The organism is Mesorhizobium ciceri biovar biserrulae, from assembly GCF_001618845.1.
Taxonomy (GTDB): domain Bacteria; phylum Pseudomonadota; class Alphaproteobacteria; order Rhizobiales; family Rhizobiaceae; genus Mesorhizobium; species Mesorhizobium ciceri.
Genome location: NZ_CP015064.1, coordinates 2391690 through 2446685 on the forward strand (window position 1 = coordinate 2391690; position 54996 = coordinate 2446685).

61 protein-coding genes and 1 tRNA gene (1 of these 62 cut by a window edge) are annotated in these 54996 nt (G+C 61.3%); 41 read left to right on the forward strand and 21 right to left on the reverse strand.

Annotated features, from left to right (window positions below):
* Nucleotides 1-13 precede the first annotated feature (13 nt).
* Nucleotides 14-376 carry a hypothetical protein gene (locus A4R29_RS10820; RefSeq protein WP_244506944.1) on the forward strand — a complete coding sequence of 121 codons (363 nt, stop codon included), beginning with the start codon at nt 14-16 and terminating at the stop codon, nt 374-376.
* 46 nt (nt 377-422) lie between these two features.
* Here A4R29_RS10820 and A4R29_RS10825 read toward each other — a convergent pair whose 3' ends face one another.
* The 3 genes from A4R29_RS10825 to A4R29_RS10835 all read right to left on the reverse strand — a co-directional run bounded on the left by A4R29_RS10825 (nt 423) and on the right by A4R29_RS10835 (nt 2823).
* Nucleotides 423-1319 (reverse strand): DMT family transporter, encoded by an 897-nt coding sequence (locus A4R29_RS10825; RefSeq protein ID WP_063171890.1) that lies wholly within the window; start codon nt 1317-1319, stop codon nt 423-425.
* 128 nt (nt 1320-1447) lie between these two features.
* Nucleotides 1448-2212: an arginyltransferase gene (locus A4R29_RS10830; protein ID WP_024504696.1), complete on the reverse strand. Its 765-nt coding sequence runs from the start codon at nt 2210-2212 to the stop codon at nt 1448-1450.
* 140 nt (nt 2213-2352) lie between these two features.
* Nucleotides 2353-2823 (reverse strand): RDD family protein, encoded by a 471-nt coding sequence (locus A4R29_RS10835; RefSeq protein ID WP_027162437.1) that lies wholly within the window; start codon nt 2821-2823, stop codon nt 2353-2355.
* A 202-nt stretch (nt 2824-3025) separates the two neighbouring features.
* Between A4R29_RS10835 and sthA the strand changes: the two genes are divergently transcribed.
* The gene (sthA, locus tag A4R29_RS10840) at nt 3026-4414 is read left to right on the forward strand and encodes a Si-specific NAD(P)(+) transhydrogenase (protein ID WP_063171891.1); all 1389 of its coding nucleotides are present in this window, start codon (nt 3026-3028) and stop codon (nt 4412-4414) included.
* Nucleotides 4415-4440: 26 nt separating this feature from the next.
* On the opposite strand, the gene A4R29_RS10845 is transcribed toward sthA, so the two are convergent.
* A complete protein-coding gene (locus A4R29_RS10845; RefSeq protein WP_013532271.1) occupies nt 4441-5109 on the reverse strand; it encodes an alpha/beta hydrolase in 669 nt (222 codons plus the stop codon).
* 200 nt (nt 5110-5309) lie between these two features.
* Here A4R29_RS10845 and A4R29_RS10850 point away from each other — a divergent pair, with 200 nt between their 5' ends.
* Nucleotides 5310-6545 carry an OpgC family protein gene (locus tag A4R29_RS10850; RefSeq protein ID WP_027162435.1) on the forward strand — a complete coding sequence of 412 codons (1236 nt, stop codon included), beginning with the start codon at nt 5310-5312 and terminating at the stop codon, nt 6543-6545.
* A gap of 2 nt (nt 6546-6547) precedes the next feature.
* Here A4R29_RS10850 and A4R29_RS10855 read toward each other — a convergent pair whose 3' ends face one another.
* Nucleotides 6548-7627, reverse strand: a complete 1080-nt coding sequence (locus tag A4R29_RS10855) for a LacI family DNA-binding transcriptional regulator (RefSeq protein WP_027162434.1) — start codon at nt 7625-7627, stop codon at nt 6548-6550.
* Nucleotides 7628-7709: 82 nt separating this feature from the next.
* Between A4R29_RS10855 and A4R29_RS34620 the strand changes: the two genes are divergently transcribed.
* Nucleotides 7710-8138 carry a hypothetical protein gene (locus A4R29_RS34620; RefSeq protein WP_167355161.1) on the forward strand — a complete coding sequence of 143 codons (429 nt, stop codon included), beginning with the start codon at nt 7710-7712 and terminating at the stop codon, nt 8136-8138.
* Between the two features lie 32 nt (nt 8139-8170).
* Here the strand turns inward: A4R29_RS34620 and A4R29_RS10860 are convergent, their stop codons facing one another.
* Both A4R29_RS10860 and A4R29_RS10865 read right to left on the reverse strand, forming a co-directional pair.
* Complete coding sequence (locus tag A4R29_RS10860) at nt 8171-8545, reverse strand: DUF423 domain-containing protein (protein ID WP_024504690.1); 375 nt, start codon at nt 8543-8545, stop codon at nt 8171-8173.
* 28 nt (nt 8546-8573) lie between these two features.
* Complete coding sequence (locus A4R29_RS10865) at nt 8574-9833, reverse strand: multidrug efflux MFS transporter (RefSeq protein WP_063171892.1); 1260 nt, start codon at nt 9831-9833, stop codon at nt 8574-8576.
* Nucleotides 9834-9998: 165 nt separating this feature from the next.
* Between A4R29_RS10865 and A4R29_RS10870 the strand changes: the two genes are divergently transcribed.
* Together A4R29_RS10870 and A4R29_RS10875 are read left to right on the forward strand one after the other, a co-directional pair.
* Nucleotides 9999-10664 (forward strand): GntR family transcriptional regulator, encoded by a 666-nt coding sequence (locus A4R29_RS10870; RefSeq protein ID WP_013532264.1) that lies wholly within the window; start codon nt 9999-10001, stop codon nt 10662-10664.
* A 112-nt stretch (nt 10665-10776) separates the two neighbouring features.
* A complete protein-coding gene (locus A4R29_RS10875) occupies nt 10777-11010 on the forward strand; it encodes a DUF982 domain-containing protein (RefSeq protein ID WP_244506945.1) in 234 nt (77 codons plus the stop codon).
* A gap of 66 nt (nt 11011-11076) precedes the next feature.
* Here A4R29_RS10875 and A4R29_RS33005 read toward each other — a convergent pair whose 3' ends face one another.
* On the reverse strand, nt 11077-11229 hold the full coding sequence (locus A4R29_RS33005) for a hypothetical protein (RefSeq protein WP_013532262.1): 153 nt from the start codon (nt 11227-11229) through the stop codon (nt 11077-11079).
* A 176-nt stretch (nt 11230-11405) separates the two neighbouring features.
* The gene (locus tag A4R29_RS10880; protein WP_027162431.1) at nt 11406-12449 is read right to left on the reverse strand and encodes an aldo/keto reductase; all 1044 of its coding nucleotides are present in this window, start codon (nt 12447-12449) and stop codon (nt 11406-11408) included.
* Between the two features lie 278 nt (nt 12450-12727).
* Between A4R29_RS10880 and ppk2 the strand changes: the two genes are divergently transcribed.
* Nucleotides 12728-13648 (forward strand): polyphosphate kinase 2, encoded by a 921-nt coding sequence (gene ppk2, locus A4R29_RS10885; protein ID WP_013532260.1) that lies wholly within the window; start codon nt 12728-12730, stop codon nt 13646-13648.
* Nucleotides 13649-13699: 51 nt separating this feature from the next.
* Here the strand turns inward: ppk2 and A4R29_RS10890 are convergent, their stop codons facing one another.
* The 3 genes from A4R29_RS10890 to A4R29_RS10900 all read right to left on the reverse strand — a co-directional run bounded on the left by A4R29_RS10890 (nt 13700) and on the right by A4R29_RS10900 (nt 16512).
* A complete protein-coding gene (locus A4R29_RS10890) occupies nt 13700-14347 on the reverse strand; it encodes a dihydrofolate reductase family protein (protein WP_063171893.1) in 648 nt (215 codons plus the stop codon).
* Nucleotides 14348-14564: 217 nt separating this feature from the next.
* Nucleotides 14565-15596: a porphobilinogen synthase gene (gene hemB / locus A4R29_RS10895; protein WP_027162429.1), complete on the reverse strand. Its 1032-nt coding sequence runs from the start codon at nt 15594-15596 to the stop codon at nt 14565-14567.
* Between the two features lie 88 nt (nt 15597-15684).
* Nucleotides 15685-16512, reverse strand: coding sequence for a DUF2066 domain-containing protein (locus tag A4R29_RS10900; RefSeq protein WP_027162428.1), 828 nt, complete (start codon nt 16510-16512; stop codon nt 15685-15687).
* A 194-nt stretch (nt 16513-16706) separates the two neighbouring features.
* Here A4R29_RS10900 and A4R29_RS10905 point away from each other — a divergent pair, with 194 nt between their 5' ends.
* The 15 genes from A4R29_RS10905 to A4R29_RS10975 all read left to right on the forward strand — a co-directional run bounded on the left by A4R29_RS10905 (nt 16707) and on the right by A4R29_RS10975 (nt 29881).
* On the forward strand, nt 16707-17750 hold the full coding sequence (locus A4R29_RS10905) for an enoyl-CoA hydratase/isomerase family protein (RefSeq protein ID WP_063171894.1): 1044 nt from the start codon (nt 16707-16709) through the stop codon (nt 17748-17750).
* On the forward strand, nt 17747-18169 hold the full coding sequence (locus tag A4R29_RS10910; protein ID WP_013532255.1) for a DUF6163 family protein: 423 nt from the start codon (nt 17747-17749) through the stop codon (nt 18167-18169). The genes A4R29_RS10905 and A4R29_RS10910 overlap by 4 nt, the downstream gene beginning before the upstream one ends.
* A gap of 237 nt (nt 18170-18406) precedes the next feature.
* Complete coding sequence (gene ldtR, locus A4R29_RS10915; protein WP_008875359.1) at nt 18407-18922, forward strand: transcriptional regulator LdtR; 516 nt, start codon at nt 18407-18409, stop codon at nt 18920-18922.
* A gap of 422 nt (nt 18923-19344) precedes the next feature.
* Complete coding sequence (locus A4R29_RS10920) at nt 19345-20598, forward strand: L,D-transpeptidase family protein (RefSeq protein WP_027162427.1); 1254 nt, start codon at nt 19345-19347, stop codon at nt 20596-20598.
* 142 nt (nt 20599-20740) lie between these two features.
* Nucleotides 20741-22387, forward strand: coding sequence for a Na+/H+ antiporter (locus A4R29_RS10925; protein WP_063171895.1), 1647 nt, complete (start codon nt 20741-20743; stop codon nt 22385-22387).
* Nucleotides 22388-22560: 173 nt separating this feature from the next.
* Entirely contained in the window at nt 22561-23874 is a 1314-nt protein-coding gene (gene glyA, locus A4R29_RS10930) for a serine hydroxymethyltransferase (protein ID WP_013532252.1), read from the forward strand.
* 76 nt (nt 23875-23950) lie between these two features.
* The gene (locus A4R29_RS10935; protein ID WP_063171896.1) at nt 23951-24616 is read left to right on the forward strand and encodes a hypothetical protein; all 666 of its coding nucleotides are present in this window, start codon (nt 23951-23953) and stop codon (nt 24614-24616) included.
* Nucleotides 24617-24773: 157 nt separating this feature from the next.
* On the forward strand, nt 24774-25253 hold the full coding sequence (gene nrdR, locus A4R29_RS10940; protein WP_013532250.1) for a transcriptional regulator NrdR: 480 nt from the start codon (nt 24774-24776) through the stop codon (nt 25251-25253).
* 2 nt (nt 25254-25255) lie between these two features.
* Complete coding sequence (gene ribD / locus A4R29_RS10945) at nt 25256-26371, forward strand: bifunctional diaminohydroxyphosphoribosylaminopyrimidine deaminase/5-amino-6-(5-phosphoribosylamino)uracil reductase RibD (protein WP_063171897.1); 1116 nt, start codon at nt 25256-25258, stop codon at nt 26369-26371.
* Nucleotides 26372-26383: 12 nt separating this feature from the next.
* Nucleotides 26384-27001 carry a riboflavin synthase gene (locus A4R29_RS10950; RefSeq protein ID WP_063171898.1) on the forward strand — a complete coding sequence of 206 codons (618 nt, stop codon included), beginning with the start codon at nt 26384-26386 and terminating at the stop codon, nt 26999-27001.
* 63 nt (nt 27002-27064) lie between these two features.
* Complete coding sequence (locus A4R29_RS10955; RefSeq protein WP_063171899.1) at nt 27065-27325, forward strand: CopG family ribbon-helix-helix protein; 261 nt, start codon at nt 27065-27067, stop codon at nt 27323-27325.
* On the forward strand, nt 27325-27600 hold the full coding sequence (locus A4R29_RS10960; protein ID WP_063171900.1) for a type II toxin-antitoxin system RelE/ParE family toxin: 276 nt from the start codon (nt 27325-27327) through the stop codon (nt 27598-27600). Before A4R29_RS10955 ends, A4R29_RS10960 begins: the two co-directional genes overlap by 1 nt.
* Before the next feature lie 81 nt (nt 27601-27681).
* Nucleotides 27682-28176 carry a 6,7-dimethyl-8-ribityllumazine synthase gene (gene ribH, locus A4R29_RS10965; protein ID WP_013532245.1) on the forward strand — a complete coding sequence of 165 codons (495 nt, stop codon included), beginning with the start codon at nt 27682-27684 and terminating at the stop codon, nt 28174-28176.
* On the forward strand, nt 28173-28673 hold the full coding sequence (gene nusB / locus A4R29_RS10970; RefSeq protein WP_013532244.1) for a transcription antitermination factor NusB: 501 nt from the start codon (nt 28173-28175) through the stop codon (nt 28671-28673). The genes ribH and nusB overlap by 4 nt, the downstream gene beginning before the upstream one ends.
* Nucleotides 28670-29881 carry an MFS transporter gene (locus tag A4R29_RS10975; protein WP_063171901.1) on the forward strand — a complete coding sequence of 404 codons (1212 nt, stop codon included), beginning with the start codon at nt 28670-28672 and terminating at the stop codon, nt 29879-29881. The genes nusB and A4R29_RS10975 overlap by 4 nt, the downstream gene beginning before the upstream one ends.
* Before the next feature lie 8 nt (nt 29882-29889).
* Here the strand turns inward: A4R29_RS10975 and A4R29_RS10980 are convergent, their stop codons facing one another.
* Nucleotides 29890-30462, reverse strand: a complete 573-nt coding sequence (locus A4R29_RS10980) for an NADPH-dependent FMN reductase (RefSeq protein WP_013532242.1) — start codon at nt 30460-30462, stop codon at nt 29890-29892.
* A 204-nt stretch (nt 30463-30666) separates the two neighbouring features.
* On the opposite strand from A4R29_RS10980, the gene osmF reads away from it, so the two are divergent.
* From osmF to A4R29_RS11005, 5 genes are all read left to right on the forward strand, one after another.
* Nucleotides 30667-31578, forward strand: a complete 912-nt coding sequence (gene osmF / locus A4R29_RS10985; RefSeq protein WP_013532241.1) for a glycine betaine ABC transporter substrate-binding protein OsmF — start codon at nt 30667-30669, stop codon at nt 31576-31578.
* 55 nt (nt 31579-31633) lie between these two features.
* The gene (locus A4R29_RS10990; RefSeq protein ID WP_063171902.1) at nt 31634-32797 is read left to right on the forward strand and encodes an ABC transporter permease; all 1164 of its coding nucleotides are present in this window, start codon (nt 31634-31636) and stop codon (nt 32795-32797) included.
* The gene (locus A4R29_RS10995) at nt 32794-33732 is read left to right on the forward strand and encodes an ABC transporter ATP-binding protein (RefSeq protein WP_013532239.1); all 939 of its coding nucleotides are present in this window, start codon (nt 32794-32796) and stop codon (nt 33730-33732) included. The genes A4R29_RS10990 and A4R29_RS10995 overlap by 4 nt, the downstream gene beginning before the upstream one ends.
* Nucleotides 33729-34478, forward strand: a complete 750-nt coding sequence (locus A4R29_RS11000; RefSeq protein ID WP_013532238.1) for an ABC transporter permease — start codon at nt 33729-33731, stop codon at nt 34476-34478. The genes A4R29_RS10995 and A4R29_RS11000 overlap by 4 nt, the downstream gene beginning before the upstream one ends.
* A 239-nt stretch (nt 34479-34717) precedes the next feature.
* On the forward strand, nt 34718-36859 hold the full coding sequence (locus A4R29_RS11005; protein ID WP_013532237.1) for a sodium-translocating pyrophosphatase: 2142 nt from the start codon (nt 34718-34720) through the stop codon (nt 36857-36859).
* Between the two features lie 275 nt (nt 36860-37134).
* On the opposite strand, the gene A4R29_RS11010 is transcribed toward A4R29_RS11005, so the two are convergent.
* Nucleotides 37135-37647 carry an outer membrane protein assembly factor BamE gene (locus A4R29_RS11010; RefSeq protein ID WP_013532236.1) on the reverse strand — a complete coding sequence of 171 codons (513 nt, stop codon included), beginning with the start codon at nt 37645-37647 and terminating at the stop codon, nt 37135-37137.
* 114 nt (nt 37648-37761) lie between these two features.
* On the opposite strand from A4R29_RS11010, the gene A4R29_RS11015 reads away from it, so the two are divergent.
* The 7 genes from A4R29_RS11015 (at nt 37762) to A4R29_RS11045 (ending at nt 42499) form a co-directional block, all read left to right on the forward strand.
* Entirely contained in the window at nt 37762-38310 is a 549-nt protein-coding gene (locus A4R29_RS11015; RefSeq protein ID WP_063167769.1) for a ubiquinol-cytochrome C chaperone family protein, read from the forward strand.
* On the forward strand, nt 38307-38855 hold the full coding sequence (locus tag A4R29_RS11020; RefSeq protein WP_063171903.1) for a YceD family protein: 549 nt from the start codon (nt 38307-38309) through the stop codon (nt 38853-38855). Before A4R29_RS11015 ends, A4R29_RS11020 begins: the two co-directional genes overlap by 4 nt.
* Before the next feature lie 112 nt (nt 38856-38967).
* The gene (plsX, locus tag A4R29_RS11025; protein WP_024504675.1) at nt 38968-40038 is read left to right on the forward strand and encodes a phosphate acyltransferase PlsX; all 1071 of its coding nucleotides are present in this window, start codon (nt 38968-38970) and stop codon (nt 40036-40038) included.
* A gap of 9 nt (nt 40039-40047) precedes the next feature.
* A complete protein-coding gene (locus A4R29_RS11030; RefSeq protein WP_024504674.1) occupies nt 40048-41019 on the forward strand; it encodes a beta-ketoacyl-ACP synthase III in 972 nt (323 codons plus the stop codon).
* A gap of 103 nt (nt 41020-41122) precedes the next feature.
* Nucleotides 41123-41446, forward strand: a complete 324-nt coding sequence (locus tag A4R29_RS11035; protein WP_013532231.1) for an integration host factor subunit alpha — start codon at nt 41123-41125, stop codon at nt 41444-41446.
* Between the two features lie 125 nt (nt 41447-41571).
* Nucleotides 41572-42111, forward strand: coding sequence for a MerR family transcriptional regulator (locus A4R29_RS11040; protein ID WP_063167770.1), 540 nt, complete (start codon nt 41572-41574; stop codon nt 42109-42111).
* A gap of 85 nt (nt 42112-42196) precedes the next feature.
* Nucleotides 42197-42499 carry an MDR/zinc-dependent alcohol dehydrogenase-like family protein gene (locus A4R29_RS11045; protein WP_013532229.1) on the forward strand — a complete coding sequence of 101 codons (303 nt, stop codon included), beginning with the start codon at nt 42197-42199 and terminating at the stop codon, nt 42497-42499.
* 542 nt (nt 42500-43041) lie between these two features.
* Here A4R29_RS11045 and A4R29_RS11050 read toward each other — a convergent pair.
* Nucleotides 43042-43653: a hypothetical protein gene (locus A4R29_RS11050; RefSeq protein WP_063171904.1), complete on the reverse strand. Its 612-nt coding sequence runs from the start codon at nt 43651-43653 to the stop codon at nt 43042-43044.
* Here A4R29_RS11050 and A4R29_RS35025 point away from each other — a divergent pair.
* Together A4R29_RS35025 and A4R29_RS11060 are read left to right on the forward strand one after the other, a co-directional pair.
* Nucleotides 43634-44218, forward strand: a complete 585-nt coding sequence (locus A4R29_RS35025; protein WP_224620241.1) for a helix-turn-helix domain-containing protein — start codon at nt 43634-43636, stop codon at nt 44216-44218. The genes A4R29_RS11050 and A4R29_RS35025 overlap by 20 nt on opposite strands.
* Nucleotides 44219-44405: 187 nt before the next feature.
* A complete protein-coding gene (locus tag A4R29_RS11060) occupies nt 44406-44867 on the forward strand; it encodes a YbaK/EbsC family protein (protein ID WP_063173646.1) in 462 nt (153 codons plus the stop codon).
* A gap of 49 nt (nt 44868-44916) precedes the next feature.
* Here A4R29_RS11060 and A4R29_RS11065 read toward each other — a convergent pair whose 3' ends face one another.
* The 4 genes from A4R29_RS11065 to A4R29_RS11080 all read right to left on the reverse strand — a co-directional run bounded on the left by A4R29_RS11065 (nt 44917) and on the right by A4R29_RS11080 (nt 47471).
* A complete protein-coding gene (locus A4R29_RS11065) occupies nt 44917-45675 on the reverse strand; it encodes a hypothetical protein (protein ID WP_063171905.1) in 759 nt (252 codons plus the stop codon).
* A 183-nt stretch (nt 45676-45858) separates the two neighbouring features.
* On the reverse strand, nt 45859-46593 hold the full coding sequence (locus A4R29_RS11070) for a hypothetical protein (protein ID WP_145923752.1): 735 nt from the start codon (nt 46591-46593) through the stop codon (nt 45859-45861).
* 47 nt (nt 46594-46640) lie between these two features.
* Nucleotides 46641-47306, reverse strand: a complete 666-nt coding sequence (locus A4R29_RS11075; RefSeq protein ID WP_145923753.1) for a hypothetical protein — start codon at nt 47304-47306, stop codon at nt 46641-46643.
* A gap of 88 nt (nt 47307-47394) precedes the next feature.
* Nucleotides 47395-47471, reverse strand: a tRNA-Pro gene (locus A4R29_RS11080).
* A 337-nt stretch (nt 47472-47808) separates the two neighbouring features.
* Between A4R29_RS11080 and A4R29_RS11085 the strand changes: the two genes are divergently transcribed.
* Together A4R29_RS11085 and A4R29_RS11095 are read left to right on the forward strand one after the other, a co-directional pair.
* Nucleotides 47809-48219 (forward strand): hypothetical protein, encoded by a 411-nt coding sequence (locus A4R29_RS11085; RefSeq protein ID WP_063171908.1) that lies wholly within the window; start codon nt 47809-47811, stop codon nt 48217-48219.
* A 274-nt stretch (nt 48220-48493) separates the two neighbouring features.
* Nucleotides 48494-48808: a hypothetical protein gene (locus A4R29_RS11095; RefSeq protein WP_063171910.1), complete on the forward strand. Its 315-nt coding sequence runs from the start codon at nt 48494-48496 to the stop codon at nt 48806-48808.
* 87 nt (nt 48809-48895) lie between these two features.
* Here the strand turns inward: A4R29_RS11095 and A4R29_RS11100 are convergent, their stop codons facing one another.
* Complete coding sequence (locus tag A4R29_RS11100; protein ID WP_063171911.1) at nt 48896-50035, reverse strand: hypothetical protein; 1140 nt, start codon at nt 50033-50035, stop codon at nt 48896-48898.
* Between the two features lie 148 nt (nt 50036-50183).
* Complete coding sequence (locus tag A4R29_RS11105; protein WP_063171912.1) at nt 50184-51041, reverse strand: hypothetical protein; 858 nt, start codon at nt 51039-51041, stop codon at nt 50184-50186.
* A gap of 191 nt (nt 51042-51232) precedes the next feature.
* Between A4R29_RS11105 and A4R29_RS11110 the strand changes: the two genes are divergently transcribed.
* The 3 genes from A4R29_RS11110 to A4R29_RS11120 all read left to right on the forward strand — a co-directional run.
* Nucleotides 51233-52264 (forward strand): DUF4917 family protein, encoded by a 1032-nt coding sequence (locus A4R29_RS11110; protein WP_244506946.1) that lies wholly within the window; start codon nt 51233-51235, stop codon nt 52262-52264.
* A 663-nt stretch (nt 52265-52927) separates the two neighbouring features.
* A complete protein-coding gene (locus tag A4R29_RS11115) occupies nt 52928-54052 on the forward strand; it encodes a hypothetical protein (protein WP_063171914.1) in 1125 nt (374 codons plus the stop codon).
* 327 nt (nt 54053-54379) lie between these two features.
* Nucleotides 54380-54996, forward strand: the beginning of a protein-coding gene (locus A4R29_RS11120; RefSeq protein ID WP_063171915.1) for an ATP-binding protein. Its footprint extends 2437 nt past the window's final position; only the first 617 of its 3054 coding nucleotides appear in the window; the start codon lies at nt 54380-54382; its stop codon lies off the right edge, out of view.

The window sequence follows — 54996 nt, forward strand, 5'->3', positions numbered from 1 at the left end:
AATTATTGAGGGAATGCAGGCGCGCGAAGGTTTTTTTGGCGCTGCCTACGAATTGCGAGGCCAACCTGATATCGATCAACACACGTTAGATCGGCTGGAAGATAGTCTCGCCTGGTTTCGACAGAACCTTGCGGTACCGCCACGTTTCAACCTCTCAAGATCGAAAGGTTTTTACCGGAAACAGACGACCCAAGGATTAAGCTGGTTCAAGCCAACGGCAACGGACCATTTGGCAAGGGCTTGTGACCTCGCGGCGCTCCTTGGGCGGCATGGGCATCATGTCGAGGTCATGAAGAGTTCCCGTCTGGGATATGTTGTTTACGAGGACGAATACCAGATAATCGCAGAGCCTTTTTCAGATACGGCAACGCGTTGATTGCGCTTGCGTGCGCTGCAGGTCTGGAACGACTGCCGTCCACTCTCTAGGCCGGGTGAGCGACGGCGAGCGTCGCTCGGCGCTTGCGGCCCTCATGCAGTTGCCACAGCGAATGCGCAGTCAGCGTGACGATCAGGATTGCGCCGCCGATCAGGCTGTTGCGGGTCGGTGCCTCGGCAAAGATCATCCACACCCAGACCGGCGCCAGCACGGTTTCGAGCAGGTAGAACATCGCCACTTCCGGTCCTGAAATGTATTTCGGCCCGGCGGCAAGGCAGAAGAACGAGATCGGCATGATGATGGCGCCGTTGAAGACGATCCACCATGGCGCGTTCACATGAAAGCCTTCGCCTGACACCATGAAGACCGCCAGCGCGAGCGGCAGAAGGACGCCAACGAGCGAGGTGAATCCCATGTCCTTGCCGCTGGCGCGCGAGATGGTGATGGCCACCGCGATGAAGAAGGCCGAGCACAGCGCCATGAAATCGCCGAACAGCTTGCCGGTGCCGACCGAGCCGCCGACGATGACCAGCACGCCGAGGATCATGATCGCCATCGCCGCGATGGTCACCAGCCGCGGCCTCTCGCGCAGGAATATCCAGGACAGCAAGCCCGCAAAGACGGTGTTGAAGGCCAGGATGAACACCAGGTCGGCGGTCGAGGTGTGGTAGACGGCGGTGACGAAGGTGATCCCGGTCAGCCCGTAGCACATCGCCACGATCAGGCCGGACCAGCCGGGGATCAGCGGCGGGGCGTTTCGGCTGAGTGCCCGCCAGACCGACCAGATGACCATGGCCGCGACGAAAGTTGTGCCGGTGCGCAGCAGCATGATCGTCCATGCGCCACCGTCGGCGAGGCGGATCAACGGTATGTCGACAGTCAGCGTGAGCCCGCCGATGGCGGTTATCAAAAGACCTTTCTGGTGATCGTGATGAGAGGACATGCAGGAACTTTCGCAATGAAATGCAGGCTGGCGGCCGGCCGGTGCAATGGCGCACTCTCTCCAGCCAACCGGCTGAAAGACCAGCATCCCCTGCCTTGAAACAGTTTAAAGGCGGACCTTGGAAAAGCTCAGCGTGAAACCGCTTCGTTGATGTAGCGTTCCCAGCCCTTGGGGCCGAGATGCTCCTGCGGCATGAAGCGCATCTTATAATTCATCTTGCGCGAGCCGTTGACCCAGTAGCCGAGATAGACATGGGGCAGGCCCATCGCCCTGGCGCGGGCGATGTGGTCGAGGATCATGAACGTGCCGAGCGACCGTTCCTCGAAATCGGGATTGAAGTAGGAATAGACCATCGACAGGCCGTCAGCCATCTTGTCGGTGAGCGCCACCGCGATCAGCTCGCCCTGTCCCTTGCCGGTGATGAAGGTGTCGGGTCCACGCCGCCGATATTCGATCACCTTGGTGTCGACATGGGTATCCTCGACCATCATCGCATAGTCGAGCACCGTCATGTCGGACATGCCGCCACGGCGGTGGCGGGCATCGAGGTAGCTGCGGAACAGGGAATATTGTTCGGTCGAGGGCTCGGCATTGTGCATGTAGCCGACGAGATCGGAATTGTGCTGCAGCACGCGCTTCATGTTGCGGCTGGCGACGAATTCCTGGGCGAGGATGCGTACCGAAACGCAGGCGCGGCAGGTCTCGCAGGCCGGCCTGTAGGCGATGTTCTGCGAGCGCCGGAAGCCGCCTTGCGTCAAGAGGTCGTTCATCTCCGCCGCCTTGTCGCCAACCAGATGCGTGAACACCTTGCGCTCGAACTGGCCGTCGAGATAGGGGCACGGCGACGGCGCGGTCAGGAAGAACTGCGGCGACTGGGTCGGATGCTGCGTCATCGAGCCTTGGAAACACTCCTTCGAATCGCTCTACCTTTGGCGCGGATGGCGAAAAATTCAACAGGATTATGTGGGCGCGGTCGACTCGACGCCTTCACATTTGTGCTCAATCGGTTGCGACTGCTCTTCAGAGGGCCGTTTCAGCGGTCGGTGCGGCTGACGACCGTGCCAAGCAAAAGATCGTGCAAGGTGCGTTTGCGATCGGAAAACAGCGTCACCAGCAGGACAAGCGGCGACAGGATTACATTGCCGGCCCAGAACAGGACCGAATGGACAACCGCAGTGAGGCCGTCGATCGGCCTGCCGTCGAGCCGGTCGAGCCGGATACCCATCATCTTCATGCCCGTGGTGGCCTGATCGGTGCTGCCCAGCGTGTTCCAGATGTAGAGGATGGCCACAGTCGGCAACAGGATGCCGAACAGCATCCAGCCAAGCCCGAGGGTCAAAAGCCCGAGGAAGAACACCAGAATGGCAAACGGGATGGTGAGCAGCGCGACGATGACATAGTCGATCATGAAGGCGAGGATGCGCTTCGTGCGCACGCCGTCATAGGCCCTGACATCGTCGAGCCTGCTGGTGATGAGTTCGCCGTCGAGAACGCGCGCGTTCATGTCATTTCCTCGTAACAAGGTCCGACATAGGGTGCGGACCGCTCAGCCATGAAATGGTGAAGGCCTGTGGCGGAATCAAGATCGCGCTTCCAGCGGTGCTCCAGCTTCGATGGCGTCGGGCCCGATGTGAACTGGTTGAATTCGCGGCGCGGATAGCATTAGCTTGTTGCGGCGCAGCAGAGCGCACAGGGGACTGGGCAATATGGACTACGACATGCTGGTCATCGGCAGCGGCCCTTCCGGCCGCCGTGCCGCGGTGCAGTCGGCCAAGCTCGGCAAGTCCGTGCTGGTGGTCGACCGCGGCCGGCGTCTGGGCGGTGTCTCGGTGCATACCGGCACCATCCCATCGAAAACGCTACGCGAAACGGTGCTCAATCTTTCGGGCTGGCGCGAGCGCGGCTTCTACGGGCGCGGCTACCGGGTCAAGCAGGATATCTCGGTCGGCGATCTGGTCGAGCGCCTGCACAAGACGCTCGACCATGAGGTCGAGGTGCTGCAGCACCAGTTCATGCGCAACACGGTCAAGAGCGCTCGCGCCGCGGTGAAATTCCTTGGCCCCAACAAGGTCAGCCTGACATCAGACACCGGCGATTACAGCGAGGTCGGTTTTGCCAATGCGCTGATAGCGGTCGGCACCAGGCCGCACCGCCCGCGCGACGTGCCTTTCGACAAGACCCGCGTCTTCGACAGCGACGAGATGCTGGAGCTTGATCGCTTGCCGCGCACGCTGACCGTGATCGGCGCCGGCGTCATCGGCGTCGAATATGCGACGATCTTTTCCGCGCTCGACGTGCCGGTAACCTTGGTCGAGCCGCGCAACTCCATCCTCGATTTCGTCGACCGCGAGATCGTCGACGATTTAATCCACCAGATGCGCGATCGCGGCATGACCATCCGGCTGGGCAGCGCGGTGAAGGAGATCCGCTCCAAGCCGGACGCCGCCGAAGTGGAACTGGCCGATGGCCGCACCATCCGTTCCGAGGTTGTGCTCTACGCCGCCGGCCGCACCGGCAATGTCGGCAGCCTGGGCCTGGATGTCGTCGGCATCGACGCCGACTCCAGAGGGCGCATCAAGGTCGATCCGCAATCCTTCCAGACCAGCGTGCCCAACATCTATGCCGCCGGCGACGTCATCGGCTTTCCGAGCCTGGCCTCGACTTCGATGGAGCAGGGCAGGGTGGCCGCCTGCCATGCCTTTGGAGTGCCCTTGCCGCCGCCGCCGGAAACCTTCCCCTATGGCATCTATGCGGTGCCGGAAATCTCGACGGTCGGCCAGTCCGAAGAACAGGTGCGTGAGAGCGGTGCGGCCTACGAGGTCGGCGTGGCGCGTTTTCGCGAGACCTCGCGCGGCCACATCATGGGTGTCAACACCGGCTTCCTGAAGCTGCTGTTTTCGATCGAAACGCGCCGTCTGCTCGGCGCGCACATCATCGGCGAGGGCGCCACCGAGCTCATCCACATCGGCCAGGCGGTGATCAATCTCGGCGGCACCGTCGACTTCTTCGTCAACAACACCTTCAACTATCCAACGCTCGCCGAAGCCTACAAGATCGCCGGGCTGGATGCCTGGAACCGGATGGGAAGAGGGTAGGCCGGCTGGTCGTGGCGGCGAGCCTGTCAGCTTGCCTGCGCCACCGCCGCCGGTCCCGCCAGCCATTGCCTGACGATTGCCGCGTCGGCGCTGCCGAATTCATGACCTGATGAGACAATCCTGGCGTCGATCTCGGCGCCATGCCGACTGAGCAATGTCACCAGAGCAGGGGCGAAAGGCGCATAGGTGAGGTCGGCGGCGCCGGCGATCATCAGCACCCGCACCTTTGACAGATCCGTCGCCGGCACATCATCGAGCACCGGCATCGGTCGCAGCAGCGCGGCGCGTTCGACAAGGCCCGGATGCAGCAGCATCAGGCTCGAAACCAGATTGGCGCCGTTCGAATAGCCGAGGAAAATTGTGCGCGAGAGGTCGAGATGATGGCGTGTGGCCGCGTCAGCGACGAAGCCCGCAAAGGCCTCGGTTTCGGTGCGGATGCTCGCCTGTTCGAAGCGCGTCGGCGTGATCCGCGCGAACCAGCGGAAACCATCCTCCTGGACAACGCGGCCACGCACCGCGATGAGCGTGGCACGCGGTGCGATCTCTCGCGCCAGCGGCACCAATGTCGTCTCGTCGACACCCGACCCATGCAGCAGGAAGAAGCAGTCGCCCGTTGAATCCGCCGCGCCGTAAAGCCGGTAGTGGAAGGCGAGATCACGCCGCAACGCACCATCTTGTGAGGTCTCGTCGATCATCGACCATCCTCTTGATTATATGACGTTTCGCTCAATTTGCCGGCTTCAAAACGCAATATTTTCAAGCTCCGCGAAAGTTGATTGAACCGGGCGCATTACAGTCCGTTTCTCCGCCGATAACATCCTTCGGGAGGAATCGAAGCGGTGCGCCGGGGGTCGCATTGCCGGTATGAACAACCAGCTTTGAGGCCTTTTTGTCGATGACCACCCAGATTTCCCCGGACCGCGATGCGCGTGTCCCAGACCGCGAGGCGCGTGTCCCGGACCGCACTGAGCGCGACACGCGCATCGATGTGATCCGTGCTCTCGCCTTGTTGACCATCTATGTCGACCATGTGCCGGGTACCGCCTTCGAGTATCTGACATACAAGAATTTCGGCTTTTCGGATGCGGCGGAGGTCTTCGTGCTGATCTCGGGAATCTCGGTCGCGCTCGCCTACGGCAAGAAATTCCAGCCTGGAAACCGGCTGCTGGCAACTTTGAAGATGTTGCGCCGCGCCGGTGTGCTTTATGCCACCCACATCGTCACCACCATGGTGGTGATGGCCATTTTCTGCGCTGCGGCAGTGTTTGCCAGGCGGCCGGAGCTTTTGACGATGATCAACATCGAGCCGTTGATCAAGAATACGCCAGAAGTGCTGATCGGCATCGTGACGCTCGGCCACCAGCTCGGCTACAACAACATCCTGCCCGTCTATGCGGTGCTGCTCTTGCTGGCGCCGCTGTTCCTGCTCATTGTCAGCTATCGGCCGGTCCTGGCACTGGTGGCATCCGGCGCCCTGTGGCTGGTCGCGGGGATTTATCAGATTGCTCCGCCCAACTACCCCGAGCCCGGCTTCTGGTTTCTCAACCCGCTGTCGTGGCAGTTCCTTTTCAACATCGGCCTGGCGGGCACGCTGCATGTGCGTCGCGGCGGCACCATCCCGGTCAATCGCTGGCTGGTTGGGGCGGCCTTGGCCTACACCGTTGTGGCCCTGGTCTGGGTGCACAGCCCGCTCTGGGGGCATATCTCCTGGTTTGGCCTGCCTCCGGTGCTGACCGGTTTCGACAAGACGTTCCTGTCGCTGCCGAGGCTCCTGCATATACTCGCAGTGAGCTACCTGATCGTGGCATTCCCGGCGATCTCGAATCTGTTTCGCACCGGGCGCGATCATCCGCTTGCCATATTGGGCAAACGATCGCTGCCGGTTTTCATTGCCGGCACGGTGCTTGCAATGGCGGCGCAGGTGCTGAAGCTGATCAATCCGGGCGGATTTGCCTATGACAGCCTGTTGATATCGGCCGGCATCGTCATGCAGTTCGCGCTCGCCTACTATCTCGAATGGCTATCGGGCCTTGGCTGGTCCGCCAAAAGCAGGCCGGCTCACAGCGCCGCACCGCCCGTCCATGCTGCATCCTTCGCGATGCCGGGCATGGCGACAAGAATGGGCCGTTGAGCTCAGGCGGGCGAGGGGCCGGATGAGGCCCGCACCACGAGTTCGACCGGCAGCGATTGCCGGCTGAACGAACCATCATTTTCAAGGATCGCCTTGACGGCAAGGCGGCCCATCTCGGCGATCGGCTGGACGATCGTGGTCAGCGGCGGCTTGGAAACCGCCCCTTCCGGAACACCGTCGAAGCCGACGACAGAAACATCGCCCGGTACCGCAATGTCGTGCTGCCGCAGCCAGTCCAGCGCATGGAGCGCCATCCTGTCCGACATCGCCAGGATGGCTGTCGGCGCCTCGGCACCGGCGAAAATATGGTCGAGGCCGGCCCACACGCTCTTCTCGTCATTGACGGTTTCGTAGATCGGCACACGCGAGACGTCGATGTCGACGCGGGAGAGTTCCGCGAGATAGCCACGCAAGCGGTCCCGCGTAGCGGAATAGAGGGCCATTTCCACCTGCTCCCTTGTGGTAGGGCCGAAGCCTGCGTCGGCACAGGGCAGGGTAAGCACGGCAAAGCGGCGATGTCCGAGTTCGGTCAGGTGGCGGGCCGCCAGGCCGGCACCGGCGATGTTGTCGACGCCGATCGCCGCGACCGCATCGTCGTCGTCCGAATCGAGATCGAGCGCCACAAAGGGGAGCTTGCGTTCACGTGCCAGTTGGACCAGCTTTGAGCCGCCATCGACACAGAAAACGATGAAGCCATCGACCAGCGCACTCTGGATGTTCCACGCCAGCTGCTCGCCATTGACGGCGGAGACCAGCGAAATCCCCGCACCGGTCGCGTCACAAGCCTGCGAGATGCTGGCCATCATCACCCGGGCAAAGGGATCGTCGAAGAAATAGGAGAGGGGTTCCGCGGTCGCGACACCGATGGCATTGACCTTGCCGGCGCGCAGCAGCCGGCCCTTGGGATCCGGTCCGCCATATCCCATGGCCTCGGCTGCCGCCTTGACCCGTTCACGGACCTCCTCGCGCACGATCTCCGGACGGGCGAAGACGTTGGACGCGGTGCCGTGCGACACGCCGGCTGCCTTGGCAATGTCCGCCAGCCGGACCGGTCTTGTCTTTGCAGAGATAAGTGGCGCCATCTTCGTCTCCTGAATTCTTCCCATTTAACACTTTCGTTGGATCGGTTCAAATTTTGGCTTGATCGAGGCTTCGATAGGGCCTATGTTTGAATCGATCCAAGGAAACGCCTGCTGGCAGAATTGGATCGATTCAACATCAAGTAGGGAGTTGTGTCATGCATCCCGTCAATTTTCTGTTCGAAGACATTTACCGCAACGACTGGAGCATCTCGTCGAACACCGCGACGCAGAAGCGCCGCGGCAAAACCAGCCCATGGGTCCGCGAGTTGCGGTTCCTTGTGGAGCGCAAGCGGAGCTGATCGGGGTCGGTTTTTCGCACCTCTCGATTGGATCGATTCAAGTGCTGAAAGGAGCGCACATCATGCATCCCGTGAGCTATCTATTTGAAGACATCTACCGCAACTATTGGGGTATCGCGCCGGCTTCCAAAAAGCCGCAAGGGCGTTGGTTGGCCAAGCTGCGGCGGCGCAATCGCGAATTGCTTATCAAGCCCGAGCGCCGGCAGGATTAGCAGCCACGCTCGACGTTTGGTGCCGGCGGGCGTCAGGACCGCACGCGCACCAGCGCCGAGGCAGCGATCGCCAGCCAGCCGGCAATGAGCAGCGTGCCGCCGATCGGCGCCGACAGCGGGAATAGCCGCGACCCGATGAAATCGCGGGCCAGCAGATCGCCGCAGAACAGCAGGAGCCCAACCAGCAGGATCAGGCTGCCGATGCGCAGGATCCGGTTCGCGCCAAGCAATCCGGCGGCAAGGAAGACCGGCGCATGCATCAGCAGGAACGATGCGGCGGTGCCAACGAAGGCGCCGCCGAGATGCGCCGCCGCGGCCGACAGCGCCACGCCGGCAGCACCGCAGAAGCCCCCGGCCAGGACGAGGATACGGCTGCTGTTGTCGGAAGGTCGTTCGGCTGTGCTCATGTTTGGGGCCCTGTGACGCCCAACCCCGTCAGGGCTTGCCGGGGTTGGCAACCATGTCCTGCTCGCGGCGTGACTGTGCCAGCCAGTTATACACCGCGCCGCCGGCCATCAAGATGGACGTGCCCAGAAACACCGAGCGCATGCCGAAATGACCACCGGCAAAGCCGCCCAGCAAGGGACCGGCGACTTGCCCGACATATTGGGCGGAGATCGACAGCCCGAGCACATTGCCGCCGACCCCATCGGGAACATTGTGGCGGATCACGCTGGTGATGCAGGGCAACAGCCCGCCCAGCGCCAGACCCATCAGGAAGCGCAGGCCGATGAGTTGCCAGCTCTGTGTGACGAAGGCCTGCGGGATCAGCAGCAGCGCCGAGACGGCAAGCGCGCCGATGATGACGTTCCAGTGGCCGACGCGGTCGGCGAGCTTGCCGAGGCGCGAGGCCGACAGGATGGCGCCAAGGGCCGCCGCCGACATGACGACGCCTGATATCAGCGTGACGCGGCTCTGGTCCTCGATGAGCTGCTGCACATAGACGGTGATGATCGGCTCGATCGACATGGTGGCGAAGCTCAACAGCATGCCGGTCGCCAGCATGGCGACAACAGGCCGTTTGTCGGGGATTTGTGACCAGCCGCCTTTCCGCTTCTGCGTCGCTCCGGCGTCTGCTGTTTTCGGCCGGGGATTCTCCTTGATCAGAAACGTGGTCGCCAGGAATGCCAGGAAGATGACGCCGCCGGAGAGGAGAAAGGTGGCGCGGATGCCGATCAGCGGCGGCAGGGCACCGCCAACCAGCGGGCCGACCAGAGCCCCGCCCGTGATGCCGGCCGACAGCAGGCCCAGCGCCCAGCCGGAACGCTCCTTGGGTGTCTGCATGGCGACGAGGATGGTCGATCCCGAGGAGTAGCCGCCGGCAAAGCCGATGAGCAGCCGCAGCAGCACCAGCTGCCAGACCGTCTGCACCATGCCGGTCAGCGACATGCATATGGCCATGCCGAAGCTGGCGCGAACCAGCATCACCTTGCGGCCATAGCGGTCGCCGAGACGTCCCCAGAGCGGCGCCACCAGCGCCGCCGCGAAGAACGTCGCGCCATAGGCAATCCCCGACCATTGCACGATCGCGGCGTGACCCTCGGCACCCAGCTGCTCGATATAGAGCGGCAGGAACGGCAGAAGCAGTGTCATGGCGACAAGCGTCGAAAACGAACCGGCGAAGCACACGAACAGATTGCGCCGCCAGTGGATGTTGTAGGTGCTGTCGGTCGCCGGGGGCGTGCTCTGCTGCATGTCGTGTGTCCTGTCCCAGCAACTCTTTTATCGATGCTTGCTGCGGATACCAATTTGGGATACCAAGATGGTGCACGTCATGGACGCAAGCTTGGCCGCTGTCAATGCAGCCTGTCGAACGTGATCGGCAAGACGATCGCAAACGGCCAAAAGGTGGAAACGACAATGTCGCAGATGCACAGCGTCGAAAAACAGCTTCGGCAGATGATCCTGGGCCTCGAGATCGGTCCCGGCGAAAAGCTGACCGAGCGCTGGATCGAGAGCCGTTTCGGTGCATCGCGAACCCCGGTCAGGGCAGCACTTCTGCGGCTCGAGACCGAGGGGCTGGTCGGCAGGGACGGGCGCGGCTGGACGGTGTCGCCGATCAATCTGGCTGAACTCGAGCAGATCGCCGTCTACAGGGAGGCGGTCGAGGTTGCGGCAGTTCGCCTGACATGCAGCCTGGCGGACCGGAGCGCCATCGATGTCATCGAGGCGATGCTCGAATCCTGCGACAACGACACGCCGCGCGAGGAATGGCATCGCGTCGGCATGGATTTTCACATCGAACTGGCGCGTCTGTCAGGCAATGAATTCCTGTTCCGGGCGGTCCGCGATGCCATGACGCGCCTGTCACGGGCGCGCTGGCTGGAGGTTCGCGACGAAGCGGCCCTCAGCCGCGCCTGGGCCGAACATCGCGCCATACTGGCGGCGGCACGCCGTGGCGACGCCGATGAAGCCGCGCGCCTGCTCTCGGTCCACATCGTCGGCAGCCGCGACCGGCTGGTGACGTCGCTCGCCAACGATCGGCGCGGTCTTCGCGCCAGAGGCTTTGCCGTCGTTGCTGCTTAAGGCGGATGAAGGGCGCAAAGCGGCGTCTGGACGTGTGCGCACTTTCGCCCTCGCTTCGCAGACGCCGATGGCGTAAGGAGCGGCGATGGAAAACAACCGATTTGAAACACCTGTGACTGTGAAGTCAGTCGCGGCGGGAAGCACTCAGCTCTTGCGCACGGCGCGTGAGGCTTCCGACTACCTCCTCAACAGCTGGCCCGGCAAGCGCAGCCCCAAGCATCGCGCGGCCCTGCAGGCCTGCCATGACGCACTCGCCGGCGACAAGCCGGCGATGAACGCCAGGCGCGCCTTCATTGCGGCGGCGCGCGAAGTGGACGTCTTTGTCAGCGACAAGGCGCCGGCCTGACACAAGGCGACATCCGAGGCGGCAATCCGGATTGAGGCACGGCCCGCATCTGCGGGCCTTTTGCCGTCACTTTGCCGTTTCGGTTTCGGCTTCAGTCTCGTCTTCGGGCTTCGAACGTTCCCTCGCTGCAACCTTGGCTGCCAGCTTCTCGGCCTTCTTGGCCGCCTTCTGGCGGTCGCGTTCCTTGCGTTCCTGATCGTAGTTTGGTGGTCGCGCCATATCGGCTCCTTTTTCACTGCCTCGCGGCTCTGGTCCTGCCTAGGAGCATTAGCCGTCAAACACAACAGCTGAAGCGATAGTGCGTCGATGATGGCCAGGCTTGCAAGATGCGCGCCGCAATGATGGGGCCACGCCCATCACTGCGGCGGCGATACCTATCGCCATCGATTTGCCGATCAGATGCCGCTTCGGTCAATCACCAGATCGGCGGCACCAAAACGGTCCTTTGCCGTCAGCTGCTGGTGCCAGTAGGGATAGAGCAAGGGCGGCCGGCTGACCGCGTCGAGGCGCGCGCGCTCCTCGTCGGAAAGCACCAGGCTTGCCGCCGCGATGTTGTCCCGGAACTGCGTTTCCGTCCTGCCGCCGATCACCAGGGAACTGATGGACGGCCGGCCAAGCAGCCAGGCCAGCGCCACCTGCGCTGCCGACACGCCGCGCTGCGCGCCGATCTCCACAAGCACATCGACGATCCGCCACAGCCGGTCCTCGTCGCGGATCGGTGGTTCCGACCAGCCCGCGAGTTGGCGGGCGGTGGGGCTGTCACGGCGGTATTTGCCGGACAGCAATCCGCCGGCAAGCGGGCTCCAGACCAGAACGCCCAGCCCCTGGTCGACGGAAATCGGCAGCAGTTCGTACTCCGCTTCGCGCGCTTCCAGCGTGTAGTGGATCTGCTGCGTGATGAAGCGCGGCTGATGACGGCTGTCGCTGATGCCGAGCGCCTTCATCACCTGCCAGCCGGAATAGTTGGAGCAGCCGACATAGCGGATCTTGCCCTGGGCAACCAGCGTGTCGAGCGCGGCGATGGTTTCCTCCAGCGGCGTCACGCCATCCCATTCGTGCAGGAAATAGATGTCGATGACGTCGGTCTTGAGCCGCTTCAGGCTCTTCTCGCATTCCCGGATCAGGTGATGGCGCGACAGGCCTTCATCGTTTGGACCTTTGCCGATCCGCATCCGTGCCTTGGAGGCGATCAGCACGTCGCCCTTGCGCTTGCCGCCGAGCGCTTCGCCGATGATTTCTTCGGAAATGCCGTTCGAATAGACATTGGCGGTGTCGATGACATTGATGCCGGCGTCGATACAGAGATCGATCATCCGGCGCGCTTCGTCGAGATCGGTCTTGCCGACCGCCGAAAAAGCACCGGCGCCGCCGAACGTCATGGTCCCCATGGTCAGTGTCGATACTTTCAGGCCGGAACGGCCGAGGGTGCGGTATTCCATGTCGGTCCTCGCGATTGCATTGGGAAAGGGCTGGGGAGGGCGCCCGAAAGTGGCCGCTATTTGTAGGACAATTTGGGCGACGTGTCTCCATGCCAGCGCGGCGGATCGATCATGCCTGGCTGGACCGACGGCGGCGGTGACCATGCTCGCGCTGCAATAAAACCGTCATTGCAGGCCTATATGGAAGTCGGCTCAGGTGTTGCCGTTCCCGGGCTGTAGGTCGGGAGTTTGGGGCGCCGGACGTGGATCGACAGAGCTTGCAAGTGGAGCAGCCGATAATGACCGAGCTAAAACAGAATTCTCCGGCCAGGGATTGGCTTGAAGCCGAGCTCGCCGACACGCTTGACGAAGACTATGAGCTCGAAATGTCGGAGCCGGCGCTGTCGATGGAGATCGCCAAGATCTACAAGAACTCGCATCCGCCTTCGATCGATCGCATGCAGTATTTTCGCGACCTGATCACCCTGCAGTCCGAATTGATCAAGCTGCAGTCCTGGGTCGCCCACCACAAGAAGAAGCTGGTGGTGATCTTCGAGGGACGCGATTCGGCCGGCAAGGGCGGTGTCATCAAACGCATCACCCAGCGCCTCAACCCGCGCATCTGCCGTGTCGTCGCACTGCCGGCGCCGACGGAGCGCGAAAAGTCGCAATGGTATTTCCAGCGCTATGTCCCGCATCTGCCGGCCGGCGGCGAGATCGTGCTGTTCGACCGCTCATGGTACAACCGCTCGGGCGTCGAGCGGGTGATGGGCTTTGCCCAGCCCGATCAGGTCGAAGAATTCTTCCACGACGTGCCGGAATTCGAGCGCATGCTGGTCCGCTCGGGCATCACCGTGGTCAAATACTGGTTCTCGATCACCGACGAGGAACAGCAGATGCGCTTCCTGATGCGCATCCACGATCCGATGAAACAGTGGAAACTGTCGCCGATGGACCTGCAGTCGCGCGTGCGCTGGGAGCAGTACACCAAGGCCAAGGAAGAGACCTTCGCCCGCACCAACATCCCGGAAGCGCCCTGGTTCATCGTCGAGGGCAACGACAAGAAACGCGCGCGGCTGAACTGCATCGACCATCTGCTCAAGCAACTGCCTTACGAGGAAGTGCCGCACGAGGAGATCACTTTGCCGGAGCGCGTCTTCAACCCCGAATACGAACGCCAGGTGCTGCCGCGCGAGCTCTACGTACCGGAGAAGTATTGAGGCAGACGAAGCTGCGATCTCCCCCACGAGGGGGGAGATTGGCTCTCCACCTTACGCCCGCTTGATGGTGACGTGCGTTGCGAGCGGGGTCGCCACCTGCTCGCTGCAGATATAGCCGAGCTTGAGCATGTCCAGGCCGGCAAAAAGGTTCTCGCCCGTGCCCAGCAGCACCGGCGCGATCGCCAGATGCATCTCGTCGATCAGTTTTTCCTGCAGATATTGCCGTATGGTGGCGACGCCGCCGCCGACCCGCACATCCTTGCCGCCAGCGGCAGCCTTGGCCTGTTCAAGAGCTGAATGGATGCCGTCGATGACGAAGTGGAAAGTGGTGCCGCCCTCCATCATGATCGGTTCCCGCTTGTGATGGGTCAGCACGAAAACCGGCACATGATAGGGCGGGTTGTCGCCCCACCAGCCTTTCCAGCTGTCGTCAGGCCATTCGCCGCGGATCGGTCCGAACATGTTGCGGCCGAGGATCCAGGCGCCGACATTTTCGAAGCTGCGCGCCGCGAACGCCTCGTTGACGTCGGTGGTGCCGCCATCTTGTCCGAGCACCATCTCGCGGAAGGTGCGGGTGTCGACAAACCACTTGTGCAAGGATTCCCCACCGACGCCGAGCGGATTTTGCAGATCCTGATCGGGACCGGCGCCATAGCCGTCGAGCGATAGGGTGAAAGCGTTGACGCGAAGTTTGGACATGCGAGCCTCCTCGATAACCGATTGTGTTTTGCAAGCAGTTTTTTGTAACAAACCGATTGTGAATTGCAAGCGGTATTTTCAAGCTCAAACGAAGCCCACGCAACGGTCAAGTGGCCCTCGCTATGGATTCCCCGGCCAAGAGCCGGAAATTGGTATGGATGTCGAAGCGGATTGGCCGACATTGCTCGCCGCGACCGGCCGTCGTCGCGAAGAGAAATTACCCCTTCAGCATCTCCGCCACTTCGGGTGCGAAATAGGTCAGGATGCCGTCGCAGCCGGCGCGCTTGAAGGCGAGCAGCGATTCCAGCATTGCCTTCTCGCCGTCGATCCAGCCATTGGCGCCTGCCGCCTTGATCATCGAATATTCGCCTGACACCTGGTAGGCGAAGGTCGGCATCTGGAACTCGTCCTTCAGCCGCCGAATGATGTCGAGATAGGGCAGGCCGGGCTTGACCATCAGCATGTCGGCGCCCTCGGCGATGTCCTGTTCGGCCTCTCTCACCGCCTCGTCCGAATTGGCGTGGTCGATGTAATAGGTCTTCTTGTCGCCCTTGAGCAGACCGGCGGTGCCCACCGCCTCGCGATAGGGTCCGTAGAAGGCCGAGGCGAATTTGGTCGCATAGGACATGATCGCCACGTCCTGAAAACCATTGGCATCGAGCGCGTCGCGGATGGCGCCGATGCGGCCGTCCATCATGTCGGACGGTGCGATGATGTCGGCGCCGGCGGCCGCCTGGATGACGGCAGCGGCGGTCACCTGTTCCACGGTCTCGTCGTTGACGATGATGCCGTCGCGCAGGATGCCGTCATGGCCGTGGCTGGTGAATGGGTCGAGCGCTGCGTCGGTGATGATGCCGATCTGCGGTACCGCATCCTTGATCGCACGGGTGGCGCGGTTGATGACATTGTCGGGATCGAGGATGTGCGAGCCGGTCTGGTCGCGCAGCGAGATGTCCACATTGGGGAAGGTGGCGAGGGCGGGAATGCCGAGTTTTGCCGCGCGCTCTGCCTCCTTGACGGCGAGATCGATCGACAGGCGGAAGACGCCGGGCATGGCGGCGATCGGCTCGCAAACACCCTTGCCCTCGACGACGAAGATCGGCCAGATCAAATCGTCGACCGTGAGCCGGTTCTCTTGCACCAGACGGCGCGACCAGTCGGCCTTGCGCATGCGGCGCAGACGGCGGCTGCCGGTGATTTCGTCGACGCCGCGCGCGCCGGCGGGCTTTGCGGGGGTGAATTTGTTCATCGCCAGTACTCTCGTTCGGGCAGGCTTTTACCACGAGCTCCCGCCGCTGACCAATGCGGCACGATTGTGCCAGCAACGCGGTCGAGGCCTATTCGGGTTGCCCATTGCCTGACAGAATCTGTGCCGCGCCCCTGATGGCGACACGGAAAGCCTCGTCGAAGCCGACACCGCGCACCTGCCAGATGTAGGTCTTGCCGGCCATGGCCAGCCGCCAGTCGGCGATCCAGCCCAGTTCCTTGTCGCTCCAGACGAGGCTGCCGTAAAGCGCCTGGTCGGCGCCGGCCCTCTTCGCCAGTGTGTCGAGCTTCGTCATCTCGGCATTGCGAAGCGCCTGATCGTCCAATCCGGCCTGCGACAGCTGCGCCACCGTGGGAAAAGTCACCTGCATGGCCAGCGGTACGGCGGCATTGCCGAACGATTCGCGCATCAGCATGCCACGGTCGTCCTCGGCATCGAGCGCGTAATGCGTTGTTCCGCGCTCGGTCGCCAAAAACACCACCAGCCGTGGCCGCTCGGTCAGCCACGGCCTGCTGCCGAGCGAAGCCAGCACCGGGTCGATGTCAGCAGGCTTGTACTGGCAGTAGAGATTATGAGGCCGATCGTACGTGCCCTGGTCGTCATGGTTGGGAATGCCTTCCATGCGGTCGCGATAGTGGAAACTGGCGACGAAGGTGCCGGCTTTGTCGCGCAATGCCGTCATTTCAGGTTTCGCCGGCAGGCGCTGATCGCCGGAAACCCGCACCAGAACCGCGTCGAGGCAGCGCTTGAAGCCGGACTGGCGGTTCTTCTCGTACTTGCCGTTGACGATGGTCTGCGAGCTGTAGAGGTCTTCCAAAGTCCCCGCCATGACCGGGTGAACAGCCAAGCAGAGGCTCAGCCCGATTGCCACCGGCGCAAGGTGCGAAAATCGAGTCATAAACAATCGTCCCGTTCGAAGACCCACCAGGTACGCTGCAATGAACTCTACCCAGTTTTCCGTATTGCAGCTCCATTTTTAGCACTGGCTCCTGGTCCGGGCCAGAGCTTGCACCGGTGTCCTCGCCATTGACGCACCCATGCGCCAAGCTTTAGCACTTCAGTCCCGGCGGCCGGGAGAGGGATTCTTTCACGATGGATTTTGGCGGAGGCGACGAGATCCGCTTCGAACATCTGGGCCGGGCCGGCGTCGTCACCTTGACGCGGCCGCAGGCGCTCAATGCCCTGACGCACCGCATGATCGGGGCGCTCGACGCCGCTCTTTCCGCCTGGGAGGCCGACCAGGGCATCGACGTCATCGTCGTCAAGGCAGAGGGCAGGGCCTTTTCGGCCGGCGGCGATATCCTGCATGTCTATGAGACAGGTCGGGCGGGAAAACCGCCGGTCGAGTTCTTCGCCGACGAATACCGGCTCAACGCCCGCATCAACAGCTACAAGAAGCCCTATGTCGCCCTGATCGACGGTATCGTCATGGGTGGCGGCGTCGGCATCTCCTTCCACGGCTCGCACCGGGTGATGACCGAGAATGCCCAGTTTGCCATGCCGGAAGTCGGCATCGGCTTCTTTCCGGATGTTGGCGCCAGCCACCTGCTGCCCGATCTCGGCGGCTCCTTCGGCATGTATCTGGCGCTGACCGGCAATCGCATTCGATATGGCGATGCGCTGTGGTCTGGGCTGGCCACCCATACCATCAAGGCCGAGGACCAGGCTGGCTTCCTCGACCGGCTGGCGTTGACCGGCGATCCGGAATCGGTGCTGCGCGGCTTCTTCGTGCAGGCAAGGCGAGAAACCGACAGACCGACGCTGGAGGAGATTGTTCGTCATTTTTCGCAACCGTCCCTGAACCGCGTCATCGACAGCCTCGAGCGTGCGGCCGCCGCCGATGAGTTCGCGGCAAAGACGCTGGCGACGATCCGCACCCGCTCGCCGACCAGCCTGCGCGTCGCCTGGCGGCAGATCAGCGCCGGACTGACGCTGTCCATGGAAGCCTGCATGAAGATGGAGTTCCGCATCCTCAACCGGATGCTCGCCGGCCATGATTTCTACGAAGGCATCCGCGCTGCCATCATCGACAAGGGCTCGAAGCCGCAATGGCGGCCGGCAAGCCTCGCTGCGGTCAGCGAAGCGGATGTCGATGCCTATTTCGCTCCGCTCGGCGAACGGGAACTCCTGATATGAGCGAGGTGACCTCAAGGCGCATCGTTCTGCAGCCCTCCGGGGTGGAGGTGATCTTCGCCTGGTTCCAGCGCGTCATATCGGGCTACTGCCTGCTGTTCGGCATTCTCTACTGGATCAAGCTGATCGGCTTTTATCCGGGCACACTGTGGCGTTTCGACCTGATGCCCGTGCACTGGCAGGTCGCGGCGGTGGTGCTCGCCGTGTTCTTTCCCTTTGCCGCTGCCGGCCTGTGGATGCTGGCGTCCTGGGGCCCGGTGATCTGGTTCATTTGCGCGGTGACCGAGACGGTCATGTACGCCGGCTTTCCCGAGCTGTTCGGCCACCGCTTGCTGATTGTCGTCTCGCATGCGGCGGTGGCGGTGCTCTATATCGTCTTTCGCGTCGTCATCTACCTGCAGAAGCGCCCGGTCCGCCACTAAGCCGTTGAACCCTTGGCGGCCCGGCTGTCGCCTCGAATGAGCCCTGCAATCGTTGGCGAAATCTTTAGGTTAATTATCCTTGCTCGGGTGACCGTTCGTTAAGCCTCTTCCGAAACCCCTTACCGGTAAGCTCTTGTTAGCCCTAGCGTTTAAGTCGAATTTTATGAGTATTCGATAGTGTCGCGATCAAGGTGAAAAACAAAAAATCACCAGGGCGACAAACGAGAGGCAAAGACAATGATCAATTCGCGTCCGGCGGCGAAGACCGCCAACGTATCCGACGATCGCCGTGAGGCTATCCGTTCCCTGTACATGGAATCGCTGCAGCTTGTTGAGCGGCTGCACCGCCGCCTGCTTGATGTGATCAAGGACGAATTCGACCGCAACGGCCGTTCCGACATCAATGCCATCCAGGCACTGCTGCTGTTCAACATCGGCAATTCCGAACTGACCGCGGGCGAGCTGCGCTCGCGTGGCTACTATCTCGGCTCGAACGTCTCCTACAATCTGAAGAAGCTGGTCGATCTCGGCTTCATCAACCATCAGCGCTCGCGCATCGACCGCCGTTCGGTCCGCGTCTCGCTGACGCCGAAGGGCAATGAGGTGGCCGAGGTCGTCGCCGGCCTTTACGAGCGTCATGTCGGCTCGATCGAACAGGTCGGCGGCATCAACACCGACGAGTTCAAGCAGATGAACCGCGCTTTGCAGCGGCTCGACCGCTTCTGGAACGACACCATCGCCTACCGGATGTAAGACATCCGCCGCATCGGATCCGGCCCGCGTCACAGAAGCGCGGCCGAAATATCGACCTTCAGTCAGGGCCGGTGCCGAGAGGCATCGGCCTTTTCTTTGATTTGGCTGGTCATTGCACCGCGTGGTCGATCGCCGATCGATACCCAAAAAGCACGGTCCGTTCTTTTCGGAATGCTGGCCGGTCGGATTTGGCCGCTAGGCCACGTTGCCGCCATATTCCAATGGAACCGAGAGTGGCAGTGATGCTGTGGTGAAGACCATGCGTTCACCCGCAGCCTGTATCGCGCCTGTGCATTGTCACACCAAGCTGATACGGACCATGGTTGGCTAATTGTTAAGATTGCCAATTTTACAGTGCGGGCGAGATCGCCCGGTGATCAACGCAGCAAGTGATCGAACTGCTACCAATGTCTGGAACGTCCATGAAAACCAGCCGTCGTTTTTTCCTGTCCGGAGCCTCCGCGCTCGCAGCCGCGGTGGTCGCCGGCGGCGCCAATGCGCAGGATGTGATCGGTGATATCCTGAAATCCTCGGCGCGCGGCAATTGGGACGACCAGTTCGACGCCCGCGCCAGCGAGGGTGGCAAGGTGGCCTCGACGCTGCCGATCTTCAGCCCGCAGACCGTTGCCTTCACGGAACAGGCGGTCGCGCAGTACCAGAACATTGTCGGGCAGGGTGGCTGGGTCGATGTTCCCGCGACCAAGAAGCTGCAGCTTGGCGTCGATGATCCCGATGTGGTGCCATTGCGCAAGCGCCTGATGGTCGCGGGCGACCTGTCGCAGAGCGCCGGCATTTCGACGGCTTTCGATTCCTATGTCGACTCGGCAGTCAAGCGCTTCCAACTGCGTCACGGCCTGCCGGCTGATGGCTCGATGGGCAAATACACCTATGCGGCGATGAACGTTTCGGCGCAGATCCGGCTTGGCCAGTTGCAGACCAATCTGCAGCGGCTGCGCGAGAAGGCCGGCACGCTGGGCAGCCGCTACGTGCTGGTCGACATTCCGGCAGCCCAGGTCGAAGCGGTCGAGAACGACCGCGTCGTGCTTCGCCACACCGCGATCGTCGGCAAGATCGATCGCCAGACGCCGATCGTCAATTCCAAGATCACTGAGATCATCGTCAATCCATACTGGAACGCGCCGGTCTCGATCGTGCGCAAGGACATCATTCCGCTGATGCGGAAAAATCCCGATTATCTCAAGAACAGCCACATCCGCCTGTTCGCGCCCGATGGCAGCGAAGTCGATCCGATGAATGTCGACTGGTCGACCGACGACGCCGCCAAGTACCGGTTCCGCCAGGATCCCGGCTCGGAAAACGCCATGGCTTCGGTGAAGATCAATTTCCCGAGCCCTGACGGCGTCTACATGCACGACACGCCGCAGCAGAGCCTGTTCGGCAAGATGCTGCGTTTCGATTCCTCGGGCTGCGTGCGCGTGCAGAATGTGCGCGACCTCGTCACCTGGATCCTGCGCGACACGCCCGGCTGGGACCGCCAGCATTTCGAGGCGGCGATCAAGACCGGTGAAAACACGCCGATCCAGGTCACCAATCCGGTGCCGGTCCACTTCCTCTATCTCTCGGCCTGGTCGACCGGTCCGGGCGTGGTGCAGTTCCGCGACGACGTCTACGCGCTTGATGGCAACAACGAGCTGCAGATCACGTCCGCGCTGTAAGCATTTGATTTCTATTTAAAAGGGCCGCCTCTCAGGGCGGCCTTTTTTCATTGATTGGGTGTCGCGGCGTTTTTCACGGGACGGGCGGCTGGACGGATCGGCCGGCTTTGCGCATGGTCGGCGGAAAGCCTGGAACCGGACCATGGAAGTCGCCGTCTTCATTCTGGTCGTGCTCGTCTTCGTGGCGCTTTCCGGCGCTCTGGTTCGCCTGGTACGGGTGCCGTTGCCGGTGCTGCAGATTGCGATCGGTGCCGCGCTTGCGTGGCCGGTGCGCGGCATCCATGTCGAGATCAATCCGGAACTGTTCCTGCTGGTGTTCATTCCGCCGCTGCTGTTCGGCGATGCCTATGGCGCACCGAAGCGTGAACTGATGGCGCTGCGCGGACCGATCCTGGATCTGGCCATAGGGCTGGTCTTCTTCACCATCGTCGGCTTCGGCTACGCCTTGCATTGGCTAGTGCCGAGCATCCCTCTGGTGGTCGCTTTTGCGCTTGCCGCGGTGCTGTCGCCGACCGACGCGGTGGCCGTGTCCTCGATCGTCGACAGGAATGTCGTCCCGGCGCGGCTGATGCACATTCTCGAAGGCGAGTCGCTGCTCAACGACGCTTCAGGCCTCGTCATGTTCCGCTTCGCCGTCGCAGCAGTGCTGACCGGCAGCTTTTCCCTTGCCGCGGCTTCGCTCAGTTTTCTCTATGCCGTGGCGATTGGCATCCTGATCGGCGTCGCGGCACTGTTCGTTGCCGCCAAGCTGCTGCAATTGCTCAACCGGATCGGCGGCGTGCCGGCCGAAGCGCAGGTGCTGGTGATGGTTCTGCTGCCCTTCATCGCCTATCTCGGCGCCGAGCATGTCGGAGCGTCCGGTATTCTGGCGGCTGTTACCGCCGGCCTGCTCACCGGCGGCTCCGGCGTGTTTCGCTTCCTCGGCGTCTCGGCCCGCATGCAGACGATGTCGCTGTGGACGACGCTTTCCTTCGTTTTCAACGGTGCTCTCTTCATCGTGCTCGGCCTGCAGCTTCCCGACATCATCCGCCATGTGCCGCCGGAACTCATGAGCCTGCACCCGATTATCCAGCCGATCGCGACCGTCGTGGCGCTGACGCTGTGCCTGATCGCGTTGCGCTTCCTGTGGATATGGGTAGGCGATCTCGCAGCCGGCATCGCCGCACGTCTGGGCAAGCGCAAGGTGGAACCGTTCGGGTTGCGCGTGCGGCTCGCCGGTTCGGTGGCCGGCGTGCGCGGCGCCATCACGCTGGCCGGCATATTGTCGCTGCCGCTCGCCATGCCGGACGGCTCGCCGTTCCCGGCACGCGATCTGGTCATTTTCCTGGCCGCCGGCGTCATCATCTGCTCGCTGGTCTTCGCCAGTCTCGCTCTGCCGACGATCGCCAGGGGGCTGGTCGAGCCGGGTGAGGATGCCGGCGCCGCCGAGGAGCGGCTGGCGCGTGTCGGCGCCGCCAAGGCGGCAATCGCGCGCATCGAGAGCATCGCCGGAGCCGCAGATGATGAGGGAGGCGAGGTGCCCGGCGCCAGGCTTGCCGCCGCCGACAGCATCGTCGCCGGGTACCGGCGCCGCATCGCCGCCTCGGACGAAGCCGATGAGGCCCGCGCCGAGGCGCGTGAAGCCGGAAGGCTGGAGCTCGAATTGAGATTTGCGGGCATCGAAGCCGAGCGCGAAGCCGTGCGCGCCATGTTTCGCAGCGGCGAGATCAACGACCATACGTCGCAGGCGCTGTTTACCGAGATCACGCTCACCGAGGCATTGCTGAGGGGCCGGAAGGCGAGGAAATAACGACGCGCGGGCCTGGCTGGCGCAATCCGGCCAGCAAATTTCGCGTGGCAAACGTGGCGGGGCGAAAACAACTGTGTTAATGGCGCCGCGTGCAGGTTGCCCAAAAGTGTACAGCGGTTTGAGCAACGACATGCATAAACAAAATTGCCCCCGAACCCCGAGGATTTCAGGCCATGGCAACAGCAGCGGCAGTGTCGAACAAATTCGAATCCTTCTTCGAAACCACGCTGGCCGACGCCGATCCGGAGATTTTCGGCGCCATCCGCAACGAACTCGGCCGCCAGCGCCACGAGATCGAGCTGATCGCCTCGGAAAACATTGTTTCCCGCGCGGTGCTTGAGGCGCAGGGCTCGATCATGACCAACAAATATGCCGAGGGCTATCCGGGCAAGCGCTACTACGGCGGCTGCCAGTTTGTCGACGTGGCCGAGGAACTGGCCATCGAGCGCGCCAAGAAGCTGTTCGGCTGCAACTTCGCCAATGTCCAGCCGAATTCCGGCAGCCAGATGAACCAGGCCGTCTTCCTGGCGCTCTTGCAGCCGGGCGACACGTTCATGGGCCTCGACCTCAATTCCGGCGGCCATCTGACCCACGGTTCGCCGGTCAACATGAGCGGTAAATGGTTCAAGGTCGTCTCCTATGGCGTGCGCCAGGACGACCATCTGCTCGACATGGATGCCATCGAGAAGACCGCGCATGAAACCAAGCCGAAGCTGATCCTGGCCGGCGGCACCGCCTATTCCCGCGTCTGGGACTGGAAGCGTTTTCGCGAGATCGCCGACGCGGTCGGCGCCTATCTGATGGTCGACATGGCGCACATCGCCGGGCTGGTCGCCGGCGGCGTGCATCCGTCGCCGCTGCCGCATGCCCACGTCGTGACGACCACGACGCACAAGTCGCTGCGCGGCCCGCGCGGCGGCATGATCCTGTGCAATGACGAGGACATCGCCAAGAAGATGAATTCGGCGGTGTTCCCCGGCCTGCAGGGCGGCCCGCTCATGCATGTCATCGCCGCCAAGGCGGTTGCCTTCGGCGAAGCGCTGAAGCCAAGCTTCAAGGTCTATGCCGAGAGCGTTGCCGCCAACGCCAAGGCGCTCGCCTCCAGCCTCAAGGAAACCGGTCTCGACATCGTCTCCGGCGGCACAGACAACCATCTGATGCTGGTCGATTTGCGTCCGAAGAACGCCACCGGCAAGCGCGCCGAGGCGGCGCTGGGCCGCGCCAACATCACGTGCAACAAGAACGGTATTCCGTTCGACCCGGAAAAGCCTTTTGTCACCTCGGGCGTGCGTCTCGGCACCCCGGCCGGCACCACGCGCGGCTTCGGCCAGGCCGAATTCCGGGAGATCGGCAAGCTGATCGCCGAAGTGCTGGATGGTCTCAAGGTCGCCAATTCCGACGAGGGCAATGCCGCCGTCGAAGCAGCGGTCAAGGCCAAGGTCGTGGCGCTGACCGATCGCTTCCCGCTCTATCCCTATCTCGGCTGACGCGATAGGAAGTTTTGCCGCCTGCTGCAACGACAAGCGTCGTTTCAGCAGGCCGGGGCGACCGGCAGGAGCCTTGATGATGCGACCATTTCGTTTCGCCGACCTTGGCGCCGTTGGCGCTCTGGCTGCTTTGATCGCCGGGCCTTTCCCCGGCAACGCCTTGGCGCAAACCGCCCCTGCTCAAGCCGCGCCCGCGCAACCCGCTCCTGCGCAACCCGCACCTCAGCCCGAGCCCGCGGCGCCCGCCCAGACGGCACCCAAGCTCGAAACCTTTGGCAGATGGTCGACCCTGGTCGACGAGGTCGACACCGGTGAGGATCTGCGCAAGACCTGCGCGGCCTCGACCGCCTTTATCGGCGCTGGCGGCGAGAGCGGCGTTCTGACGCTCATCATCACGAACGGCGATGCACTGCCGCCGGATGCCTACCCGTCCGTAACGATCGCCGTCGACAACAAGGCCTTGCCGGCCGGCAAGTCGGTTGCCGCCACTTTCGGCGACGACAAGGGCCGCGTCACTGCCAAGCTCCATTCCGATGGCGCCGTCAACGGCCGGCTCAGCTGGACCGTCGACAACCAGTCCAAGACCAGCCTGGCGCTCCTGCGCACCATGCGCCGGGCATCGGTGCTTGACGTCTCCTTCGGCGATGCGCCGGTCGGAAGCATATCCATGGACGGCTTCACCAAGGCCTATCGTAGTCTCGGCGCATCGTGCGGGTTTCCGACCGCCGACGTTGCTCCCTGAAGACATCGGTACGCTGTGCGGCTGCTGGCGAGGCTGGCAATCCTGCTTGCGCCTCGCTATCTCTGAAGGGCGAGGAAGCTGTTGGCGACACTTTGCCATCGCTGCAAAAACCTCTAAGCCTTTCGCTTCACCAGATTCGCCAACCAAAGGCTTCTCCATGCGCTGTCCCTATTGCCAGTCGGAAGATACGCAGGTGAAGGATTCGCGCCCCGCCGAGGATGGCGCGGCGATCCGCAGGCGGCGCGTCTGCCCCGATTGCGGCGGCCGTTTCACCACCTTCGAACGCGTGCAGTTGCGCGACCTCGTCGTGGTCAAGAAATCGGGCCGCAAAGTGCCCTTCGACCGCGACAAGCTGTTGCGCTCGGTGGAGATCGCCGTGCGCAAGCGCAATGTCGATCCCGAACGCATCGACCGCGCGGTGACAGGGATCGTGCGCCAGCTCGAAAGTTCCGGCGAGACAGAGGTTGCTTCGGGAGAAGTCGGCCGCCTGGTCATGGAAGCGCTGAAGTCGCTCGACGATGTCGCCTATGTCCGTTTCGCCTCGGTCTACCGCAATTTTCGGGAGGCCAAGGATTTCCATGAATTGCTGGGCGAGCTCAAGGGCGACGAAGTCAAGGGTGAAGAGGAAGCCAGCTGAGCATGACTGCAAGCGAACAGGCCGCCCTTGATCGCCGCTTCATGGCAGCGGCACTCAGACTGTCGCGAAAAAATGCCGGGCGCACCGCGACCAACCCGTCTGTCGGTACGCTGATCGTGCGCGATGACGGCAATGGTCCGATGATCGTCGGCACCGGCGTCACCGCTGTCGGCGGCCGTCCGCATGCCGAGACCGAGGCCCTGGCCGAGGCCGGCGACCTCGCGCGCGGCGCCACCGCCTACGTCACGCTGGAACCTTGCGCCCACCACGGCCGCACGCCGCCTTGCGCCAATGCGCTGGTCAATGCCGGCGTTGCGCGGGTCGTCGGTGCTGCCAGCGATCCCGATTCGCGCGTGTCCGGCAAGGGTTATGCGATCCTGCGCGCGGCCGGTGTCGAGGTGGTCGAGAAGGTGCTGGCGGCGGAAGCTGCCGAGCAGATGGCCGGCTATTTGATTCGATCGTTGAGAAAACGCCCGGAAGTGATTCTCAAGCTTGCGCTTTCCAGCGACGGCAAGATCGGCAGGGAAGGTGACGGGCAGGTGTCGATCACCGGCGATATCGCGCGCCGAGAAGTGTATCTGATGCGGGCTGAGGCGGACGCCATACTGGTTGGTATCGGCACCGCCCTTGAGGATGATCCGGCCCTGACGGTGCGTTTGCCGGGGCTTGAGAACCGTTCGCCTGCCCGCATCGTGCTCGACCGCCAGCTCAGGTTGCCGGAGGCCTCGAAGCTGGTTTCGGGCGTCGACCGGGTACCGCTCTATATCGCCGCCTGCCTGGAGGCCGATCCGCTGCGGCGGGCAGCACTCGAACGCGCCGGCGTGCGCTTCATCGGCACCGAGACGCACGAGGGCGGCGTAGCCTTGCCGGAACTACTCGAGGATCTGGCCGCGCTCGGCATGGCCAGCGTGCTGGTCGAGGGCGGCGCCAGGGTGGCGAGCGCTTTCCTGGCCGACGGGCTGGTCGACCGCATCGTGCTGTTCCAGGGACCGGATGCAATCGGCGACGACGGCATTGCATCGCCGATCGACGCCGACCATATCCCGGCAGGATTTCGCAAATTGCGCGAGATGCGCTTTGGCGAAGACAGCTACGCCGAGTGGATAAGAGACCTTTAGGGATCAACACCGATGTTTACCGGAATTGTCACCGATGTCGGCACTGTCGCGTCCGTCAAGCCGCTCAGGGAAGGGGTGGGGCTGCGCATCGACACAGCCTATGACCCGCAGACCATCGCCATCGGCGCCTCGATCTCCTGCGGCGGCGTCTGCCTGACAGTCACGGCCTTGCCCGACAGCGTTTCGAATGCGCGCTGGTTCGAGGTTGAAGCATGGGAGGAAGCCTTGCGGCTGACCACGGCCTCGGGCTGGAAATCCGGCACCAAAGTCAATCTGGAGCGGGCGCTGAAGATCGGTGACGAACTCGGCGGCCACATCGTTTCGGGCCATGTCGACGGCATGGCCGAGATCATCGAGCGCAAGGATGAGGGCGATGCCGTGCGCTTCACGCTGGAAGCGCCGCGCGACCTGGCGAAGTTCATCGCGCCCAAGGGCTCGGTCGCGCTCGACGGCACCTCGCTCACCGTCAACAAGGTCGAAGGCACGCGCTTCGACGTGCTTTTGATCCACCATTCGCTGACCGTGACCACCTGGGGTGAGCGCAAGGTCGGCGACCGCGTTAATCTCGAGATCGACACCATGGCGCGTTATGCGGCGCGGCTGGTCGAGGCGACGAAAGAGGGGCTTTAAGTGCTGCTGCACTCGACTTAATCAGTTTTAATCGCTATGATTAAATCTGATTGTGAGGCTCTGATGGATACAAAAGTAATCACCGCTCACGTTCCGCTGCCGCTGGCTGAAAAGGTAGATCAACTGGCTGCCCGCCTTGAGCGCCCACGCGGCTGGATCGTCAAACAAGCTCTTTCCGCGTGGGTGGATTTGGAGGAGGAGCGCCGACGGCTCACGCTTGAAGCAATGGCCGATGTCGACGCAGGACGGGTCATCGATCACCAGGCCGTGCAGGCGTGGGCTGAGAGTCTTGGTGCCGACAAGCCACTGCCGGTGCCTCGTTGATGGAGTTGAAATGGACCAACAAGGCTTTGTCCGACTTGGTCCGGCTACATGATTTTCTCGTGCTAGAAAATGGCCCGGCGGCCGCACGTGCCGTGCAGTCGCTTACTGCCGCGCCGGCACGGTTGGTCGAATATCCGCGCATCGGTGAGAGACTGGAAGAGTTCGAACCACGAGAAGTGCGTCGCATTTTGGTAGGCAGCTACGAAATTCGTTACGAGATACAGAACACGACAATTTCTGTGTTGCGCCTGTGGCATACGCGAGAGGATCGATAGGACAGGAGTCCATCCAGCAATCTTCCGCTTGCGATGAACCCGGCTTCGGCCTAAGTCACCGGCAACTCCCCGGAGACTTTTATGGCTGGTACATCCCAACACGGCAAAGCCTTCATTCGTCCGAAGGCGAAGGCGCATCTGCTCATTGTCGAAGCGCGCTTTCATGACGACCTTGCCGATGCGCTGCTCGACGGCGCGACAAGCGCGCTCGATGAAGCGGGCGCGACTTACGACGTCGTCACCGTTCCAGGTTCGCTGGAGATCCCCGCGGTGATCACCTTTGCACTGGACGGCGCGACGGAAGGCGGCACACATTATGATGGCTTTGTCGCGCTGGGCACCGTCGTCCGCGGCGACACTTACCATTTCGACATTGTCGCCAATGAATCCAGCCGCGCGCTCATGGATTTGAGCGTGCAGGACTCGGTCTGCATCGGCAACGGCATTCTCACCACCGAGAATGACGCCCAGGCCTGGACTCGCGCCAAGCGCTCGGAAGGCGACAAGGGCGGCTTTGCCGCGCGTGCGGCGCTGACCATGATTGCCCTCAAGGAACAATTGGGAGCGCGATCGTGAGCGAACCCGCTTCGCCCGGGCAGCCTGCGATGCGCCACGCCAACAAGCGCGGCGCTGCCCGTCTGGCCGCCGTGCAGGCGCTCTATCAGATGGATGTCGCCGGCAGCGGTGTCTTCGAGATCACCGCCGAGTACGAGGCGTTTCGCCTTGGCAAGGAAGTCGACGGCGCGCTCTATCGCGAGGCCGATGCGCAATGGTTTCGCGCTATCCTGGCGGGTGTCGTCGAGAACCAGAAGACCATCGATCCGATCATCCGCCAGGCGCTGACCGAGGACTGGCCGCTGTCGCGGCTCGATTCGACGCTGCGCGCCATCCTGCGCGCCGGCGTCTACGAACTGATGAAGCGCGAGGATGTCCCGGTCGCCGTCATCGTCTCCGAATATGTCGACATCGCCAAGGCCTTCTACGAGGAAGACGAGCCGAAGCTGGTCAATGCCGTGCTCGACCGTGTGTCACGCCGGGTGCGTGGCGAGGGGCGCGGCAAGGACGCATCATGACGGCAATCGCCGTCGAGGCAGGCAGCGAGGCGCGCCGCACGGCGCTGATCCTGGCCGCATCGCAGGCGATCATCGGCTCGGCGGCCCCCATCGCCATCTCCGTGGGCGCGCTGGCCGGGCAATATCTGCTTGGCCCCGACAAATCATTGGCGACAGCGCCGATCACCGGCTTCAACATCGGCGTGGCGCTCGGCGCGCTGCCTGCAGCGGCCATCATCCGCAGAATGGGCCAGCGCGGCGGCTTCATGACCGGAACGATCGTCACGGCGCTTGGCGGCCTCGTCGCCACGCTTGCGCTTTTTCAAGGGAGCTTCTGGCTGTTTGCCTTTGGCTTGCTCACGATCGGTGTCGGCGGCGCCTTCGTCCAGCAGTTCCGCTTCGCCGCCGCTGACAACGCACCGCCGGAATTCAAGGCGCGCGCCATCTCCTTCGTGCTGGCCGGCGGCATCGTCACCGCTATCCTCGGGCCGCAGATTGTCATCTTCACCCGCGAATCGCTGGCGCCGGTCATGTTTGCCGGTTCGTTCGTGTCCATCCTGCCGCTGGCCGCCGTCGGCGCCATCATCCTGTCCTTCCTGCGGCTGCCGGCGAAAGCATCCGGCAAGGTGGAGATCGCCGACAGCGACGCCAGACCACTGGCTGAAATCGTCACGCAGCCGCGTTTCGTCGCCGCGCTTTTCTGTGCGGTCGGCAGCTACGCGCTGATGAGCTTCGTCATGACGGGCGCACCGCTGGCCATGGTCGGCTGCGGACTGTCGGAGACCGACGCGACGCTCGGCATCTCCTGGCACGTCATGGCGATGTTTGCGCCAAGCTTCTTCACCGGCTCGCTGATCCATCGCTTCGGCGCCGAACGCATTGTGACCACCGGCCTGATCCTGCTCATCGGCTGCGCCATTGTCGCTCTGTCGGGCCTGGCGCTGTGGCAGTTCTGGACGTCGCTGATCCTGCTAGGCCTTGGTTGGAACTTCGGCTTCATTGGCGCGACCGCAATGGTGGCCTCCGCCTACCGGCCGTCGGAAAAGGGCAAGGTGCAAGGCTTCCACGACTTCGTCCTGTTCGGCTCCGTCGCCTGCGCCTCACTGATGTCGGGCATGGTCTACAACGCCTGGGGCTGGGAGATGCTGAACTGGATAGTCTTTCCGGTCACCGTCCTGTGCTTCGTGGCGCTGGGCGCGCTGAAGGTGACGAGCGCGCGCCCGGCTTGACGCCAAACCTATGCGTCCGGCGGCAACACCTGAAGCACCCTCGCTATGAACATATGGAACTCAGCCATGTAGTTGCGCAGGAAGTCCTCGGTGGATTCGACCGTCACTTCGCCGTCGTCCGTTATCAGTCCCGGCGTGAACTGGATATAGGCTTCCGGCGCATTCATCTGGGGTGAGTTGCAGAAGCTCAGAACGCTGCGCAGGCTTTGTTGGGCGACAGCGGTTGCGATGGCGCCCGGCGATGTTCCGATGACGGCGGACGGTTTGCGCGCGAATGAATTCTTTCCATAGGGGCGGCTCGCCCAGTCGATCGCGTTCTTTAATCCGCCAGGGATCGAGCGGTTGTACTCCGGGGTAACGAACAGGACGGCCTGAACGGACGCGATCGCCTTTTTGAAATCCCGGGCGACCGGCGGGAAATCCGCATCATAATCGTAGCTGTAAAGAGGCAGATCCCTGAAGGCGATTTCCGTCATTTCAAGTTCCGGAGGAGCCAGTTGAACGAGCGCCTTCGCGAGCTTGCGGTTGATGGATTCCCGGGCAAGACTTCCGATGAGGTAGCCGACTTTGTGTATGGCCATGACACGCTCTCCGTGTTTGCCACCCGCACTCCATGGCATTATCCGCCAGATGGCAGCAGATCGCCAGCGTCGCCTCAAAATCGGCCTTCCGAACAAAAATATTGCGCTGATCCCCCTTGTTATGAAACCGTGTGCCCCGACTGGCCGTTGAAGCCATGCTCATATGCGGTCATCGCGTTTCGGTTCATAGCTAGGGGTTCCACAATGTTTTCAGTCAAGTTTCTGGCCGGCGCGGCATTGGCGCTCGGCATCACGGTGGCTTCCGCCAATGCCCAGGTGGTTGTCTCTTCGAAGATCGACACCGAGGGCGGCGTGCTCGGCAACATCATCCAGCTCGTCCTCAACGCCAACAACATCAAGACATCGGACCGCATCCAGCTCGGCGGCACGCCGGTGGTGCGCAAGGCGATCACCGCCGGCGAGATCGACATCTATCCCGAATACACCGGCAACGCCGCCTTCTTCTTCGAGAAGGCCGACGACCCGGTCTGGAAGGATGCCGCCAAGGCCTATGAAACGGCCAAGAAGCTCGACTACGACGCCAACAAGATCGTCTGGCTGTCGCCGTCGCCCGCAAACAACACCTGGGCGATCGCGCTGCGCAAGGAAGTCGCCGAGACCAACAAGCTCGCCACGCTCACCGACTTCGGCAAATATGTCGCGGGCGGCGGTCAGGTGGTGCTGGCGGCTTCCGCCGAGTTCGTCAATTCGGCGGCTGCACTGCCGGCCTTCCAGACCACCTATGGCTTCACGCTGAAGCCGGACCAACTGATCACTCTCTCAGGCGGCGACACCGCGGCAACCATCGCCGCGGCCGCCAACCAGACCAACGGCGCCAATGCGGCCATGGTCTACGGCACCGATGGCGGCATCGCACCGTCCGGGCTCGTCGTGCTCGACGACGACAAGGGCGTGCAGCCGGTCTACCAGCCGGCGCCGATCATCCGCGAAGCGGTGCTGAAGCAACATCCCGAGATCGAGACGCTGCTGAAGCCGGTCTTCGCCAAGCTCGACCTCGTCACGCTGCAGGAGCTGAATGGTCGCGTGCAGGTCGGCGGCGAGCCGGTCAAGGGCGTCGCCGAGGACTTTTTGAAGAAGAACGGCTTCCTGAAGTAGGACGATTCCGGCGCGCCGCTTTCGTGGCGCGCCGGATCGACTGACGGGGGAGGGCGTGAACATCCGCTTCGACAAGCTCGGCGTGGTCATCGCCGCTATATCAGCCTACGCGGCTTTTGCCGCGCCCTTTGCCACGTTCCGTGCCAACCGCATCGTCCCCGGCCAGGCGCGCTCGATTCTTGAGGCGCTGCCGGCAACCACCGGGACGCTGCTGCTCGTCATGATCGTCGCCGCAGCACTCATCGCGCTGTTCAAGACACCGTTTGCGCTGCGCCTTGCCGCCAGCGTGGTGGCGCTTGCCGCGCTCGCGCTGCTGATCGGCGTCGCCGGAACATTCCTCACGCCGGAGGGCAACACCTTTGCGAGAGTTTCGCCAGCCTCCGGTTTCTGGATTCTGATCTTTGCCTTCACGCTTTTGCTCGCCGATGTGCTGACACGGCTGAACCTGTCGCCATTGGCACGAGTTGGCGTGCTTGCGGTCTCGGCTTTGGCGATCGGGCTGCTGTTGATTTCGGGAAGCTGGGACAATCTGTCGATCCTGAAGGAATATTTCAACCGCGCCGACAGTTTCTGGGCGGAGGGCTCCAAGCATGTAACGCTGGCGCTAGGGTCGCTGCTTGCGGCAGTGGTCGTCGGCCTGCCGCTCGGTATTCTCTGCCATCGTGTCGAAAGTCTGCGCGCCGGGGTTCTCAACGTGCTCAACATCATCCAGACCATTCCCTCGATCGCGCTGTTCGGCCTGCTGATCGCGCCGCTCGGCTGGGTGGCCACGCATGTGCCGGGGGCTGCCGCGCTCGGCATTCGCGGCATCGGCACAGCCCCCGCCTTCGTCGCGCTGTTCCTTTATTCGCTGCTGCCGGTGGTGGCCAACACCGTGGTCGGTCTCGCTGGCGTGCCGCGCACCGCCAACGACGCCGCACGCGGCATGGGCATGACCGACAGGCAGCGCCTGTTCGGCGTCGAGTTTCCGCTGGCTTTTCCCGTCATCCTCACCGGCATCCGCATCGTCTTGGTGCAGAACATCGGCCTCGCCACCATTGCCGCGCTGATCGGCGGCGGCGGTTTCGGCGTATTCGTCTTCCAGGGTGTGGGCCAGACGGCGATGGACCTTGTGCTGCTCGGCGCGGTGCCAACGGTCGCGCTCGCCTTTGCCGCCGCCATCATCCTCGATGCGGTGATCGAAATGACCGCCACCAGGCGCAGGGTTGAAACGGCATGATCGAGATCGAAGGCATTACCAAGCGCTATGACGCGACGACCGTGGTCGATGACGTGTCGATGGTCATCGAGCCGCGCACCATAGCCGTCATTGTCGGCACGTCCGGTTCCGGCAAGACGACGTTGCTGCGCATGATCAACCGGCTGGTCGAACCGACCTCGGGCATCATCAAGCTCGACGGCGCCGACAATCGTTCGCTGCCCGGCTATGAGCTGCGCCGCAGCATCGGCTACGCCATCCAGGGCCACGGCCTGTTCCCGCATCGCACGGTGGCGCAGAACATTGCCACCGTGCCGGTGCTGCTCGGTTGGGACAAGGACCGCATCAAGGCCCGGGTCGACGAACTGATGACGCTCTATCAGCTTGACCCCGAAGCCTTCGGGCCGCGCTATCCGCACGAACTGTCCGGCGGCCAGCAACAGCGCGTCGGCGTTGCCCGCGCGCTCGCCGCCGAGCCCAACGTGCTGTTGATGGACGAACCGTTCGGCGCCCTTGACCCGATCATCCGCAACAAGGCGCAGGAAGATCTGCTGGCGATCCAGAAGCGCTTCGGCACCACCATCATCCTGGTCACCCACGACATGGAAGAGGCCGTGCATATGGGCGACAAGATCGCGGTCATGGATGCCGGCAAGCTGGTGCAATACGCCAAGCCCGCCGAGATCCTGGCAAAGCCGGCAAGCGCCTTCGTCGAGACCCTGGTCGGCGCCAGCGAAAGGCCGTTCCGGTTGCTGTCGCTCGGCCGGGTCCGCGATGCCGTGGAGAAGGGCTCCGCCGAAGGCGAGGCGATCCCCGGCGACGCCAGCCAGCGTGACGCGCTGGCCGAATTGTTGTGGACGGGCCGGCCGGCGCTGCCGGTCAAAGGCGCCGATGGCAAGCCGCTTGGCCGCGTCACCGTCGACGGGCTGGTGAAGCGCGCGGCGAGGCCGGCATGAAGGCCTGGCTTCCATCGTTGCTCAGACTTGCCCTGGTGATGCTGCTCGTTGCCTTCGTCACCAATCCCGGCTGGTTCGTGCCGCTGCTGAAGCCGCTGACCGAAAACAATGCGCCGGTGATCTACAACCAGGGCAGCCTGCTGACGCTGACATTGCTGCATTTGCGCACGGTTCTGATCGCCACCGTGGCAGCAACCATCGTTGCGGTGGCGCTTGCCATCCTGGTCACCAGGCCGGCCGGCGCCGAATTCCTGCCGCTGTCGCGTAGCCTGGTCAACATCGGCCAGACCTTTCCGCCCGTGGCGGTGCTGGCACTCGCCGTGCCGGCCGTCGGCTTCGGCGAGAAGCCGACACTGATCGCGCTGTTTCTCTATGGCCTGCTGCCGATCTTCGAGAACGCGCTGACCGGCCTGACGACGCTACCTGCCAATGTCGTCGAGGCGGCGCGCGGCGCCGGCATGACCGGTTGGCAAAGGCTCACCAAGGTCGAGCTGCCGCTCAGCGCCCCGATCATTCTCGGCGGCATCAGGCTGTCGGTGGTGATCAGCCTTGCCACGGCGACCATCGGTTCGACCGTGGCAGCCAAAACGCTGGGCGAAGTGATCATCGCCGGGTTGTTGTCCAACAATCTCGCCTTCATCCTGCAGGGCGGCCTGATCGTGGCAGCCCTTGCCGTGCTGATCTATGACGGCCTGTCGGCCATAGAGCGCTACACGGCGCGCCGGATGGGCCGGGAGGCAGAGTAGCCACGCCCTGCGTCAGGGCTAATTTCAATCGATCTAATCGCAGGGTGCTGACGGCAGCCGCCGCCTGGTCCCAACCATTTGGGCGAAAGCCGGGCAAAAACCGAACAATATCTTGACGTTCGCAGCCCTGTTTCGCATACACCGCTGCGAAGAGGCGGATTCCGTGCTCGGAATCCGGTCTTTGTCTCAACGGCCCAGGGAGGGGTTCTTTTGGGCCATCAATCGAGGAAAATCCGGCAATGACAATTATTTCCGCCGTCATCGCCTGCGGCCTGCTTTCAATCCTTTACGCCATCTGGGCGACACGTTCGGTCCTTGCGGCCGATCAGGGCAATGCACGCATGCAGGAAATCTCCGCGGCTATCCGCGAGGGCGCACAAGCCTATCTGGCGCGTCAGTACACTACCATCGCCATCGTTGGCGTTGTCGTCCTCGTGCTCGCCTGGTGGTTGCTGTCCATCACCGCCGCGATCGGCTTCCTGATCGGAGCGGTGCTTTCAGGCGCCGCCGGCTTCATCGGCATGCATGTCTCCGTTCGCGCCAACGTTCGCACGGCGCAGGCCGCATCGAACAGCCTCGCTGCCGGCCTCGACATCGCGTTCAAATCGGGCGCCATCACCGGCATGCTGGTTGCTGGCCTCGCCTTGCTCGGCGTGTCGATCTACTACCTCATCCTGACCCACTTCATGGGCCTCCAGCCCAATGACCGCATCGTCATCGACTCGCTGGTCTCGCTCGGCTTCGGCGCATCGCTGATCTCGATCTTCGCTCGTCTCGGCGGCGGCATCTTCACCAAAGGCGCCGACGTCGGCGGCGATCTCGTCGGCAAGGTCGAAGCCGGTATTCCCGAAGACGATCCGCGCAACCCGGCCACGATCGCCGACAATGTCGGCGACAATGTCGGCGACTGCGCCGGCATGGCCGCCGACCTGTTCGAAACCTATGCGGTGACTGTCGTCGCCACCATGGTTCTGGCTGCCATCTTCTTTGGCGGCACCGCCGTGTTGGGTGCGGCCATGCTTTATCCGCTCGCCATCTGCGGCGCCTGCATCCTGACCTCGATCGTCGGCACCTTCTTCGTCAAGCTCGGTTCCAACGGCTCGATCATGGGCGCACTCTACAAGGGCCTGATCGTCACTGGCCTGCTGTCCATCGTCGGCCTCGGCGTCGCCACCCAGGTGACGCTCGGCTGGGGTGAGGTCGGCACGGTCGCCGGCATGGTCATCACCGGCAAGAACCTGTTCATCTGCGGCCTGATCGGCCTCGTGGTGACCGGTCTCATCGTGGTCATCACCGAATACTACACCGGCACCAACAAGCGCCCGGTCAATTCCATCGCCCAGGCGTCGGTCACCGGTCACGGCACCAACGTCATCCAGGGCCTCGCGGTCTCGCTGGAATCGACGGCGCTGCCGGCGATCGTCATCGTCGGCGGCATCATCTCGACCTATCAGCTTGCCGGCCTCTTCGGTACGGCGATCGCGGTCACGACGATGCTCGGCCTTGCCGGCATGATCGTTGCGCTCGATGCCTTCGGCCCGGTCACCGACAATGCCGGCGGCATCGCCGAAATGGCCGGCCTGCCCAAGGAAGTGCGCCACTCCACCGACGCGCTCGACGCGGTCGGCAACACCACCAAGGCGGTGACCAAGGGCTACGCCATCGGCTCCGCTGGTCTCGGCGCATTGGTGCTGTTTGCCGCGTACTCGAACGACCTGAAGTTCTTCGCCGCCAATGGCGACAAATATCCCTACTTCCAGGGCATGGGCGAGATCTCCTTCGATCTCTCCAACCCATACGTCGTCGCCGGCCTGATCTTCGGCGGGCTGATCCCGTATCTGTTCGGCGGCATCGCCATGACGGCCGTCGGCCGTGCGGCGGGCGCCATCGTCGAGGAGGTGCGCAAGCAGTTCCGCGAGGATCCGGGCATCATGGCCGGCACCTCGAAGCCGAACTACGCCCGCGCGGTCGACCTTCTGACCAAGGCGGCAATCAGGGAAATGATCATCCCGTCGCTGCTGCCGGTGCTGGCGCCGCTCGTCGTCTATTTCGGCGTGCTGCTCATCTCGGGCTCGAAGGCGTCTGCCTTTGCAGCGCTGGGTGCCTCGCTGCTCGGCGTCATCGTCAACGGCCTGTTCGTCGCCATCTCGATGACCTCTGGCGGCGGTGCCTGGGACAACGCCAAGAAGTCCTTCGAAGACGGCTTTGTCGACAAGGACGGCGTCAAGCATCTCAAGGGTTCCGAGGCGCACAAGGCTTCGGTGACCGGCGACACGGTCGGCGATCCCTACAAGGACACCGCTGGTCCGGCCGTCAACCCGGCGATCAAGATCACCAACATCGTCGCGCTCCTGCTGCTGGCCGTGCTCGCGCACGGCTGATCTAGACTTCAGCCCGAAACAACCCGCGGGAGCGATCCCGCGGGTTTTTTGTTGAGCAATGCCATGTCGACACGTCAACAAGCCGATGTCCGCCTTGCATGCGGTAAATGCGCCGGTATCTCATCTACCGGCTTGGGTTCGACGGCTTAAGCATCGCCGGCAAACATACGGGGATCTTGCCCTGATCGAGGCCATAACAAAAACCCGCAGGATCGCTCCCGCGGGTTTTTGGTCGCCTGAGATGATGAGGCTCCAGGAATGGAAGCCGAAAGGAATTAGGCGCCGCCACCCGGAATGCTGGGTGCCAGCTTGCTGGCACCGTTGATGATCTGGCTGAGGAAGTTCTGGTCCTTGCCGCCGGTCGGTGTGGTGCGTGAGATGAAGTCGAACATCTTGCCGTCCTTCATCCCGTAATTGGCGATCTGGGTGACGCGGCCATCGGCGCCGAAATAGACCGCCAGCACATGCTGGTCAATGAGCCGTGGCTTGTCGAAGGCGACGTAGCGCTTGCGCGTCTGCGAAATGTAATAGAAGGCCTCGTTGTCGAAGGTCGCGGTCGTCGACGGCGTGCCGAGCGCCAGAAGCACCTGCTCGCGGCTCGAACCGACCGGCACCAGGTCGATTGCCTGCTGGTCTATGACGTAACCTTGCGTCAGCGTCTCACTCGGGCTGAGGTCGCCGATCATCTTGGAGGTGTGGCAGGCCGATAGTGCCGAAACGATCATCAGCAGCGAGATCGCGCCGGCGGGCCTGGACGAGAAGGTCGACTTGAAATTCAGCGCGCGCAACAACAACTCCATTAGCTGGCCGCAACTTGCGCTGGGCCGCGAAACCGGTAAACCAGCTTGCTTGCCGATGCAACAAGCCCACTTCAACAAACGGTCCCCAGGAGACCATCCCCAATGTTCCAGCGCTTTTTTGGCCGCGAACGCTACGCCAACCGCGCTATCACCGAGGCGCTTTACGCACAAATCGTGGCGGCGGCGCGGCAGACGGTGTTTTATTCCCACTGGAATGTGCCAGACACGCCGCTTGGCCGTTTCGAGATGCTGTCGCTGCACATGTTCCTGTTCCAGCACAGGTTGCGCGGTGAGAGCGGTGCGGCGCAAGAGGTCGCCCAGGTGCTGATCGACGAGTTCTTCCTCGACGTCGACCATTCGTTGCGGGAATTGGGCATTGGCGACGTTGGCGTGCCCAAACGCATGAAAAAGCTGGCAAAGATGTTTTATGGCCGAACCGCTGCCTATGACGATGCCCTGGAAAGAAACGACCATGAAGCGCTGACCGCGGCTCTTGCCCGCAATGTCCGGCCCGACGCGGGCGCCTGGCTGGAGGCATCGCTGCTGGCCAACTATGTTACCGACGCGCGCAATCATCTGGCCGCGCAGACATCCGAATCGATTGTCTCCGGCACGCTGACCTTTCCCGCCGCCAAGGAGGTTGAACAATGAAGCATGTGGACCCGCAAAGCCCGGTCTCCTTCCGTGCAAACATCACGCGCCTGCCGCAAAAGGGCCTGCCGCTGGTTATCGAAGCCGATGCCGCACAGCGTGCGGCACTGGCCGAGGAGCACGGGTTGATTTCGGTCGAATCCTATCGCGCCGAGCTTCTGGTCGCGTCGTGGAAGCGCAATGGCGTGAAGATAAGCGGTCGTGTCGAAGCCGACATCACCCAGGCCTGCATCGTCACGCTCGAGCCTGTCCAAGCGCATATCGACGAACCGGTCGAAGCGCTGCTGCTGCCCGAGGATTCCAAGCTTGGACGGCAGGGTTTCGATGGTGGCGGCGAGATCCTGCTCGACGCGGAAGGCCCTGACAGTCCAGAGACATTTTCCGGTGACACGATCGATGTCGGGGCACTCGCCGAACAGTATTTCGGGCTCGCCATCGACCCCTATCCGCGTAAGCAGGGCGCATCGCTCAACGCCGGCAGCGAGACCGAACCGGCGGAGAATGAATTTCAGCAAAAACTGCGATCCTTGCTGGGAAAATCCTGAAAAGCTCGCCCGCGACGGAAAAGTCGGTTGTGTGGCAGCCCAAAACCGTTATTTTCGCCGAACCTTCGCGGTCGCTAAACGACCTGCCGCCTAACCGTGAGACAAATACCGCGTGATCAGGATTTCCATCGATGCCATGGGCGGCGATCACGGACCAGCCGTGGTCATTCCAGCGCTCATGACGGTCGCGACCCGTCGTCCCGACATCCGCTTCGTCATCTTCGGGCGTGAGGAGGTCGTGCGCCCGGAGCTCGCCAAATTTCCCAAGCTTGCCGAGATCAGCGAATTCTTCCATTGCGAAATTGCGGTCAGGATGGACGACAAGCCGAGCCAGGCGCTGCGCCACGGCCGCTGGAAGTCATCGATGTGGAAGGCCGTCGAAGCGGTCAAGGCCGGCACGGCCGACGCCTGCATTTCCGCGGGCAACACCGGTGCGCTGATGGCGATGTCGAAATTCTGCCTGCGCACCATGGCCACCATCGATCGCCCGGCGATCGCAGCCCTTTGGCCGACATTGCGCGGCGAAAGCGTGGTGCTGGATGTCGGCGCGACCATCGGGGCCGATGCGCAACAGCTCATCGATTTTGCCATTCTCGGCACCGGCATGGCGCGCTCGGTCTTCGGCATAGCCCGGCCCAGCGTCGGCCTGCTCAATGTCGGCGTCGAGGAGATCAAAGGCCAGGAAGAGGTCAAGGAGGCGGGGCGCATGCTGCGCGAAGCCAACATGGCCTCGATGAACTATCACGGTTTCGTCGAGGGCGACGATATCGGCAAGGGCACGGTCGACGTTGTGGTGACCGAGGGCTTCGCCGGCAACATCGCTCTGAAGACCGCGGAAGGCACGGCGCGCCAGATAGCGGGTTATCTGCGCGCCGCGATGAGCCGCACCCTGATGGCCAGGATCGGCTACGTCTTCGCTAAGGGCGCCTTCAACCGCTTGCGCGAAAAGATGGATGTCGGCCGCTCCAATGGCGGCGTTTTCCTGGGGCTGAGCGGGATCGTCGTCAAAAGCCATGGCGGTGCTGATTCTGACGGGTTCGCCGCCGCGATCGAACTCGGCTATGACATGGTCCGCAACAACCTCCTCGACCGTATCGAGGCCGATCTGGACCTGTTTCATGCGCGCAACCCGCGCGCCCTGTCATCTAGGAAATCCGACGTCGTCACCGACGCAAAGGAATAGGAAAGAACTTTGATCAGATCAGTCGTGCGCGGCACGGGCGCCGCGCTGCCCCGCCGAATCATGAAGAATGCCGATTTCGAAGGCATGGTCGAGACCTCCGACGAGTGGATCGCCCAGCGCACCGGCATTCGCCAGCGCCACATCGCGGGCGATGACGAGACGACCGCTTCGCTGGGGGAAGCGGCGGCACGTGCCGCACTTGCCAATGCGGGCCTCACGCCCGCCGACATCGATCTGATCGTGCTGGCGACCTCGACGCCCAACAACACGTTTCCGGCCACCGCCGTCGAGATCCAGAACCGGCTCGGTATGCATCACGGCTTTGCCTTCGACATGCAGGCGGTCTGTTCGGGTTTCGTCTATGCCGTGACCACCGCCGATCTCTACATCCGCGGCGGCCTGGCCAAGCGTGTCCTGGTGATCGGGTCCGAAACATTCTCGCGCATTCTCGACTGGAGCGACCGGTCGACCTGTGTGCTGTTCGGCGACGGCGCCGGTGCCATGATCCTGGAAGCGGGCGAGGGCGCGGGCACGATCGCCGACCATGGCGTTCTGGCGGCCAGCCTGCGCTCCGACGGCACGCACAAGGACAAGCTTTTTGTCGATGGCGGGCCCTCGACGACGGGTACGGTCGGCCACCTCCGGATGGAGGGCCGCGAAGTCTTCAAGCACGCGGTCGGCATGATCACCGACGTCATCGAGGCGACGTTCGCGCAAGCCGGTATCTCAGCCGAGGATCTCGACTGGTTCGTGCCGCACCAGGCCAATAAACGAATTATTGACGCTTCCGCCAAGAAGCTCGGGATAGCTGAGCAAAAGGTGGTGGTTACGGTCGATTTGCACGGTAACACCTCGGCTGCTTCCGTGCCGTTGGCGCTGTCGGTGGCCGTTGCCGACGGCCGCATCAAGAAGGGCGATCTCGTCCTCCTGGAAGCGATGGGTGGCGGCTTCACCTGGGGCGCTGTCCTGGTTCGCTGGTAAGTGCCGAACGGTCCAGTTTCGGTCCTTGACCTTGACGGATCAATTACTTAGGCTCTGCCGTTGTTGTGCCGAATTTTATGTTTTGAGCTGATGGGACGGTCGCATGGGGGGAAAGACACTTACGCGCGCCGACCTTGCCGAGGCAGTTTACCGGAAGGTCGGCCTGTCGCGCACTGAATCGGCCGAACTCGTCGAAGCGGTGCTGGATGAAATCTGCGAAGCCATCGTGCGCGGCGAAACGGTGAAGCTGTCGTCCTTCGCGACATTCCACGTCCGCTCCAAGAACGAGCGTATCGGCCGCAATCCCAAGACCGGCGAGGAAGTGCCGATCCTGCCGCGTCGGGTGATGACCTTCAAGTCGTCCAACGTGCTGAAGAGCCGTATCTTGCGCTCCCATCAGAGCGGCAAGGCCAAAAGCGGCAAGTAATCCTACTGCGCGGTTGAAAACCGCCGCCGCCATGACGCCGGGCTTGAATATTGCTTCATAAACCGCTGAAATAAGCCCCGATTCGGCAGCTAGGCCGGATCATCGTCCAGCGTGAGGATTCGCCCATGGACAAGAGCCCCGACGCCTTTCGTACCATCAGCGAGGTCGCCGAAGATCTCGATTTGCCGCAGCATGTGCTGCGCTTCTGGGAAACGCGTTTCAACCAGATCAAGCCGATGAAGCGCGGCGGCGGCCGTCGTTACTACCGGCCGCAGGATGTCGAGCTGATCAAGGGCATCCGTCACATGCTCTACGACCAGGGCTACACCATCAAGGGCGTGCAGAAGCTGTTGCGCGAGAACGGCAACCATTTCCTGGTTGCCATCGGCAATGGCGACATGGCCGCCGTCGAGGCGATCTCGCAGCGAAGGCAGGCTGACCAAGTGCCGCTGACGCCGGCGGCCCAGCCGCGCAGCATGGACGACGAACTGGTCGGCCAGCCGCGCGTCAAACCCAGCCGTCGCTTTTTCGGCCTGGGCAAGAGCGACGAGGACGGTCCGGTGCAGCCGGATGCATCGAAACTCTCGCGCGACAACAGGGCCTTGCTGCAGGAGGCGCTGTTCGACCTCCTGGAATGCAAGCGCCTGCTTGATCAGGTGCGCTGACGGCAGCCCGACGCGATAGTTCGAAACCGGAACCCGTCTTCCGGTGAGGCGTTACGTTTCCTTCTGCAAGTGAAGGAAACACATCATGGCCTCATTTTCGACCCTCTCGGACATCGATCTCGACAGGCAGGTCGCGGCTCTCACCAAAGAACTGGCCAGTTTGAAGAGGGCTGTGGCAAGGCGAGGCGGCGCCTACTACGAGGACGGTCGCGATGCAGCCTTCGACACCTATTCCGATCTTGCGGGGCGTCTGCGCGACGCCATGCCGGCACTGCGCAAACAGGGCAGGGTGATCGAGAGGTCGGCCCGCGACCATCCGGCGGCTGCCGCTGCTGTCGGCCTTGTGGTGCTCGGTCTTGTCGCCAGTCTGCTGTTCAGCCGGCGCTGAGGCGGTGCTTCTGATGTTGGAGATAGCTGGCGCCGTCATTCGACGAACTTGGTGCGCCCAAATCGTGTCGAGCTAACGCGCCGCAATGCCAAGGGACGACCGGCCTTGGACAGGAAGCCAAGGCCGGTCTTCTCGGTGGCAGTTTGCGGTGCTTAGGCCTTGTTTCCGATCACATGGTGGTGGTGGCGGTGATGATGGTGATGGCGGACATGGTGGCGATGATGATGGTGGTGACGATGGTGCTTTGCCATCGGGGCCGCATCCGCACTCGTCGCACCGATGACGGGCACCGTGAAAGCCAATGCAACTGCAAGCCCGAGGGCCGAGAGGAGGGACTTCTTCATGGATCGTTTCCTTTTGTTTCGCGGGCGCATATGGATCGGGGCGATAGCCCGGCCGCCGCGAATGGAATTACGCGCCTGAATTTTTTCGTCAGTATTTCCCGATTGTAGAATTTTGTTTCTGGACTGTTTCTGCCCAATCCAGCCTCCCGCCACCATGCACGGCAACATCGAGAGGCGGCCCATTGGCCGCCTGTCCGACTACATCGGCGGCACGACGCCGTTGGTTCCGACCACGACGCGGCTGGCGCTGAGTGCGCCGTCACTGCCCCGCTCAGCGGTGACAAAGACCGTCGCACCCGGCTTGAGGTCGGTCGGCGTCGCCGGCGCGAAGGTGACGACAGGGGTGGTGTCGGGAATCGAAATTTTCTTGGTCTGGCCATTGTCATAGGTCAGCGTGACGGATCGCCCGCTTATATCGGTAACATCGGCGACGGTGCCGTTGGTCATCCGGCTGTTTGGCTGCAGGTCCCAGGGGCGGTCACCCTCGCCGGTGCCTTTCAGCGCGGCCGGAAAGACCACCACCTCCAGGGCGCCGCTGCCGCCATCCGCTTTCGAAACGGAGGCAATGCCGAGGAAATCGCCCTGCTTGATGCCCGTTGCCGATGCGTTGGCGACGCCCGAGATCTTCCAGCCGGCCTTGAGCTTGATCGCGTCGGTATCGCCCTGGCGGGTTTTCACGGTGAGCAGCGTGGGCTTAAAACTGACCACCGTGCCGCGCACACGAAGCGCGCCTGCGGCTTGGGCGCCCGCGCCGGCGACGGAAAGGCTGGAAATCGTGCCGAGCACGACCATGACTGTCTTCAAGTTCATTGCAAAAAATCCTTCCGGGAAAGAACTGGCTGGAACCGGATGGTTTCGCGCCAGCGACCCGGAGATAACGAATGGGCGCGGCGAAACTGCCGGCAAAAGGCCAATCAGGCCTTCAAAACAACTTGATCGCGACGTGTGCGCCAGAGGCCGCGCCAGGCACCCGGTTCACGATCCCGTGACGGCCATTTTGGCTCTTGGCAAATCACCAGTGAGAGGGCATCTTCCCGACCGTCTCAGGCAACACTCCTCATTTGATCAAACTCTTTCAGTCATGGAGTTGCCAATGCCCCATAATGCGAAAAGCGAACCCCACTCCGAACCGGCAACCAACGGGAGCGGGCCAGATTACAACACCCTCAGAGCGATGCGGGAGACCCGCGGTTACAGCGTGGAAGAGCTCTCCCTGACATGCGGCCTGGCGGTGGACGAGATTGAGGATATCGAAAGCGGCAGAGTGACCGATCCGTCGAAGCTGCGTCGTATTGTGTCCGCGCTTCACCTTCCCCAGGAAGCTCTGATCACCCCGGCTGCGCCGCCGGCGGCGCAAGGTCGATCGCTGGCGTAGACCCGCACCAGGCATTCCAGAGAACCCGCCAAGGCCCTCTTGGCGGGTTTCTTTGTACCTGCCGCAGCGTCTGCTTCAGCCTGGCGCTTGCCGATTTGTATGCCGCGCGTGCTTATATGCGCGGCGGCCCCGGCTGCTGGACAGCAATCCGCCGTCCTTCAAGTTTTTGAACCATGGGTTTTTCGATATGAGCCTGGACTCCGTTCGTGCCTTCTTCGCCACCCACGCGCCTGACATCGACGTCATAGTCACGGAGGCGAGCTCGGCGACGGTGACCCTGGCGGCCGATGCGCATGGCGTGCTGCCGGCGCAGATCGCCAAGACGATCTGCCTGCGCATCGGCGACCGCACCATGCTGGTGGTGACCAGCGGCATCGCCAGGCTGGACAACCGCAAGTTCAAGGACCAGTTCGGCGGCAAGCCGCGCATGCTCGACGCGGCGGAAGTTGTCGAAGCGACGAGCCACCCGGTCGGTGGCGTCTGCCCGTTCGGCCTGCCGGCGCCGCTGCCGGTCTATTGCGACGTATCGCTGCGCGAGTTTGACGAGGTCGTGCCCGCGGCAGGCGCCACCAATGCGGCGGTGCGGATCAGCCCGCAGAGGATGGTTGAGCTGATTGGGGCTGGTTGGGTTGATGTGTGCCAAGGGTAGGCAATTTATCCAAATGTCGCGGCCGGTGAAAATAACAATCTTCGCCGGACTAAAACGGAATCTCGTCGTCTAACTCTCGTTTCTTGGTGAAGCTAGGCTCTGGCTTTGGAGCGCGAGGCGGTGCGATCGCATATGGTTCAGGAAACGAGGGCAGTTTCCGCTGCTCATCATCAAGCGCTTTTGCTTCAGCAACCGTTTGATAAATATTGCCCACTAATTTCGAAACAACATCATAGGACCCCCACAGTGATCCGGGAATCCCTAGAATCGCAACGCTAAGCAGTGTAACCTCAATGAGATTGAGCCGACTCTTGTCGAGAGCAGCCTCAAACTCATCTACCTTCTTTAAAAGCGCTTCTTTCTTGGCTCCGGTCAAATCGGCGGCCCGGATAGCATCACGTAGATGATGGAGGTGGCTTCTAATCCGATCCTTCGATGTCGCCGTCAAAGTCGTGGAATTCGCCCGCGAGCGAAGACTGTTATCCAACGCCAGCTGTGTCATGAAGTGGTCAAGGTCGGCGGTAAATTGCCGGTAAGCATCATGTTCAAATTTATCGACCCTCGGCACGTCCATCGAGACAAATGGTTCGATCTTTAAACGCCGCGCGGCACCTAACACAACGTTCGTCAAGCTGTGCCGGGCATCTTGGATTTCCCGCCAACCGGACTCTTCGTTGGAACTACTCAACGGTCGGGTGAACTCGTCGAGGCGTTTCTGCGCAATTCTCACGAACATTGAAAATGCTAACCGAGGGTCCTCGGGAAGCTCGTCCATTTCATCTTGCGTAACAAAATCGAAAACGTTCATGCAAGCAAAGATAATATGTCACTGGGATCACGCAATACTCGCCGCCCACAACGAACAGAATTATGAATTCTAGGCGCCTCGAACGAAAGGGAACGCACCTGTTCCAAGGCCCGAAATCCCGCCCAGAACGACAGTCGGGAGGCTCGATGGCCTCTCAGCCGTCCTCCGTCGCTCAACTGGTAGCTACGGATCTATCTCCGATTTCTCGGAGATCTCTCCCTTTGCTGCAGGTGGTGGTTCCACCGAAACATATGACCGTAACTGGGCGGTGGGCCGCCTCAACTTGCTTTCGCGATCCGGTTCCCCGGTGATCGCCGTGTGGGAAAAAAAGGCGAAGTCAGTTTCGAACCACTTGTTGTAGATGTCTTGGTATCGCACCGTGCCCGTGAGAAGCAGGACGTGGCCAGCGACCGGCTGGCGAAATTCGACGATCAGATCATTGAAAGCTGCTGTATCCAGCCTGACAGTCGTTGCTGGAACTTTGGGTCCGACCGCCGCCCACCGCTTCATTGGGTATGTCGCTGGGACAATCACGCCTGATACTTCGCCGATTTTAGCCTTTTGTAACCGGCCTCCAATCTCGAAAACACGTGCTGGCGTCTCGCCGACGTTTTCGATGCTCAACACAAGCCCGTAACCGACGTCGGTCCAAGAATGTTTTGCCGAGTTCACATGTACGTAAGCGCGGGTCTGGTCCTCCCCGAGCTTTCGTGCGTCGCCTATTGCTCGGGACGTCTGCCGAAGTGAGCCAAGTACCGCAAGGAGAGCAAAAGCGCTCAATACGATACTGACCACGGTGCCCCAAAACATCCATTTTGCCCAGAACGCCATATCCTGCTGGGCTTGGAGATCGAGCAGATCTTTAGTCGCGGGCAGGTTCGCCGCGACAAGGCGCAAGGCATCGATCAATCGGTCCACTATTGTGCCCCCATCACAACTTTGAGCCGGTACGTGCTTGCAATAGATTAGAAAGCCCGAGTCCGTCCGACCTTGGTCTCGTCGACATAGACGAGAAACTCCCTACCCAAATCGGTGATGCTCACCGATGACCCGGCCAAAGCAGCAAGCTCACTTCGTTGCAGAAAATGAAACCATTCGGTGAACGTGCTACTGGCATAAAAGTCGGGATGCTCGCTCTTAACCCGCTCGAAGAATTGTTCGGCCTGATCAAGCGAGGTTTGGCCGCCGTTGTCTCGGAGGCGCTTCAACCCTTCGAGCTGGCTGGCGAAAATGACCGAATAGATCGATTCGAATTGCCTACCGAGCCTAGCAACTGCTAGTTGGTGAACGAGTATCGGGATTCGTTGCTGGTCGTCGATCGGCTTGAGATCTCTGATGAGCGTGGCCTCCAGCGCTTTCTGCACAGTCGAGGCGTTTTCCGACACGTCGATCTTCAGCTCTTGGTCTGTCTCGACTACCTGCACCTGGCTCTGCTGTCGGAACGTAACGCCAGCCGGCCCGGCCGATTCTATGTCGTCGAACTTCTTGCGGATTTCCTTTCGGAAGGTGATTGCGATGAAAATCAGGGCTGCCGGCCAGCCAAGTCCTACGACCAACTCCGTGACGACCTTGAAGACGTCTAGCCAAGCCACGGAAAAGAACCATTGAGAAAAAGTCACCACGTCCCCCAAACCGGTCGAGATCCTCGACGCGTTACCCTTGGTAGAGAAATTGCTTTTCGGATGGCGAGGACTTGTGGGGGAAAGTCCTGCTTAAAAATGGTCGGAGTGGCCGGATTCGAACCGACGACCCCTTGACCCCCAGTCAAGTGCGCTACCGGGCTGCGCTACACTCCGGACCGCGGAAAGCCCTATATTCTCAAGGGTTCAGAAGCAAGAGGCGAATTCGCCGAAATTGCTGAAATGGGAACAAATGGTGTCCCGGTGTGCCTTTGGTGACCGAAAGTCACACCGAAAATCACACCGGATGTTCTGGCTGTGTTCTCGTTCGCGGGCGCCGGCCTACGTGCTCCATTGTTCGCCTTTGGCAGCGTCTGCCGAACTCCAATCACATTGATCTCGAGGCGGCCCGAGAAGGCTCTTGAGCTTCTGTAGTTCCCAAGAAATCCCCGTCAGGCCGTCGCTATAAAGAAATTAGCAGCACATCGAAGCTGTGATTTCAGAGGAAGTGACGATGAGTAGCCATCAGGGGAAACCCTATGCGGGCACCAGGCTCGCCAAATATCTTGAGAAGCGCATCCTGGAGCTGCGCCCGAAGAAGACTCAGATCGCGATCGCGAGTGAAGCCGGGTTTGTGAACCCCAACATGCTCGCCATGATCAAGGCCGGAACCGCCAAGCTGCCGCTCGACAGGGTGTCTGCATTGGCAACAGCCCTCGAGTGCGATCCCGTGATGCTTTTCCAGTTGGCGATCGAGCAGCTCGGCGGCGACACCACTGAGCTTGCCGTCAAGCAGATCTTCGGGACGTTAGTCACCGAGAACGAAGTTGCGTGGCTGGAAGAAATCCGCCGTGCGTCGGGCCACACCAATCCGAGCCTCACTTCAAAGGCGCGGTCTGCCATCCGCGGTATCTTCGGAAAATGACCGGCGAGCAGGACCTATATATCGAGGGCTGGCGCCGGATCGCCGATCATCGAGACCGTAAGATCACGCCTAACGAGTGCTACTGGCTCGAAGTGATCAGGCTCGCGTCCTGGGATTCGGATCCTGCACCCACTCTCGAGCGGGTGCAGAAGCTTCGAATGATTTTCCAGACCCGAACTTAACGCCAGACGAGTGTCCTCGGTCGCTGCCACGGCGCATTAGGCGTCGCGCGATCACCTGCTGCGTTGTCGAACACCTCAACTCGGACCACATCATGCAAGACGAAAACGGCTTCGATCCCCGTTGGACCGGTAAGTCCATTCCCAAGAAGCACTGGCATTTTCATCAGCAGCTCTTGGCACGATACGGCATCATTCTCGCTCCTGGTGAGTTCTCCCAGATGCTCCGCGATATCGAGACCGGTCGCGCAACAGTTATCGAACGTAGGTCAGCCTCCAAGGTCGTATACATGATCCGGAACACCCGCTTGTGGGACCGGTATTTCGTCCTCGTAACGAACGGCTATGTGGTGACCGCTCTTCCGCCCAGCAAGCGCTTCAAGAAGCTGCGGCGGGAGTTACCAGGCTAGATTGGGACATGCCGCGACACGCCTGTCCTTTCACGAGGCTCCGGCTGAGCGGCCTACGATTCTCCCAACGATCGTCGGGATATCTGGTCAGCCGCCTACGGACGCTTCTTTTGGAAGTTCTCCGACCATCCACCTCAGAACCTGAAGGTAGCGCGCGCGAATTTCTGGAGCCGCCAGGGCCGACAATGGGATTCGTATGTCTCCATTGAGATTGGCCATCTGAAACTCGAAACCGGCCGAGTGCATACGATCGACAAGCTCTTGGCGTTTCTCGTCGCTGGCAAAGCCAGGCGCATAGACCAGATAGCTCAGCGAGATCGAAGCCTTCCCATTTGGCACGAGGAAGAACGGATAGCGGGTGCTCCCCTTCACCTTGACTCGGGTTCCAATCGAGGGGTTTTGGGCTTGCGTCACAAAGGTCTCGAGGCCGAACTGGCGTGCGTGTTCGATCAAATCGATGGCCGTTGCTCGAGAGGCCGCTCCGTGCTTGACTTCTAAGCGGTCAAGCCATTCGGCCTCGTTCAAGACGACGGCTGACTGGGTCTTGGAGATCTTAGTTTCCGCGTTCTGGGTGCGGCCGAGAACTCGCGTCGATAAAAGGCGCCCTGCAGGGCTTAGGTGCTGGCGAATCTCGACCGCATAGACCTCGGCATCGCGCATTTGCCGTGCGAGAAACTCCACGATACGCAACAGCTCCGGGGGCATGTCGTCCACCACAAAGATCATGCGTATTCGCCCGTTGCGCAGATTATCTTCCACCCGTGGCCAGTAGTTCTCGGCATCCACCCCGTCGCCGAAGAGTTTCTGCAGGGTCTCGGTCGAATCGCTGCCCACGTCGGTGTGAGTCGTCGCAAACGACGCCTGGAGATCGCCGATGGCCCAATACGAGGGACCGTTGGCGGCGTAGTCGAACATCTGCCCGATCACCTCGCGCCGGCTTCTCGTGTCGCTGCGCCGCTTGACCTCGACAAGCGTCGGGATCGCGTCCTGGTCGAGGTAGAGGTGGTCGAGCGACCATCGCGCTGACCCACCTTCGCCGTCAGGCACCTCGACCTCCCGCGCAACAAGTGCCCAGCGACGTGGCTCCTCACCAGCGAACTGATCGCCGGCAAGAACCTCTGGGTGGCTTTCGAGCAGCGACTGGATAGCGTCTTCGTTCTCGTAAGGCGCCGGCTTCATCTCTGTGATCTTGTTGTGATTGTCGATGTGAAACAGTGAGGTGCGCATGGAGCTTTCTAATTGCAAACGTTCGCAGTCGAGGAATGGGTCCGGTAGTTTTTAGATGATTTGGGTGCGCACAGTCCAAGGGTATCCGGCCGCTCGGGCGAGTTACCAATTGCTGCCTTGTATCCAGCACTGAAACCGGACTTGTTTGCTAGCCCGCCTGGAGCGACAGCTTAGCTTGAAAGTCGAGGCGCACGATAAGATCCAATTTCTCTTGCAAGGGGACCGGTTCATATAGGCCAGGGAAACGCTCCCTCACTTTGTCAATGAACGCCTCCAGCTTCGACTCGTCTGCTTCTTTTAGCTCGGCAAGGTCTTCATCAGAGAGAGTGATCTGGACAAGGCCAACCCTGTATCGCTCGGCATAGTATTCCATTCCTTTGGGTAATGGCTCCTCGGGGGTCTTCGTGCGATAGCAGTAGTAAGATCGATTTGAGAACCTTTTGTGGGAGATAGCTTCAAAGATAAACGTTTCCCATTGGGCATCATTTAATTTCACTTCGCATGAAGCTACCTCTAGCTCGGTGCAACCCAAAATTTCTACACGGTTCATTCCTACGATATCTGGATTTCCCCATTTTCCACCTGATTTCTTGGTTGCAGCATCCTTGGCGACGTAGCCTTTCGTTTCAAGCCAAAGGCGAATTAGAGGGTAGAGATCCTTCTCTTGGAAGGAAATCGTTCCTCTGCCGGCTTGAACTTCTGTTGCAACTTCAGAGGGGCTGGGGCTTTCTGGAGCAAGCGTAGGCGAGGTGTCCAGCCAATATCCACCCCATGCGCCGCCGCTGACGATGGTTGATTCTTGGTCCGTGTTTGCCGCCTGGCTCAAATAGTTGAATATAGTATTGCGGGCCAGTGTTGGCTTCAACTGGCCGATTTCCATAAGGGCAGTCAGGTGATCTACTATATCCTTGCTCCGAACCGATGATTCGGAGCTGGTATGCCCCTTCGTTCGCAAAAATTCTTCCGCCCTACTTATCAAAGCTGTATACGACGAATTGGTATTCATTTCACTCCCGATTCCCTCTACCCTAGTTATGGGCAATGAAGCACAAGCGACATCTGCTTGGCCAGCGTCAGATTTTTGCCGCCTAGGGCTGCGAGACAACGAGAGACTCAATAGTCATCCAGGCCGACATGCCCTTGCCTCCCCGGACGTTATAATGTTCAGTTGCCATGCTTGTTTTCCCGGGGGAAATTATGAATGTTCTGTCTTTTGCGGATGCAATGGAGCGCACCACTAGGCTTCCGCACAAACATTTGATTTTAGGCAACGGGTTTAGCATCTCGCTAAAACCAGATATTTTCACATACGGATCACTTCTAGACAGCGCGGATTTTGGCGCAGCCCCTCACGTCAAAGATTTATTTGGGGCGATTGGAACTCAGGATTTCGAGCTTGTAATAAAGAATATTCTGGATGCGGCTACGGTTCTGGAGGTTTATGATCCAAAAAATGAGGCACTCATAAAAACGCTCAAGGCAGACGCAAATGTAGTTAAGGAGGCGCTTGTGACAGCTATCGCAAAACGCCACCCGGACAGGCCATACGATATTGACAACGATCAATACAAATCATGCAGAGAATTTCTGAGTAAATTCAAACACATATATACGTTAAATTATGATGTTCTTTTATATTGGACATTGATGAATTCGGATGTGGATCGAATTGATCTTAAATCGGATGACGGCTTCAGACACCCGGATCGAGAAGAGATTTATGTGACCTGGCAGGAAGGGCAGAGCGCTACCATTCACTTTTTACACGGTGCTCTTCATTTGTTTGATGCTGGCGCTGAAATTTTGAAATACACTTGGTCAAAGACCGATATACCAATTGTTGAGCAGATACGGCAAGCTCTTTCGGAGGATAAATTTCCTTTATTTGTTGCCGAGGGAGATAGTGAGAGCAAGCTTAGGAAAATCATGCACAGTGCGTATCTCCATAAAGGACTTAGAAGCCTTGAATCAAGCGCTGACAATTCCAGGGCCAGCTTCGTCATGTTCGGGCACTCACTTGCCGACAATGATATGCATGTTCTCAAATGCATTGGGCGAGGCAAGACTCCGCTGGTGCTAGTCAGCGTCTATGGCGATCCAGAGAGCCACGCAAACAAAGCGGTTGAAGCGAATGCGAGTTGGCTGGTTCGTTACCGTGGAGAGGTGAATAGTAGATATCCACTTGAGATAGTATTCTATGACGCTGCGACTGCGCATGTGTGGGGATGAACGGTCAGGCTGATACGTCGGGCTCCAAAAAGGTGGATCGCACACAGCCCCATTTGACCCATAGATTGGGCTGAGGCAGCTCGTCACCGGCCGATCTGATGGGGCATGACAACGTCAAGAGAATTTTTGACGGACCTTTCCGATGCTGCTCTTCTTGGAATTGACGTGGGGTTTTCTGCTCGTCGGCCGACGACGGGGCTTGCATGGTCCATCGGTGACTAGGCCGGGGCCGCGAAAACCCCGACCGGCGATTCTCATTGATAGCAATAGATGGACCGCTGCCAGCGCAAGATGCGCCAGACGGCATATAGATCCCAACTGAGAGCGCGTGTGCATCAGAGGGCTTTCGCAAAGCGCTGCAAGCCTGGGCTGAGCCACATCGGGTATGGAGTGAAGCTCCAGTCTGCCGCCCAGGCAACGGCCAATGACTCGTTGGACCTTCTTGAAAGATCTGCCCCTTTGCAGGGCCTCATTTCATACCGGAAAGCGCAAGAAATTCGACTGGCTCCACGACCACGCCGTTTCATTGTCCGTCTTCGACGAGCGCATATCGTAGGTGACGCTGCTGGTGGATATTTTGGATGCCATAGTTTCACCTCTGGACAAGATGGGCGGTTGCGGCTTTGAACGCTAAGTGAAATTGCCGAACCAACTAGTAGCCGAATGACCACCATCAGCCGCGCCGCGCTCCACAATCTGGTTTGGACGAAACGCATGGAAGAGGTCAGCGACGACCTCGGCGCTCCGGCCGGGTCCATCTCCGCGATTTGCCGGGAGAACGACATACCAGTGCCGCCGCCCCATTATTGGAGGATGGTCGCGGATGGCAGCCCAGCGAAACAACGAGCCCTACCGACCAACAAGTTCAGACGAAACCAGCTGGTGCAGATCGGCGGGCAGGTCGATCCGGTGCTGAACTTGGAAAGGCTCTCCGCCGGTCCCATCGCTGACGACAAGCCAGTCCACATTGCAGTTCAAGTCGAGGTCACTAATCCGCTGGCAATTGCAACACAGAAAGACCTAAAACGATCCTTGGTGGCTGGCGATGTCCATCTACGGTCGGGCCTCATACGTGTCGACATCGGTCGCGACAGTATCCCTCGTGCTGCGAATCTAATCGCTAGGCTGAAGGCAGCTATCGCACAGCGGTCATGGAGCGTCGCTGTCGATACCGGGGTGACGGTTGACGACGAGAGAGTCGAGCTGCAACTGTCCGAAGGATACGCACTGAGCCCGCACACTCCTACCGCCGCAGAAATTCGTGACTACCGAAGCTACGGCCGAGCTATTCCCGAGCATGATCGGATAAGGTCCGGATACCTACAGCTTTCGATCACAAATGCGACCTATCTTGGCGTCAGGCAGAAATGGGCTGACGGCAAACGCCAACGGATAGAGGATGTCCTAACGAGCTTCCTCGAGGGAATTGATCGGGCGGCAGCCGCTTTGAAGCAACGGCGGGTCGACCGAGAGGAACGCGAGCGCCAGTGGGCGGAGGAGCGAAGACGTAGAGAGGAACAAGAACGCCTAGACGTGATTGATAGAGTCCGGGGCGCGTTGTTCAAACAGCAAGCAGCTGCACATCAGGAGGCTCGTCAGCTTCGGGCGTATATCGATGCTATTAAGAGCCGGCTGGTCCGCGGGTCGGAACACGAAGCCGAAATTCAGGAATGGATTGCTTGGGCAGAAGACTATGTTGGCCGTATGGATCCTCTCACTCGTGGCTTACCGATCCTGCTTAGCGAGGAGGACGCTCTCAGATCAAGGTGGCAATATCCGGACCGCTAGGATGCGCGTGGCGGGATCTTGCCGTTGACCGCAGCGCAGATACTCTGAGTTGTCACGGGTCCTTCGGGTATCCAAGCCAGGCAAGCTGCCGACCTCCAAATCGCACGCCCCAGAGCAGGGGCCACAGGTTTATATCTGCTCGGTCGAGGAGATATGTCGAGAGAGCATGTCAGCCCAGGAAACCCCGTGCACTAGTTACAAAACGCCTTCTTTCTTTTGACAATCAATCTTATCGCTTGGATGAATTCCGACCAAGCGGCTAAGAGAACACGTAGGTTTTTCGATTGCAGCGAGGCCGGCTGCCAAAACGACAAAACGGGGCGGGGAATGGGGCATCCAAACATATTCGACCTGTGCAAACCGCGCGAAGACGTGGTCAATGGCACGATTGCGGATAGTGATTATGCAGCCAATCTCGCGAACGTCCTGACGGGACGAGCTTCGCGCGACTATACGGACGCTCCGACGTTCTTCACGAACACATATCCTACCGAGGGACTCAAAGAGCTTCTCATCAATGTTTGCAGCAGGCTGTCCGGCCGAGGTGAGAGCGTGTCAGCTGTTTTCCGGCTCGACACTTCATTCGGCGGCGGCAAGACACACGGCCTGATTGCCCTTGTGCACGCCGCAGCTGGGATGAAGGGCGTCTCGAATATCGCGGAATTCCTCGATCCAGCGCTTGTGCCTAGCCGACCCGTCCGTGTTGCCGCCTTCGATGGGGAGAATGCCGATCCCGCAAATGGCCGGCCAATGGGCGAAGGAATACGTGCCCACACGCCTTGGGGCGAAATTGCTTATCAGTTGGCTGGCAAGGCGGGTTACGAGATCGTTCGCCAATCAGACGAGCAGCGAATTGCCCCGGGTGCTGACACCATCAAGGAGCTATTTGGAACCGATCCAGTGCTTGTCGTTCTCGATGAGCTCGGAGAGTATCTTCGGCGGGT

Bases quoted from the DNA above. Each gene is read 5' to 3' on its own strand.
- sthA (WP_063171891.1), top strand. From the start codon at position 3,026: ATGGACTACGACATGCTGGTCATCGGCAGCGGCCCTTCCGGCCGCCGT.
- glyA (WP_013532252.1), top strand. From the start codon at position 22,561: ATGGCAACAGCAGCGGCAGTGTCGAACAAATTCGAATCCTTCTTCGAA.
- ribD (WP_063171897.1), top strand. From the start codon at position 25,256: ATGACTGCAAGCGAACAGGCCGCCCTTGATCGCCGCTTCATGGCAGCG.
- A4R29_RS11015 (WP_063167769.1), top strand. From the start codon at position 37,762: ATGTTCCAGCGCTTTTTTGGCCGCGAACGCTACGCCAACCGCGCTATC.
- A4R29_RS10880 (WP_027162431.1), bottom strand. From the start codon at position 12,449: ATGGAATACCGCACCCTCGGCCGTTCCGGCCTGAAAGTATCGACACTG.
- A4R29_RS10950 (WP_063171898.1), top strand. From the start codon at position 26,384: ATGTTTACCGGAATTGTCACCGATGTCGGCACTGTCGCGTCCGTCAAG.
- A4R29_RS11000 (WP_013532238.1), top strand. From the start codon at position 33,729: ATGAAGGCCTGGCTTCCATCGTTGCTCAGACTTGCCCTGGTGATGCTG.
- A4R29_RS10890 (WP_063171893.1), bottom strand. From the start codon at position 14,347: ATGTCCAAACTTCGCGTCAACGCTTTCACCCTATCGCTCGACGGCTAT.
- A4R29_RS11020 (WP_063171903.1), top strand. From the start codon at position 38,307: ATGAAGCATGTGGACCCGCAAAGCCCGGTCTCCTTCCGTGCAAACATC.
- A4R29_RS11065 (WP_063171905.1), bottom strand. From the start codon at position 45,675: ATGAACGTTTTCGATTTTGTTACGCAAGATGAAATGGACGAGCTTCCC.
- A4R29_RS10995 (WP_013532239.1), top strand. From the start codon at position 32,794: ATGATCGAGATCGAAGGCATTACCAAGCGCTATGACGCGACGACCGTG.
- A4R29_RS11100 (WP_063171911.1), bottom strand. From the start codon at position 50,035: ATGCGCACCTCACTGTTTCACATCGACAATCACAACAAGATCACAGAG.
- A4R29_RS10935 (WP_063171896.1), top strand. From the start codon at position 23,951: ATGATGCGACCATTTCGTTTCGCCGACCTTGGCGCCGTTGGCGCTCTG.
- A4R29_RS34620 (WP_167355161.1), top strand. From the start codon at position 7,710: ATGTTTGAATCGATCCAAGGAAACGCCTGCTGGCAGAATTGGATCGAT.
- A4R29_RS11085 (WP_063171908.1), top strand. From the start codon at position 47,809: ATGAGTAGCCATCAGGGGAAACCCTATGCGGGCACCAGGCTCGCCAAA.
- A4R29_RS10845 (WP_013532271.1), bottom strand. From the start codon at position 5,109: ATGATCGACGAGACCTCACAAGATGGTGCGTTGCGGCGTGATCTCGCC.
- A4R29_RS11050 (WP_063171904.1), bottom strand. From the start codon at position 43,653: ATGAACTTGAAGACAGTCATGGTCGTGCTCGGCACGATTTCCAGCCTT.
- A4R29_RS10955 (WP_063171899.1), top strand. From the start codon at position 27,065: ATGGATACAAAAGTAATCACCGCTCACGTTCCGCTGCCGCTGGCTGAA.
- A4R29_RS10910 (WP_013532255.1), top strand. From the start codon at position 17,747: ATGAGCGAGGTGACCTCAAGGCGCATCGTTCTGCAGCCCTCCGGGGTG.
- A4R29_RS10850 (WP_027162435.1), top strand. From the start codon at position 5,310: ATGACCACCCAGATTTCCCCGGACCGCGATGCGCGTGTCCCAGACCGC.
- nrdR (WP_013532250.1), top strand. From the start codon at position 24,774: ATGCGCTGTCCCTATTGCCAGTCGGAAGATACGCAGGTGAAGGATTCG.
- A4R29_RS11110 (WP_244506946.1), top strand. From the start codon at position 51,233: ATGAATGTTCTGTCTTTTGCGGATGCAATGGAGCGCACCACTAGGCTT.
- A4R29_RS11005 (WP_013532237.1), top strand. From the start codon at position 34,718: ATGACAATTATTTCCGCCGTCATCGCCTGCGGCCTGCTTTCAATCCTT.
- A4R29_RS10870 (WP_013532264.1), top strand. From the start codon at position 9,999: ATGTCGCAGATGCACAGCGTCGAAAAACAGCTTCGGCAGATGATCCTG.
- A4R29_RS10855 (WP_027162434.1), bottom strand. From the start codon at position 7,627: ATGGCGCCACTTATCTCTGCAAAGACAAGACCGGTCCGGCTGGCGGAC.
- A4R29_RS10860 (WP_024504690.1), bottom strand. From the start codon at position 8,545: ATGAGCACAGCCGAACGACCTTCCGACAACAGCAGCCGTATCCTCGTC.
- A4R29_RS11115 (WP_063171914.1), top strand. From the start codon at position 52,928: ATGACCACCATCAGCCGCGCCGCGCTCCACAATCTGGTTTGGACGAAA.
- A4R29_RS10835 (WP_027162437.1), bottom strand. From the start codon at position 2,823: ATGAACGCGCGCGTTCTCGACGGCGAACTCATCACCAGCAGGCTCGAC.
- A4R29_RS35025 (WP_224620241.1), top strand. From the start codon at position 43,634: ATGACTGTCTTCAAGTTCATTGCAAAAAATCCTTCCGGGAAAGAACTG.
- A4R29_RS10830 (WP_024504696.1), bottom strand. From the start codon at position 2,212: ATGACGCAGCATCCGACCCAGTCGCCGCAGTTCTTCCTGACCGCGCCG.
- A4R29_RS11095 (WP_063171910.1), top strand. From the start codon at position 48,494: ATGCAAGACGAAAACGGCTTCGATCCCCGTTGGACCGGTAAGTCCATT.
- A4R29_RS11105 (WP_063171912.1), bottom strand. From the start codon at position 51,041: ATGAATACCAATTCGTCGTATACAGCTTTGATAAGTAGGGCGGAAGAA.
- A4R29_RS10975 (WP_063171901.1), top strand. From the start codon at position 28,670: ATGACGGCAATCGCCGTCGAGGCAGGCAGCGAGGCGCGCCGCACGGCG.
- A4R29_RS10960 (WP_063171900.1), top strand. From the start codon at position 27,325: ATGGAGTTGAAATGGACCAACAAGGCTTTGTCCGACTTGGTCCGGCTA.
- A4R29_RS10980 (WP_013532242.1), bottom strand. From the start codon at position 30,462: ATGGCCATACACAAAGTCGGCTACCTCATCGGAAGTCTTGCCCGGGAA.
- A4R29_RS33005 (WP_013532262.1), bottom strand. From the start codon at position 11,229: ATGGCGCGACCACCAAACTACGATCAGGAACGCAAGGAACGCGACCGC.
- A4R29_RS11040 (WP_063167770.1), top strand. From the start codon at position 41,572: ATGGACAAGAGCCCCGACGCCTTTCGTACCATCAGCGAGGTCGCCGAA.
- ppk2 (WP_013532260.1), top strand. From the start codon at position 12,728: ATGACCGAGCTAAAACAGAATTCTCCGGCCAGGGATTGGCTTGAAGCC.
- A4R29_RS10865 (WP_063171892.1), bottom strand. From the start codon at position 9,833: ATGCAGCAGAGCACGCCCCCGGCGACCGACAGCACCTACAACATCCAC.
- osmF (WP_013532241.1), top strand. From the start codon at position 30,667: ATGTTTTCAGTCAAGTTTCTGGCCGGCGCGGCATTGGCGCTCGGCATC.
- A4R29_RS11035 (WP_013532231.1), top strand. From the start codon at position 41,123: ATGGGGGGAAAGACACTTACGCGCGCCGACCTTGCCGAGGCAGTTTAC.
- A4R29_RS10920 (WP_027162427.1), top strand. From the start codon at position 19,345: ATGAAAACCAGCCGTCGTTTTTTCCTGTCCGGAGCCTCCGCGCTCGCA.
- A4R29_RS10820 (WP_244506944.1), top strand. From the start codon at position 14: ATGCAGGCGCGCGAAGGTTTTTTTGGCGCTGCCTACGAATTGCGAGGC.
- A4R29_RS10925 (WP_063171895.1), top strand. From the start codon at position 20,741: ATGGAAGTCGCCGTCTTCATTCTGGTCGTGCTCGTCTTCGTGGCGCTT.
- A4R29_RS11045 (WP_013532229.1), top strand. From the start codon at position 42,197: ATGGCCTCATTTTCGACCCTCTCGGACATCGATCTCGACAGGCAGGTC.
- hemB (WP_027162429.1), bottom strand. From the start codon at position 15,596: ATGAACAAATTCACCCCCGCAAAGCCCGCCGGCGCGCGCGGCGTCGAC.
- A4R29_RS10825 (WP_063171890.1), bottom strand. From the start codon at position 1,319: ATGTCCTCTCATCACGATCACCAGAAAGGTCTTTTGATAACCGCCATC.
- ldtR (WP_008875359.1), top strand. From the start codon at position 18,407: ATGATCAATTCGCGTCCGGCGGCGAAGACCGCCAACGTATCCGACGAT.
- A4R29_RS10900 (WP_027162428.1), bottom strand. From the start codon at position 16,512: ATGACTCGATTTTCGCACCTTGCGCCGGTGGCAATCGGGCTGAGCCTC.
- A4R29_RS10905 (WP_063171894.1), top strand. From the start codon at position 16,707: ATGGATTTTGGCGGAGGCGACGAGATCCGCTTCGAACATCTGGGCCGG.
- ribH (WP_013532245.1), top strand. From the start codon at position 27,682: ATGGCTGGTACATCCCAACACGGCAAAGCCTTCATTCGTCCGAAGGCG.
- A4R29_RS11060 (WP_063173646.1), top strand. From the start codon at position 44,406: ATGAGCCTGGACTCCGTTCGTGCCTTCTTCGCCACCCACGCGCCTGAC.